This is a genomic window from Acinetobacter sp. MD2, assembly GCF_035615575.1.
Lineage (GTDB): Bacteria > Pseudomonadota > Gammaproteobacteria > Pseudomonadales > Moraxellaceae > Acinetobacter.
Map to the genome: position 1 here is coordinate 1 of NZ_VTDK01000001.1, position 57,671 is coordinate 57,671.

At 39.7% G+C, this 57,671-nt stretch carries 49 protein-coding genes and 3 tRNA genes (1 of these 52 running past the window's edge); 28 read left to right on the top strand and 24 right to left on the bottom strand.

All coding sequences use genetic code 11. The features are described from left to right. Nucleotides 1–113: 113 nt before the first annotated feature. Nucleotides 114–199 (bottom strand) — tRNA-Leu (locus FXN70_RS00005). A 9-nt stretch (nt 200–208) separates the two neighbouring features. Next, nucleotides 209–282: transfer RNA gene (locus tag FXN70_RS00010), tRNA-Cys, on the bottom strand. Between the two features lie 153 nt (nt 283–435). On the opposite strand from FXN70_RS00010, the gene folD reads away from it, so the two are divergent. Together folD and FXN70_RS00020 are read left to right on the top strand one after the other, a co-directional pair. Beyond that, a complete protein-coding gene (gene folD / locus FXN70_RS00015) occupies nt 436–1,284 on the top strand; it encodes a bifunctional methylenetetrahydrofolate dehydrogenase/methenyltetrahydrofolate cyclohydrolase FolD (protein ID WP_324645377.1) in 849 nt (282 codons plus the stop codon). Between the two features lie 162 nt (nt 1,285–1,446). Next, nucleotides 1,447–2,121 carry a class I SAM-dependent methyltransferase gene (locus FXN70_RS00020; protein WP_324645378.1) on the top strand — a complete coding sequence of 225 codons (675 nt, stop codon included), beginning with the start codon at nt 1,447–1,449 and terminating at the stop codon, nt 2,119–2,121. 37 nt (nt 2,122–2,158) lie between these two features. On the opposite strand, the gene FXN70_RS00025 is transcribed toward FXN70_RS00020, so the two are convergent. Further along, nucleotides 2,159–2,575: a hypothetical protein gene (locus FXN70_RS00025; RefSeq protein ID WP_324645379.1), complete on the bottom strand. Its 417-nt coding sequence runs from the start codon at nt 2,573–2,575 to the stop codon at nt 2,159–2,161. Nucleotides 2,576–2,809: 234 nt separating this feature from the next. On the opposite strand from FXN70_RS00025, the gene FXN70_RS00030 reads away from it, so the two are divergent. Beyond that, nucleotides 2,810–4,108, top strand: a complete 1,299-nt coding sequence (locus FXN70_RS00030; protein WP_324645380.1) for an MFS transporter — start codon at nt 2,810–2,812, stop codon at nt 4,106–4,108. A 74-nt stretch (nt 4,109–4,182) separates the two neighbouring features. On the opposite strand, the gene FXN70_RS00035 is transcribed toward FXN70_RS00030, so the two are convergent. Beyond that, nucleotides 4,183–4,575: a hypothetical protein gene (locus FXN70_RS00035; RefSeq protein WP_324645381.1), complete on the bottom strand. Its 393-nt coding sequence runs from the start codon at nt 4,573–4,575 to the stop codon at nt 4,183–4,185. A gap of 74 nt (nt 4,576–4,649) precedes the next feature. Further along, nucleotides 4,650–6,491, bottom strand: a complete 1,842-nt coding sequence (locus tag FXN70_RS00040; protein ID WP_324646030.1) for a phosphoenolpyruvate carboxykinase (GTP) — start codon at nt 6,489–6,491, stop codon at nt 4,650–4,652. Between the two features lie 371 nt (nt 6,492–6,862). Between FXN70_RS00040 and FXN70_RS00045 the strand changes: the two genes are divergently transcribed. The 5 genes from FXN70_RS00045 to FXN70_RS00065 all read left to right on the top strand — a co-directional run bounded on the left by FXN70_RS00045 (nt 6,863) and on the right by FXN70_RS00065 (nt 12,927). Next, complete coding sequence (locus FXN70_RS00045; RefSeq protein ID WP_324645382.1) at nt 6,863–7,804, top strand: diacylglycerol/lipid kinase family protein; 942 nt, start codon at nt 6,863–6,865, stop codon at nt 7,802–7,804. Then, on the top strand, nt 7,785–8,543 hold the full coding sequence (locus FXN70_RS00050; protein ID WP_324645383.1) for a metallophosphoesterase family protein: 759 nt from the start codon (nt 7,785–7,787) through the stop codon (nt 8,541–8,543). Before FXN70_RS00045 ends, FXN70_RS00050 begins: the two co-directional genes overlap by 20 nt. Before the next feature lie 194 nt (nt 8,544–8,737). After that, complete coding sequence (locus FXN70_RS00055) at nt 8,738–9,028, top strand: co-chaperone GroES (protein ID WP_324645384.1); 291 nt, start codon at nt 8,738–8,740, stop codon at nt 9,026–9,028. 60 nt (nt 9,029–9,088) lie between these two features. Then, nucleotides 9,089–10,723, top strand: coding sequence for a chaperonin GroEL (gene groL, locus FXN70_RS00060; protein ID WP_324645385.1), 1,635 nt, complete (start codon nt 9,089–9,091; stop codon nt 10,721–10,723). Nucleotides 10,724–11,472: 749 nt separating this feature from the next. Further along, the gene (locus FXN70_RS00065; RefSeq protein ID WP_324645386.1) at nt 11,473–12,927 is read left to right on the top strand and encodes a SulP family inorganic anion transporter; all 1,455 of its coding nucleotides are present in this window, start codon (nt 11,473–11,475) and stop codon (nt 12,925–12,927) included. An 83-nt stretch (nt 12,928–13,010) separates the two neighbouring features. Here FXN70_RS00065 and htpX read toward each other — a convergent pair whose 3' ends face one another. Further along, complete coding sequence (htpX, locus tag FXN70_RS00070) at nt 13,011–13,916, bottom strand: protease HtpX (protein WP_324645387.1); 906 nt, start codon at nt 13,914–13,916, stop codon at nt 13,011–13,013. 154 nt (nt 13,917–14,070) lie between these two features. Then, entirely contained in the window at nt 14,071–14,892 is an 822-nt protein-coding gene (locus tag FXN70_RS00075; protein ID WP_324645388.1) for a lytic transglycosylase domain-containing protein, read from the bottom strand. A 490-nt stretch (nt 14,893–15,382) separates the two neighbouring features. Between FXN70_RS00075 and ttcA the strand changes: the two genes are divergently transcribed. Both ttcA and FXN70_RS00085 read left to right on the top strand, forming a co-directional pair. Continuing rightward, nucleotides 15,383–16,288: a tRNA 2-thiocytidine(32) synthetase TtcA gene (gene ttcA, locus FXN70_RS00080; protein WP_324645389.1), complete on the top strand. Its 906-nt coding sequence runs from the start codon at nt 15,383–15,385 to the stop codon at nt 16,286–16,288. Nucleotides 16,289–16,507: 219 nt separating this feature from the next. Beyond that, nucleotides 16,508–16,891 (top strand): SCP2 sterol-binding domain-containing protein, encoded by a 384-nt coding sequence (locus FXN70_RS00085; RefSeq protein ID WP_324645390.1) that lies wholly within the window; start codon nt 16,508–16,510, stop codon nt 16,889–16,891. Nucleotides 16,892–16,924: 33 nt separating this feature from the next. Here FXN70_RS00085 and FXN70_RS00090 read toward each other — a convergent pair whose 3' ends face one another. Both FXN70_RS00090 and crp read right to left on the bottom strand, forming a co-directional pair. Then, the gene (locus FXN70_RS00090) at nt 16,925–18,037 is read right to left on the bottom strand and encodes a transglycosylase SLT domain-containing protein (protein ID WP_324645391.1); all 1,113 of its coding nucleotides are present in this window, start codon (nt 18,035–18,037) and stop codon (nt 16,925–16,927) included. Between the two features lie 379 nt (nt 18,038–18,416). Further along, nucleotides 18,417–19,106 carry a cAMP-activated global transcriptional regulator CRP gene (crp, locus tag FXN70_RS00095; RefSeq protein WP_324645392.1) on the bottom strand — a complete coding sequence of 230 codons (690 nt, stop codon included), beginning with the start codon at nt 19,104–19,106 and terminating at the stop codon, nt 18,417–18,419. Nucleotides 19,107–19,236: 130 nt separating this feature from the next. Between crp and FXN70_RS00100 the strand changes: the two genes are divergently transcribed. Beyond that, on the top strand, nt 19,237–19,659 hold the full coding sequence (locus FXN70_RS00100; RefSeq protein WP_324645393.1) for an OsmC family protein: 423 nt from the start codon (nt 19,237–19,239) through the stop codon (nt 19,657–19,659). Between the two features lie 74 nt (nt 19,660–19,733). Here FXN70_RS00100 and FXN70_RS00105 read toward each other — a convergent pair whose 3' ends face one another. Further along, the gene (locus FXN70_RS00105; RefSeq protein ID WP_324645394.1) at nt 19,734–20,546 is read right to left on the bottom strand and encodes a peptidoglycan DD-metalloendopeptidase family protein; all 813 of its coding nucleotides are present in this window, start codon (nt 20,544–20,546) and stop codon (nt 19,734–19,736) included. A 138-nt stretch (nt 20,547–20,684) separates the two neighbouring features. Next, nucleotides 20,685–22,925 carry a TonB-dependent siderophore receptor gene (locus tag FXN70_RS00110; RefSeq protein WP_324645395.1) on the bottom strand — a complete coding sequence of 747 codons (2,241 nt, stop codon included), beginning with the start codon at nt 22,923–22,925 and terminating at the stop codon, nt 20,685–20,687. A gap of 290 nt (nt 22,926–23,215) precedes the next feature. On the opposite strand from FXN70_RS00110, the gene clpB reads away from it, so the two are divergent. Continuing rightward, nucleotides 23,216–25,795 carry an ATP-dependent chaperone ClpB gene (clpB, locus tag FXN70_RS00115; protein WP_324645396.1) on the top strand — a complete coding sequence of 860 codons (2,580 nt, stop codon included), beginning with the start codon at nt 23,216–23,218 and terminating at the stop codon, nt 25,793–25,795. A 145-nt stretch (nt 25,796–25,940) separates the two neighbouring features. Next, a complete protein-coding gene (locus FXN70_RS00120; RefSeq protein WP_324645397.1) occupies nt 25,941–27,239 on the top strand; it encodes a DUF945 family protein in 1,299 nt (432 codons plus the stop codon). Nucleotides 27,240–27,311: 72 nt separating this feature from the next. Here the strand turns inward: FXN70_RS00120 and rlmKL are convergent, their stop codons facing one another. Then, on the bottom strand, nt 27,312–29,513 hold the full coding sequence (gene rlmKL, locus FXN70_RS00125) for a bifunctional 23S rRNA (guanine(2069)-N(7))-methyltransferase RlmK/23S rRNA (guanine(2445)-N(2))-methyltransferase RlmL (protein ID WP_324645398.1): 2,202 nt from the start codon (nt 29,511–29,513) through the stop codon (nt 27,312–27,314). A gap of 156 nt (nt 29,514–29,669) precedes the next feature. On the opposite strand from rlmKL, the gene FXN70_RS00130 reads away from it, so the two are divergent. Continuing rightward, nucleotides 29,670–30,686 carry an aspartate carbamoyltransferase catalytic subunit gene (locus tag FXN70_RS00130; RefSeq protein ID WP_324645399.1) on the top strand — a complete coding sequence of 339 codons (1,017 nt, stop codon included), beginning with the start codon at nt 29,670–29,672 and terminating at the stop codon, nt 30,684–30,686. A 9-nt stretch (nt 30,687–30,695) separates the two neighbouring features. After that, nucleotides 30,696–31,937, top strand: coding sequence for a dihydroorotase (locus FXN70_RS00135; RefSeq protein ID WP_324645400.1), 1,242 nt, complete (start codon nt 30,696–30,698; stop codon nt 31,935–31,937). A 75-nt stretch (nt 31,938–32,012) separates the two neighbouring features. Here the strand turns inward: FXN70_RS00135 and FXN70_RS00140 are convergent, their stop codons facing one another. Further along, complete coding sequence (locus FXN70_RS00140; protein ID WP_324645401.1) at nt 32,013–34,613, bottom strand: ATP-binding protein; 2,601 nt, start codon at nt 34,611–34,613, stop codon at nt 32,013–32,015. A gap of 180 nt (nt 34,614–34,793) precedes the next feature. Here FXN70_RS00140 and FXN70_RS00145 point away from each other — a divergent pair, with 180 nt between their 5' ends. From FXN70_RS00145 to rpmE, 3 genes are all read left to right on the top strand, one after another. After that, the gene (locus FXN70_RS00145) at nt 34,794–36,953 is read left to right on the top strand and encodes an AmpG family muropeptide MFS transporter (RefSeq protein ID WP_324645402.1); all 2,160 of its coding nucleotides are present in this window, start codon (nt 34,794–34,796) and stop codon (nt 36,951–36,953) included. 15 nt (nt 36,954–36,968) lie between these two features. Continuing rightward, nucleotides 36,969–37,370 carry a lactoylglutathione lyase gene (gene gloA / locus FXN70_RS00150; RefSeq protein WP_324645403.1) on the top strand — a complete coding sequence of 134 codons (402 nt, stop codon included), beginning with the start codon at nt 36,969–36,971 and terminating at the stop codon, nt 37,368–37,370. A 207-nt stretch (nt 37,371–37,577) separates the two neighbouring features. After that, nucleotides 37,578–37,802, top strand: coding sequence for a 50S ribosomal protein L31 (rpmE, locus tag FXN70_RS00155; RefSeq protein WP_004989885.1), 225 nt, complete (start codon nt 37,578–37,580; stop codon nt 37,800–37,802). 127 nt (nt 37,803–37,929) lie between these two features. Here the strand turns inward: rpmE and FXN70_RS00160 are convergent, their stop codons facing one another. Then, nucleotides 37,930–38,718 (bottom strand): rRNA large subunit pseudouridine synthase E, encoded by a 789-nt coding sequence (locus tag FXN70_RS00160; protein WP_324645404.1) that lies wholly within the window; start codon nt 38,716–38,718, stop codon nt 37,930–37,932. 508 nt (nt 38,719–39,226) lie between these two features. Here FXN70_RS00160 and FXN70_RS00165 point away from each other — a divergent pair. From FXN70_RS00165 to FXN70_RS00180, 4 genes are all read left to right on the top strand, one after another. After that, nucleotides 39,227–40,618, top strand: coding sequence for an L-cystine transporter (locus tag FXN70_RS00165; RefSeq protein WP_324645405.1), 1,392 nt, complete (start codon nt 39,227–39,229; stop codon nt 40,616–40,618). A 143-nt stretch (nt 40,619–40,761) separates the two neighbouring features. Beyond that, the gene (locus tag FXN70_RS00170) at nt 40,762–41,589 is read left to right on the top strand and encodes a PhzF family phenazine biosynthesis protein (RefSeq protein WP_324645406.1); all 828 of its coding nucleotides are present in this window, start codon (nt 40,762–40,764) and stop codon (nt 41,587–41,589) included. A gap of 71 nt (nt 41,590–41,660) precedes the next feature. Next, the gene (gene pnuC, locus FXN70_RS00175) at nt 41,661–42,245 is read left to right on the top strand and encodes a nicotinamide riboside transporter PnuC (protein WP_324645407.1); all 585 of its coding nucleotides are present in this window, start codon (nt 41,661–41,663) and stop codon (nt 42,243–42,245) included. Nucleotides 42,246–42,343: 98 nt separating this feature from the next. Further along, the gene (locus FXN70_RS00180; protein WP_324645408.1) at nt 42,344–42,832 is read left to right on the top strand and encodes a DUF3465 domain-containing protein; all 489 of its coding nucleotides are present in this window, start codon (nt 42,344–42,346) and stop codon (nt 42,830–42,832) included. A gap of 194 nt (nt 42,833–43,026) precedes the next feature. Here the strand turns inward: FXN70_RS00180 and FXN70_RS00185 are convergent, their stop codons facing one another. The 9 genes from FXN70_RS00185 to FXN70_RS00225 all read right to left on the bottom strand — a co-directional run bounded on the left by FXN70_RS00185 (nt 43,027) and on the right by FXN70_RS00225 (nt 51,000). Continuing rightward, nucleotides 43,027–43,635, bottom strand: coding sequence for a septal ring lytic transglycosylase RlpA family protein (locus tag FXN70_RS00185; RefSeq protein ID WP_324645409.1), 609 nt, complete (start codon nt 43,633–43,635; stop codon nt 43,027–43,029). Between the two features lie 285 nt (nt 43,636–43,920). After that, nucleotides 43,921–44,922 (bottom strand): lytic murein transglycosylase B, encoded by a 1,002-nt coding sequence (gene mltB / locus FXN70_RS00190; protein WP_324645410.1) that lies wholly within the window; start codon nt 44,920–44,922, stop codon nt 43,921–43,923. 213 nt (nt 44,923–45,135) lie between these two features. Then, the gene (gene rodA / locus FXN70_RS00195; RefSeq protein ID WP_324645411.1) at nt 45,136–46,278 is read right to left on the bottom strand and encodes a rod shape-determining protein RodA; all 1,143 of its coding nucleotides are present in this window, start codon (nt 46,276–46,278) and stop codon (nt 45,136–45,138) included. Between the two features lie 125 nt (nt 46,279–46,403). Further along, nucleotides 46,404–47,054 (bottom strand): hypothetical protein, encoded by a 651-nt coding sequence (locus FXN70_RS00200; RefSeq protein ID WP_324645412.1) that lies wholly within the window; start codon nt 47,052–47,054, stop codon nt 46,404–46,406. Nucleotides 47,055–47,075: 21 nt separating this feature from the next. Then, on the bottom strand, nt 47,076–47,891 hold the full coding sequence (gene queF / locus FXN70_RS00205) for an NADPH-dependent 7-cyano-7-deazaguanine reductase QueF (RefSeq protein ID WP_324645413.1): 816 nt from the start codon (nt 47,889–47,891) through the stop codon (nt 47,076–47,078). Next, nucleotides 47,888–48,661 (bottom strand): ABC transporter permease, encoded by a 774-nt coding sequence (locus FXN70_RS00210; protein WP_324645414.1) that lies wholly within the window; start codon nt 48,659–48,661, stop codon nt 47,888–47,890. The genes queF and FXN70_RS00210 overlap by 4 nt, the downstream gene beginning before the upstream one ends. After that, entirely contained in the window at nt 48,658–49,593 is a 936-nt protein-coding gene (locus FXN70_RS00215) for an ABC transporter ATP-binding protein (protein ID WP_324645415.1), read from the bottom strand. Before FXN70_RS00215 ends, FXN70_RS00210 begins: the two co-directional genes overlap by 4 nt. A gap of 693 nt (nt 49,594–50,286) precedes the next feature. Continuing rightward, a tRNA-Arg gene (locus FXN70_RS00220) sits at nt 50,287–50,362 on the bottom strand. A 254-nt stretch (nt 50,363–50,616) separates the two neighbouring features. Then, entirely contained in the window at nt 50,617–51,000 is a 384-nt protein-coding gene (locus tag FXN70_RS00225) for a DUF3144 domain-containing protein (RefSeq protein ID WP_324645416.1), read from the bottom strand. A gap of 106 nt (nt 51,001–51,106) precedes the next feature. Between FXN70_RS00225 and FXN70_RS00230 the strand changes: the two genes are divergently transcribed. Then, the gene (locus tag FXN70_RS00230) at nt 51,107–51,739 is read left to right on the top strand and encodes a hypothetical protein (protein ID WP_324646031.1); all 633 of its coding nucleotides are present in this window, start codon (nt 51,107–51,109) and stop codon (nt 51,737–51,739) included. A 61-nt stretch (nt 51,740–51,800) separates the two neighbouring features. Here FXN70_RS00230 and FXN70_RS00235 read toward each other — a convergent pair whose 3' ends face one another. Further along, the gene (locus FXN70_RS00235) at nt 51,801–53,243 is read right to left on the bottom strand and encodes a CYTH domain-containing protein (protein ID WP_324645417.1); all 1,443 of its coding nucleotides are present in this window, start codon (nt 53,241–53,243) and stop codon (nt 51,801–51,803) included. Between the two features lie 316 nt (nt 53,244–53,559). On the opposite strand from FXN70_RS00235, the gene FXN70_RS00240 reads away from it, so the two are divergent. The 5 genes from FXN70_RS00240 to FXN70_RS00260 all read left to right on the top strand — a co-directional run. Further along, nucleotides 53,560–54,300 (top strand): OmpW/AlkL family protein, encoded by a 741-nt coding sequence (locus FXN70_RS00240; protein ID WP_324645418.1) that lies wholly within the window; start codon nt 53,560–53,562, stop codon nt 54,298–54,300. Between the two features lie 188 nt (nt 54,301–54,488). Then, nucleotides 54,489–55,295: an OmpW/AlkL family protein gene (locus FXN70_RS00245; RefSeq protein WP_324645419.1), complete on the top strand. Its 807-nt coding sequence runs from the start codon at nt 54,489–54,491 to the stop codon at nt 55,293–55,295. A 91-nt stretch (nt 55,296–55,386) separates the two neighbouring features. Continuing rightward, entirely contained in the window at nt 55,387–55,995 is a 609-nt protein-coding gene (locus tag FXN70_RS00250) for a thiamine phosphate synthase (protein ID WP_324645420.1), read from the top strand. A gap of 47 nt (nt 55,996–56,042) precedes the next feature. Continuing rightward, complete coding sequence (hemL, locus tag FXN70_RS00255) at nt 56,043–57,341, top strand: glutamate-1-semialdehyde 2,1-aminomutase (protein WP_324645421.1); 1,299 nt, start codon at nt 56,043–56,045, stop codon at nt 57,339–57,341. A 279-nt stretch (nt 57,342–57,620) separates the two neighbouring features. After that, on the top strand, nt 57,621–57,671 hold the 5' end (the start) of the coding sequence (locus FXN70_RS00260; protein ID WP_324645422.1) for an RluA family pseudouridine synthase. 591 nt of this gene lie beyond the right edge of the window; the window shows 51 of its 642 coding nt (coding positions 1–51); the start codon lies at nt 57,621–57,623; its stop codon lies off the right edge, out of view.

Below are 57,671 nucleotides of genomic sequence, written 5' to 3' on the forward strand. Positions count from 1 at the left end.
GAAAAAGCAAAGGAGGTAAGGAGAACTGTAATAAATAAGGCATGTTAAATTTTAGACATAAAAAAACCAGCTTACGCTGGATATTTTATTTGCACCATTTTTAATGATTAAAATGGTGCCCGAGGCCAGACTCGAACTGGCACGCTTTGTGGGCGGGGGATTTTAAATCCCCTGTGTCTACCGATTTCACCACTCGGGCTTAACAAGATGGAGGCGGAGGTCGGAATCGAACCGGCGTCCACGGAGTTGCAGTCCGCTGCATGACCACTCTGCCACCCCGCCGCGTCTTGTTGATGCGTATATTAGCAACCTTTTGAAAAAAAACAATAGCTGTTGTGGTGGATATGCACATAAAATCAACATCTAAAAGAAATTTGGTTAAATAATCATGTATTATTGCTTAAATTCGTTGATACCAACCTTTGGAGAAGCATTGTGGCATTGGTTCTAGATGGAAAAGCATTAGCCAAGCAAATTGAAGCTGATTTACTTGCGCGTGTAGAAGTGTTGAAAGCAAAAACAGGACGTACCCCAATTTTAGCCACTATTTTGGTGGGTGATGATGGTGCTTCAGCAACTTATGTGCGTATGAAGGGCAATGCTTGTCGTCGTGTTGGTATGGATTCGTTAAAAATTGAGTTACCACAAAGCACGACAACTGAACAATTGTTGGCAGAAATTGAAAAATTAAATGCAAATCCTGATGTACACGGCATTTTGTTGCAGCATCCTGTACCTGCACAAATTGATGAACGTGCTTGTTTTGATGCCATTTCACTTGCAAAAGACGTGGATGGTGTAACCTGTCTTGGTTTTGGTCGTATGGCGATGGGCGAAGCAGCATATGGTTCTGCAACACCAGCAGGCATTATGACGATTTTGCAAGCCAATAACATTGAGCTTTCAGGTAGGCATGCTGTTGTTGTTGGGCGTTCAGCAATTTTGGGTAAACCAATGGCTGCGATGTTATTAGAAGCCAATGCAACCGTGACCATCTGTCATTCGCGTACACAAAATTTAGCTGAATTTGTGAAACAAGCCGATATTATTGTGGGTGCAGTGGGTAAAGCCGAACTCATCCAAAAAGATTGGATTAAGCAAGGTGCAGTTGTGGTGGATGCAGGCTTCCATCCACGTGATGGTGGTGGCGTGGGTGATATTCAATTGGTTGGTATTGAACAAATTGCCTCGGCGTATACGCCTGTTCCAGGTGGCGTTGGCCCAATGACGATTACGACTTTAATTCGTCAAACGGTTGAAGCAGCAGAAAAAGCGTTTGCATAATTGTATTTAAATAGACTTCTAGCATGATGATTTACTCCTTTTTATTTTTTCGATTAAGAGGAGTGATAAAAGATTGATGTGTGAAGTTTTATATTAAAAAATCACCGTATCGGCAATGCTGATAGGGTGATTTTTTTATCTGCATGAATGGAATATTTAAAAATGCATACTTTAATGCAAATTGCAGTTGTACCAGCTTTATTGCGTGACGCACTTGAAAAAGTGATTCCAAATACTGAGCTTATGGTGCAACAATTACCAAAAACACCAATTAAATTATGGCTCATCCCGCCTATTTTTCCAACCGAACGCTTAGATGATGAGGTCATTCGTCAAATTTGGAACAATACACCATATTGGATTTTTTGTTGGGCTTCAGGCTTGGCGATGGCGCAATGGTTACTCGAAAATCCTAAACATGTACAAGGTAAAACTGTACTTGATTTTGGTGCAGGTTCGGGTGTGGTGGCAATTGCGGCAAAAATGGCAGGTGCAAAACGGGTCATTTGTTGTGATATTGACCCGATTAGCTTGGCAGCATGCCGTGAAAATGCCAAATTAAATATGGTGGAGCTTGAATATTTAGATGATTTATATCGGGCAGAAAAGGTAGATGTATTGCTTGCCGCCGATGTCTTATATGATCAGTCGAATCGTTTTTTCTTAGATGATTTTTTGAAGATTAGCCCCAATGTGTGGGTAGCCGATAGTCGAGTGAGAAACTTTGATCATCCCTACTATGTTAAAACGGCAGAAATTGCTGCAACCACATGGCCAGATTTAGATGAAGCTAAGGAATTTAATTTAGTCAGTTTCTATCATCACCAACAGGTTTAAACAGATGCATAAAATGCATCTGTTGCACAGATGGGCATTAAGAACAGCGATAACGCACCACAGTTAAGGTGCTTGGGTGCATTTGCATTGCATTACGCACAGCGCTGCCATCATTGCTTGGGCTGCTTAAGCCAAAGCTTGTGTTGCTGTGGCCAATTTTAACGCCTGTACTTTGAGGTTGGTTGGCAGGATTGATAATTTCATTGCTGCTTAAAATATCAATTTTATAGTTTTGATTTGGGCCTAATACGCGCTTACAAACGTTCTGTAATTTGGTTGGATTCGGATTTTGGTTGGCGTGAACCGCTAAAGTGTAGCTGATAATCGCACTATTATTGGTTTGGCTTTCAACTTGATAACCTGAATTGCCATTGTAGCTTTGTGGCATATTTTGGCAGGCGCTAAGTCCTGCTGCGAAAAGTGCAAGACTGATGAATTTTAATGTGTTGTTCATTGGAATCTGACCTAAAGCAGTGTGGCTTTAGTATGCCATAGCTACAATAAATAGACATCTGTTTGTCACATCTTGTCTTGTTAAAAGTATTGTGTGCGCCATATGTTGTCTAAATTTTACGGTAAAAATGTGGTATATCTATGATCAAGCAAGGATTTATCTTTAATTCCAAGCTCCAATAATGTTGTAGAACAACAGATTTTAAAATCAATAACAATTGAGCGAGGCACGCATATGACAACGGAACATGTATATAGCCCAGAGGAAAAGCGAAAACGTATTTTTGGGATTGTTGGCGCAGCATCTGGAAACTTGGTTGAATGGTTCGATTTTTATATTTATGCAGTTTTTGCCGTTTATTTTCAGCATGCGTTGACTGCACCTGATATGAATTCGACCACCAAGGCAGTTTACGTTTGGGGTGTATTTGCAGCAAGCTTTTTTATGCGTCCAATTGGGAGTTGGATTTTTGGGCGCATTGCCGATAAATACGGCCGTAAACAATCAATGGTGATTTCTATTTGCTTAATGGCAGTCAGTTCTTTCTTATTTGCTGCATTACCAACCTATGCCCAAGTTGGCATGATGGCACCATTTTTGTTGTTGTTGGTTCGATTATTACAAGGGCTTTCGGTAGGTGGGGAGTATGGTGCAGTTGCTACCTATATGAGTGAAATTGCTTTAAAAGGTAAGCGTGGTTTTTATGCATCATTTCAATACGTCACGCTTTCGGGGGGGCAGTTATTAGCAAGTTTGTTGGGCGTGGTTTTGCTCATGCTGATGAGCGAACAACAGCTACAAGATGGTGGTTGGCGTATTCCTTTTGTAATTGGTGGAATTACAGCATTGGTATCGTTACTGGCACGCCGTCGTTTAGAAGAAACGTTATCTGAAGATGATAGTCAGCGTAAAGAGTCAGGTAGCCTTCGCGCGTTATTTGCGGAACATTGGAAGGCTTTTTTGTTGGTGGTGGGTTATACCGCAGCGGGTTCACTTAGCTTTTATGTGATTACTGTTTATTCAAAAACGTATATTACTGCACTGGGTATTTCGGGTAAAACAGTGGGGGTGATGATGACGGCTGCATTGTTTGTCTTTATGTTGGCACAGCCTATATTTGGTGCGCTTGCAGATCGGATTGGTCGTCGTCAGTCGATGTTGATTTTTAGTGCGGCTTTGGCAATTTTTGTTTACCCTGTGATGGTGATTGCAATGCCAGCATTTAGCTCATCACCGATTATCGTGACCTTATTGTTGATCTTTTTGATGTTGATTTTAAGTTTCTATACATCGATTAGTGGTTTGATTAAAGCTGAAATGTTCCCACCGCATGTACGTGCATTAGGGGTCGGTTTTTCTTATGCGGTTGCAAATGCAATTTTTGGTGGTTCGGCTCCAGCAGTTGCGTTGCAATTTAAAGGGGCAGGAATTGAAAACACTTTCTTTATTTATGTCATTGTGATGTTAGTGATTTGTTTTTTATGTAGTTGGGCACTGCCAAAAGAGCCTGAATATTTGCATCACGATCATTAATCACTAAATGTTGAGTAAATCTTAAAGTGTGAAGTAAAAAAGCCAGTTCATAATTTGAGCTGGCTTTTTTCTATTTATTTAACTTCTGTACCACCTAAAGAAGCACAGTTTGGTGCATCGGCTGTCCATTTAATTGCAGTGCCTGTCGCAACAGGGCGAACAATACGCCAAGGCCAGAAACCGAAACGCTGGCTTGCATGGTAGTTAATTACGGCATCTGCGCCATAATGCTGCGCGCGATCTTTCATGCGAGGGTAAAGGTCGGTTACGCTGCCATAAGTTCCTTTGGCTACTTTAATGCGTTTAATTTCGGTAAATTTCACATTCAGTGGATAATCAGGGATAAGGCAAATTGGGTGAGTCGTTGGTGTGGTTTTACTTTTTGCATTAGCCACTTGGGTTGTATTGGCATGTAATGTGCTGCAAAGCGTGAGTGCAAGTGTGCTTAAAATGAGTATTTTTTTCATCGGTATGTTCCTTTTAAGGTGGTAATTTTATTCAAAATAAAAGCCACCGAAGTGGCCTTTATTAAAATATGCCTTTAAGCATTGGCTGCTTGAAGGGCATTGAGTAATTCAGTTTGGCGTTGTTTGAGTGCATTTGGTAAACGTTCGCCCAACTTGTCAAACAATTCGGTGTGACTTTCAACTTCTTTTAACCACAGGTCTTTGTCTTGTGAAGTTACTTTATTAAAGTCTGCTTCTGAGAAATCAGTCCCTTTCCAGTTAATGTCATTATAGGTTGGAACTAAACCAATTGGTGTTTCAACTGCATTGGCACGGCCTTCAACACGGTCAATCATCCACTCTAAAATACGTGTATTTTGCCCGAAACCTGGCCATACAAATTGACCATCTTCGTCGCGGCGGAACCAGTTTACATTAAAGATTTTTGGTAATTTATTGCCAGCAAGTTGTGCTTTTTGGGCAACATTTTCACCAATCTCTAACCAGTGGCTAAAGTAGTCTGCCATGTTATAACCCGCAAATGGTAACATTGCAAATGGATCACGGCGCACAACACCTTGTTGACCCACAGCAGCAGCGGTTGTTTCTGAACCCATTGTTGCGGCTTTATATACGCCATCGACCCAGTCAAATGCTTCTGAAACTAAAGGTACGGTGTCTGCGCGACGACCACCAAAAATAAATGCAGAAATTGGTACACCTGCTGGATTTTCCCAATCTGCATCAATCGATGGGCATTGAGATGCTGAAACAGTAAAGCGTGAGTTCGGATGTGCTGCTTTTTCGCCTTCAACGTGTGGCTGACCTTTCCATGTGGTCAGGTTTTTTGGTGCTTCTTTGGTTAAACCTTCCCACCAAACTTGACCATCTTCAGTCACTGCAACGTTGGTGTAAATCACGTTTTTATGCATGGTTGCAATACAGTTTGGGTTGGTTTTGGTGTTCGTACCTGGCGCAACACCAAAGAAACCTGCTTCAGGGTTAATTGCATAAAGACGACCATCTTCACCTGGTTTAATCCATGCAATGTCATCACCTACAGTTTCAATTTTCCAACCTTCATAACCCGCAGGTGGAATTAGCATGGCAAAGTTGGTTTTACCGCATGCAGAAGGGAAGGCCGCTGCAATATAGTGTTTTTCACCTTGTGGATTGGTTACGCCCAAAATAAGCATATGTTCAGCTAACCAACCTTGCTCACGGCCCATCACCGATGCAATACGTAGCGCAAGACATTTTTTACCTAATAAAGCGTTGCCACCGTAACCCGAGCCAAAAGACCAGATCTCACGGGTTTCTGGGTAGTGAACAATGTATTTTTCTTTGTTACATGGCCAAACAACATCGGCTTGACCTTCGGCTAACGGTGCGCCAACAGTATGAACACATGGAATAAACTCGCCATCTGTACCCAATACGTCATACACCGCTTTGCCCATACGTGCCATTTTGGTCATGCTGACCGCAACATAAGGTGAATCGGTTAATTCAATCCCAATGTGGGCAATATGGCTACCAAGTGGGCCCATAGAAAATGGCACAACATATAATGTGCGACCTTGCATTGAGCCATCAAACAAGCCATTTAATTTTGCACGCATCACCGCTGGGTCTTCCCAGTTGTTGGTTGCGCCAGCATCATCTTTGTGTGCAGAACAAATATAAGTACGGTCTTCAACACGAGCAACATCACTTGGGTCTGAGTTTGCTAAGTAAGAACCAGGATGTTTTTCTTCATTGAGTTTTTGCATTGTGCCGTTCGCAATCATCAAGTCAATCAGACGTTGATATTCTTCTTCGCTACCGTCACACCATTCGATTTTTGCTGGTTTTGTTAATTGAGCAATTTCTTCCACCCAAGCAATCAGCTTAGGGTGGCGTACGAATTCTGGTGCATTCACTTGAATCATGTTGATGGCCTTTGAAAATAAGGAAACCCAACACACCGAGATAACAAAGCGCTGATTCAGGGTGTGTTAAAAATTGCGGCTATTAAATCATAAAGATGCCTAAAATTTAAGATCCTCAGGATTTGGGTGTTAAGAAATATCAAAATAAATTTTAAAAATGAATAATCAAGTAATTGATTAAACTTAATTTTTAATTAATCATTTATCTATAAAATTATTTTTTTATTTTCATTTATTTTTAAAATAATAAATTAAATCATTAATATACAAAATAGAGTAAATAGTCTAAATAAAGTGCGAAATCTTCTATTTTTTACATAAATCAACTTTTTAATGGGTGAAAAACAATCAAAATAAGTGAAAAAGGAGGCTGAAAAATGCAAGCTGAACTTAAACCTTTATCTATTTTATATAATGAAAAATCTGGATTTCACGCACAACATAAAGATCAAGTGTATGATCCATTAATGATGCTTTTTACTGATGCAGGTTTTGAAATACAGGTTTTTGAATTTACACAACAAAATTCAATTGATACGGCGATGAAAAAAATTTTAGCACGCCATCAACAGGCGGCGGATTGTGGTGTTGTAGTTGCCGCAGGGGGAGATGGTACAGTCAATGCGGTGGCTTCTTATTTAATTCAAACCAATATTCCTTTAGGGATTTTGCCATTAGGCACTTTTAACTATGTTGCACGCGCGTATCATATTCCGCTTGAGCTAATTGATGCGGCTAGAGTGATTGCAACAGGGCGGATGTTGCCGATTCATGTCGCAAAATTAAATGATTTAATTTATTTAAATAATGCAAGTTTAGGGTTGTACCCACTTTTTATCGAAAAGCGTGAATATTATAACCGTTGGTTAGGGCGCTTTAAAATTCATGCATATAGTTCGGGTTTAGATGTCTTATTAGGTCAATACCCAGAGTTAAAGTTAGAAGTTGTGGTAGATGGTGAAAAGTATCCTGTTAAAACGCCATTGGTCTTTTTTGGGAATAACCCACTACAACTTAAGGAGATGAATCTTAAAATTGCACAAGCTGCAAAGCTTGGGCGACTTGCGGGTATTGTGGTGGCAAAAAGTGGCAAAATGGCATTGTTAAAACTATTGCTTCAGTTGGTACGTGGTGAAATTGACCATGCGTCGAATGTGTATAGCTTTAGTGCTGAGCAGGTTGAAATATATGCACATAAAGCGAAAAGTATACGTGTGGCTGTAGATGGTGAATTGCATATAGAGAGATTGCCGCTCAAATTAACTGTTGAAAAAAATGCCTTAAACTTAATGGTGCCTTATGTTGCTACATCTGTCTGATTTACACTTTGGTGCTGAACAGTCTGAATGTTTGGTGGCGATTGAGCATTTTTGTCGGCAGCATCCGATTGAGGCAGTTGCGGTAAGTGGTGATTTGACCCAGCGTGCGCGTTTTATACAGTTTTTTAAATGTAAACAATTTTTAGAGCGTTTGAATTTACCGTATTTGGTGGTGCCAGGGAATCATGATATTCCGCTGTATCATGTTTGGCATCGTATGCTCAGTCCATTTGCGCGTTATAAAGCTTTTTTTGGCGAAACAGAAGCGATCTTAGAAACAGAACATTATTTCTTAATGGGGGTGAATAGTATTCGGCGGCGACATCATACCAAAGGGCATATTTCGTTGACGCAAATTCAATATATTGATGAAATTTTAAAACAAGCACCTGCACATAAATTAAAAATTATCGTGGTTCATCAACCTTTTTATGCTTCGGCACAAGCGCCGCATGGGCTAAAAGATTGTCCTGTACTAGGTAGGATGGCCTTACAAGTATGGAGTAAAAATGGGCTTTCGGCATTGTTACATGGGCATTTGCATCAGACTGCGGTGTATGACTTAAATCAAATTTACCAGTTGCAGCAGAATCATCCTATATTAGAGGTGCATGCGGGAACTTCGACATCGGTACGTTTGCGCAGTCAACAACCGAACAGTTTTAATGTCTTGTTGCGGACAGGGCAGGTGCAGCATTATCAATTTAATCGTGTGAGTCGGGAATTTGTATTAACTTGATATTGCGCGAAAAACAAACAAATTAAACGAGATAGCAAAAAAAGATGCAAAAAATCGAGATTTTTTTTGATCTTCCCCTTGAAGCGCCATTTTCAACCCCCAAAACAGTGACATCCTTAAAAAATCTGCAACATGACTTTTAGGATATAAAGTCATGTTGCACGTTGAAAAAACTTAATCTAATGGAGTTTCCTATGAGCACTATTCGTCCATTACATGATCGCGTTGTGATTCGTCGTGTAGAAGAAGAAACAAAAACTGCAGGCGGAATTTTATTACCAGGTTCGGCTGCTGAAAAGCCAGCGCAAGGTGAAGTGATTGCTGTAGGTAATGGTCAAGTGACAGATAATGGCGTTCGCGCATTAGATGTAAACGTTGGCGATAAAGTATTGTTTGGTACTTATGCAGGTACAACTGTAAAAGTAAATGGCGAAGAGCTATTGATTATGAAAGAGTCTGACATTTTAGCGGTACTTGAAGGCTAAGCCTTAAGTTTAATTTGCGATTGATCAGATCATAATTTATTCAAAGATTCGGAGTAAGACATGTCAGCTAAAGACGTAAAATTCGGTGATTCAGCACGCTCAAAAATGATTGCAGGTGTAAATGTACTTGCAGATGCCGTGAAAGTGACTTTAGGCCCTAAAGGTCGTAATGTTGTAATTGATCGTTCTTTTGGTGCGCCGCACATCACTAAAGATGGTGTAACAGTTGCTAAAGAAATTTCTTTAAAAGATAAATTTGAAAACATGGGTGCACAATTGGTGCGTGAAGTGTCTTCAAAAACCAACGATATTGCTGGTGATGGTACAACAACTGCAACTGTATTGGCGCAAGCAATTTTAAATGAAGGGATCAAGTCAGTTACTGCTGGTATGAACCCAATGGATTTAAAACGCGGTATCGATATTGCGGTTAAAGCGGTTGTTGCAAACATTCGTGATACAGCTAAACCTGCTGATGATTTTAAAGCGATTGAGCAAGTAGGTTCAATTTCTGCAAACTCTGATGAGACTGTGGGTAAATTGATCGCTCAAGCGATGGAAAAAGTAGGTAAAGAAGGCGTTATTACCGTTGAAGAAGGTTCAGGCTTTGAAGATGCGCTTGATGTTGTAGAAGGTATGCAGTTTGACCGTGGTTATATCTCGCCATACTTTGCCAACAAACAAGACACTTTAACTGCTGAACTTGAAAATCCGTTCATTCTGCTTGTTGATAAAAAAATCAGCAACATCCGTGAATTGATCACCACTTTAGAAGCGGTTGCTAAAACTGGTAAGCCACTTTTAATTATCGCTGAAGATGTTGAAGGTGAAGCGCTTGCTACACTTGTTGTGAACAACATGCGCGGCATTATCAAAGTATGTGCGGTGAAAGCACCAGGTTTCGGTGACCGTCGTAAAGCAATGTTGCAAGATATTGCTATTTTGACTGGCGCAACTGTTATTTCTGAAGAAATTGGTATGTCTTTAGAACAAGCATCGCTACAAGATTTAGGGACTGCGCATAAAGTAACAGTTTCTAAAGAAAACACAGTAATTGTTGATGGTGCTGGTAATGCTGCGCAAATTGCTGAACGTGTTCAACAAATCCGCGCGCAAATTGAAGAATCTACCTCTGAATACGACAAAGAAAAACTTCAAGAACGCGTTGCTAAACTAGCAGGCGGTGTTGCAGTCATCAAAATTGGTGCAGCAACTGAAGTTGAAATGAAAGAGAAGAAAGATCGTGTAGACGATGCACTTCATGCAACGCGTGCTGCGGTTGAAGAAGGTGTTGTTGCAGGTGGTGGTGTTGCACTTGTACGCGCAGTAAATGCACTTGACGGCTTAACAGGCGCAAATGATGACCAAACTGTGGGTATCAACATTTTACGCCGTGCGATCGAAGCGCCACTTCGTCAAATCGTATCGAATGCAGGTGATGAACCGTCTGTTGTTGTCAATGCGGTTAAAGCAGGCGAAGGTAACTTTGGTTATAACGCTGCAACTGGTGTGTATGGCGATATGTTAGAAATGGGTATTTTAGACCCTGCGAAAGTAACGCGTTCTGCACTTGAGCATGCTGCATCTGTTGCAGGCTTAATGTTGACGACTGAAGCAATGATTACTGATATTCCAGAAGACAAACCTGCTGCACCAGACATGGGCGGTATGGGTGGTATGGGCGGAATGATGTAATTCGTATTTTGCCTGACTAAGTGTTTGTAATTAAATGTTTAGATATTAATTTTTATTCATATTGCTCATATGGTTACTCGCACTTGGTTCTGATAAAAAAGGTCGCTTCATCGCGACCTTTTTTATTTGGGTTTAAAATATGACTTTAGTGGTAAGTATATTTAGCCCATTTTGAATAGTATAAGAATGAATATTGCCTTTCGTATCATAGTTATCTAATGGAGTAGAATTGGGCTTTGTGTGTTTATATCAAGATACATAGGTTGCTAATACATAAATAAAGTTTTTTTATAACAATTTCCTTTGCAGCATAATATGTAAAATTTTTGAATGATTGTTGTTTTAGTGACTAAAAGATATTTTCGTAAAATTAGGTGCTTATAATGTAATAAACAATAAATTCTAAAAACGACAGACAAAAAAAAGCCATACTCTGTCAGTAGGGAGTATGGCCAAAATAGGAAACTACAGCAGAATTCCTATGTGTTTTCATACTAAAAGGCTAAACTTAAAATAGTCTTAATTCTAAGCTTTTCTATGTTGATTAGACTTTTAACCCCTCACATGTTAACCTACGCTTGATTTTAGCTCATCTCTTTAGACTTCTCATGCAGTTGACTCCACCCTAACGTCTGATTTTTTCAATTTAAACGTTCATTACCGTCTATATGGCGAGTGATGTGGAGCAGGCATGTGTTGATCTATCACATCACTCGCCTTTAAAAGTAAAATATACAAAGGCTTTTTCTATGTTATCTACTGTTCGAGAACAATGGTTCTCTAATGTTCGAGGGGATGTTCTCTCGGGCTTGGTTGTTGGCTTGGCGCTTATTCCAGAGGCAATTGCATTCTCAATTATTGCCGGCGTTGACCCTAAAATTGGCTTGTATGCCTCTTTCTGTATTGCTGTGGTGATTTCATTTGTTGGTGGTCGTCCTGCCATGATTTCGGCAGCAACAGGAGCAATGGCTTTATTGATGGTCACCTTGGTGAAACAACATGGCTTACAATATTTATTTGCTGCTACGATTCTAACGGGTATTTTACAAGTAGCGATTGGTTATTTAAAACTTGCGAAGTTGATGCGTTTTGTCTCGAAGTCGGTGGTCATTGGCTTTGTGAATGCACTTGCGATTTTAATTTTTATGGCACAATTACCCGAACTCACCCACGTGAGTTGGCTCGTATATCCTTTAGTGGGATTAGGTTTGGGGATTATTTATTTATTTCCCTATATACCTAAAATTGGCAGCCTGATTCCTTCGCCATTAATCTCTATTGTGGTGGTGACCTGTATTGCTTTATTTTTGCACTTAGATGTCCGTACAGTTGGAGATATGGGCGCATTACCAAATACCTTACCTGTATTTTTAATTCCTGATATTCCACTTAATTTAGATACCCTTAAAATTATTTTACCCTATGCATTTGCGATGGCATTTGTGGGCTTATTAGAGTCGATGATGACCGCCACCATTGTTGATGAAATGACCGATACTGCGAGTAATAAATTTCGAGAGTGTAAAGGTCAGGGGATTGCCAATATTGCTTGTGGATTTATGGGCGGAATGGCGGGCTGTGCCATGATTGGTCAGTCGATGATTAATGTGAAGTCAGGTGGGCGAACACGTTTATCAACCTTATGTGCAGGTGTGTTCTTGCTGATTTTGGTGGTGTTTTTAAGTAGTTGGCTGAAAGTCATTCCAATGGCTGCATTGGTTGCAGTGATGATTATGGTGTCGATTAGTACTTTTGAATGGCGTTCACTCACGCAATTTAAACATAATCCGCGTAGCAGTAATATTGTAATGATTGCCACAGTAATTGTGGTGGTTGCGACCCATAATTTGGCTTTGGGTGTCTTAACAGGCGTTTTGCTTTCGGCATTATTTTTAGCGAATAAGCTTGAAAATGATCTTCGCATTGAGTCAGAAAAAATCCAAAATCAGCGCATTTATACTTTGCGTGGGCAAATATTCTTTAGTTCTTCTGAAAAATTTATGCAAAGTTTCGACTTTAATGAGAACATTGATACTGTCGTGATTGATTTAACACAGGCACATATTTGGGATGTTACCTCGGTTGCCATGTTAGATAGTGTTATTGCAAAGTTCAATGCTAAACAGACTCAGGTACACGTTCGTGGTTTGAATGAAGCCAGTTCGCTCATGATTGATAAATATGGTACGCATGCCAAAATTTAAGTTTATTTAGAAATATCAGTAACCATTGTTTTTTAAATAAACCATAAAAAAGCCTCCGAAGAGGCTTTTTTATGGTTTATACATTAAGGGCAATTGAGTTGCTGTAATGCGGCAACACGTTGCTCAATACTTGGGTGGGTTTGGAATAATGCAGCAAGGCTAAAACCTTGTTCCTTACCTTCCGCAATTGCAAACGCTTTCATTTCTTTTGGCATTTGATCTGGCAATTCTGATTCAGCTTGTAGGCGTAACAAGGCTGAAATCATAGCTTGTTTACCTGCCAAACGTGCACCTGCTTCATCAGCACGGTATTCGCGGTAGCGTGAGAACCACATCACAATTGCTGAAGCAAGAATACCAAATACAATATCAAGCACCATGGTAATGATGAAATAACCCATGCCGGGTGCTTCATCATCTTGGCGGCCAAACACATTACGGTCAATAAAGTCACCGACCACACGTGCAAAGAACATCACAAAGGTATTGACCACACCTTGAACTAAGGCAAGTGTGACCATGTCACCATTGGCAACGTGACCAATTTCATGGGCAAGAACGGCACGCAATTCATCTTTATTCATACGTTCAAGCAAGCCTGATGAAACTGCAACCAAAGCATCGTTTTTGTTCCAACCCGTTGCAAAGGCATTAGATTGGTAAGATGGGAAAATACCCACTTCAGGCATACGAATATTTGAGCGCTGCGCTAAATCGGCAACGGTTTGTAATAACCAAACTTCTGCTTGGTTACGTGGGGCATTCGGCTCGATGAGTTCTGTACCTGTGGTCTTTTTTGCCATCCATTTAGACATGAATAATGACATTAAAGATCCGACCATACCGAACACAAAACACATGACCAAGAGATTACCTAAACGTAATCCACCTGCACCATGGTAACTTCCGACACCTAAGACTGACAAAATAAGACCAGCGACAACCAGTACCGCGAGGTTGGTAAGCAAGAACAAACCAATCCGCATCATCGAGATAATCCTCTTATAATAGAAATAAACGATAATTTATCGATATGATAAATCATGTTTCTAATATGAGACCAATACCTCAGAAATTCAAGAATGAATCGTATAAAACAGCCAAAATATCTTGTTAAGATTTATATCTTAAAGCGATTAGGCTTTAGTTTTTTACAATCATATCGGTAAATGTACCATCGGCGCGTTGGATGATTTGCCGCGCAAGGGTTTTACGTTCTTTATTGCTAGATTGGGGTAGGGTCGCCGCTGCAACTTCTGGTGCTTGAGTTGTCGTAGAGTTCCGAGCATGTTTGTCTGAACTGGACAATGACGATGTTTGCATGGCATTGGCATATAAATGGTTATAACGATTTAACACCCGTTGTACATAGTCTTGCGTTTCACGAAAGGGGGGGATACCCCGATATTTGTCGACATTACCTTCGCCTGCATTATAGGCCGCTAAAGCCAATTGTGTATTGCCATTATAGCGTTTTAATAGCAGGCTTAAGTATTTAGCTCCGCCAAAAATATTGTCATGTGGGTCAAAACTATTGTTCACATTAAAACGTTTTGCTGTAGCAGGCATGAGTTGCATAAGACCTTGTGCACCCACAGGTGACTTTGCATGGGGATTAAAGCCTGATTCAGTATGCATCACTGCTTTAATGAGACCTGCTGCTAGCCCATGTTGCTCGGCAGCTTGGTGGATCAGATCATTAAATGCATCTTTATTTTTATTAAAACTCGGTAAAATAGAGGCTTCGCTTGCCCCCCAGTTTTTATAGTTATGAATATTGCTGTCGGCATAATAGGTGACGTTCACTTTTTTTAAGCCAGTCCCCATTTGTTGGCGATTGGTCAATAAAGGGATACCATCACGATCTTCATAGGTGTAGACCTTTCCAGCATGTGTGAAAGACCCTATGCAGGTACTTAAACAAATCACAACACATGTGGCTTGATAATGAGATTTTTTTTTCATTTTTAACAAAAGCAATCAAGCGAGATTTAGCTTAAAGATTTTAGCAGAAAGTGCTTGGATTGCGATGATAAAAGTAAAAATCTGATAAAACTGTGAAATTAAAAAAGCAAGTGTTTTGAGGTTGAAAAGAGTCAAAAAAAATTAAATTTTTTTTTCACAAGATCAACTTGACTCGGGTAAGCTATTGAAAATTAATATTAAAAAATAATGGTTAAAAAATGATCAATCTGTGCTTAGGTCTTAAGGATAGGTCTCATTCGGTTGTCAAGCCTGAAAGAATCCACAATTTTATCCACAGCTTTTGTGGAAAAGCCTAAAAGCGCTGAAATAATCACCATTTGGGTGAAAATAAGACCGTTTCAACTTAATTGAAGTTGTTGACAGCTTGATGACATAAAAAAATATTGTAAGAAATGAAAAAGGATTAATGCGAAGCTGCGATGAATCGGCTAAAATCAGCCCTTATTTTTTCTTAGGGTGAATCTTGTCTATGTACTCTCCGGTTGAGTCCAATCAAGGATTTAATTTCAAACCTGAACTTCCTACAAGTTCGGCCTATTATCGCTTGTTGAAGAAACTGCGTCGTCAGGTTGGCCACGCGATTCGCGACTTTAAAATGATTGAAGATGGCGATAAAGTCATGGTTTGTATTTCTGGAGGGAAAGACAGCTATACCTTATTGGATATTTTGTTGCAGTTCAAACGCATTGCACCAATTAATTTTGATGTGGTGGCGGTGAACCTTGACCAAAAACAGCCAGGCTTTCCTGAAGATGTATTGCCACGTTATTTAGAAGAAAATAACATTCCTTATTATATTTTGGAAAAAGATACTTATAGCATTACCAAGCGTTTAACGCCTGAAGGTAAAACGTATTGTGCAGTGTGTTCACGTTTGCGCCGTGGGTCGTTATATGGTTTTGCCCAAGAAATTGGCGCAACCAAAGTGGCGCTAGGGCATCATCGTGATGATATCATTGCAACGTTCTTCTTAAATTTATTCCACGGTGGTAGCTTAAAAGCGATGCCGCCTAAATTGTTGTCAACCGACAAGAAGAATATCTTGATTCGTCCTTTGGCTTATGTCGAAGAAAAAGACATTATTAAATATGCCGAAATGCGTAAGTTCCCGATTATTCCGTGTAATTTATGTGGTTCACAAGAAAACTTGCAACGTGCTATGCTCAATGAAATGCTGCGTGATTGGGATAAGCAGTATCCAAAACGCTTGCATAGTATTTTTGGTGCCTTACAGAATGTGTCGCCTTCACAATTGGCAGACCGTGAATTATTTGATTTTGAAAAATTAGATTCAGAGCGAGAGTTTGATTTGAAAGATCCTGAAGAACTCAAAAACCGTTTAGATGTGGTTAATTTGAGTTTTGCAGCTGAATAAAATGGTTGTAAGATAAAAAAAGCAGGCGATTTAAAGCGCCTGCTTTTTTATTGTTTTTCTATTTTTGTGCTACTTCTGCATTAACAGATTATAGCTTGTGTGTAAATTAAACCATTAGTTTGCAAAAAAGACATCATTCACTAGAACTTCGTGTTATAAAAAGGTTTTGCCATACTTTGGCAACCTTGTAAGATTTTTAAATTATTTAGAGGATATCACATGCCTGCTTTTCTATCAGAAGATTGGTTTTCGACCGTAGAGCAATTGAGCGCACAAGCGGGAGATTTAAACTTGTCACCTGCGCTTCAGAATTTGGCAGTGAATTTTGTCGTGTCTGATGCGGGAAAAAATACCGAAATGTCTTTGATAGGTGGCAAACTCCAAAAGGGATTGGTTGAAAATGCCAAAACCACTTTAAATATGGATGCAGAAACCCTACGTAAAGTTTTTTTAGAGTTTGATTTAACAGCAGCAATGCAAGCCTTTATGACAGGTAAAATTAAGGTTCAAGGCGATATGTCACAATTAATGGCCTTGCAAACGGCAAAACCAAGTACTGAACAAAAAAGCTTGTATAAGCAGATTTTACAAGAAACAGTTTAAACAAAAAAGGATGGCTATTGGCCATCCTTTTTTTTAAACATCAATTACTTCGTTATCTTGAATATGTTCTAGATAAGCGCGAATACGTACCACATATTGTAATGCCTGCGTATAGCGTGGGTTCTTAGCTTTATGCTGTTGTAAATAGGCATAAAGATTGACCCAGTTATTGGCATCCTTACCTTGTTTCGTCAGTTGCTGTTGAATAGACGCAACCGCATTTGGCCCCATATTGTAAGCAACCAAAGCGAACCAATAACGGTCAGGTATCGCAATGTTACTGTATTGATCTAACAATTGATCGAAATATTTTGCCCCGCCTTGAATACTTTGTTCAGGGTCATTGCGATTTTGAATCCCCATCTCTTTGGCTGTGCCCGCGGTTAACATCATTAAGCCACGTACACCTGTTGGTGAAATTGAGTTGGGCTTAAGATAGGATTCTTGATAGCCCATTGCCGCTAAAATATGCCAATCCAAATCGTACTGATTTGCCGCACGCTGAAAACTGGCTTTATAAATTGGCATGCGTTGCTTTAAATCTTGCTCCACCACACTCCATGAATTTTCAGAAACCACTTTATGGTTATAAAATGACGCCAAATGTTCAAGTGAACCATTCTGTTTGGTTTGACATAAATAGCCACTTGCAGTTGCGGTCAGTGGATCATCTGCATGTTTAAAAACCAAATTTAAATTGGGATCTAATCCATTTTTCGCCAAAATTTCGTCATTCCCACAACTGACTGAGAATGTGCTAAGTTTTTTGTGTTCAATACTAGATATATCAGCATTGGTTAAAGCAAAATTGGCTTTGCCTTTGGCAACCCATTGTAGAGCAGTCGCATTGTCATCAACAATTTTAAAGTTTAAGTTAACATTTAGGCTTTGGGCATAGTTGCGTAGTAAATCATAGCCAAAACCATGTGAATACTGTCCACCATCAAAGATGGTACTAGGTGTGCGTACAGCCACCACAGTGAGGGTGTTTTGTTGCATTACTGCATCATACTGAGAAGCAGGTTTGCTGGCATTAATAGCAAAAGGCAGCATTGCGGCACTAAAAGTGAGCAATTGAATAGGTAGCGAAGTAAAAAAGTTCTTTAGGCGTAAACGCCTCGAACACTCCAAAAGTTGAGAGAACATGGTGGCTCCGAAACAGAGACTAACGACTCCAATTGGTAAGATATAGATCAAACCATTTAGTTGGCTAAGTGCGCTGGGAGGGCAGTCTAAAGATCATTAAAATGACGAATAAAAATAAATTGCAAACATCTGTAAAGATGTAGATTAAAAAACAAGCAAAAATAAACAAGAGGGGCGCATATTATCGGCACAATTTTTAAAAGTCAAATTTTAAATGGCGAAAGGTTGTAAAAATGAGGATTTTTTGTTGATCAATAGTGATGAAAATGTCATGCAGTTTTTTTAAATTTTATATTTTGTATCGCTGTGGTGAAGTGTTGTTAGAACCCATAAAAAAAGCAAATCTGACGATTTGCTTTCATTTGAATATGTACAATTTTTAGGTGGCAGCTTGTTCTGAGCTTTCAAGTGCGCTGTCGTAAATTAAAATGGCTTTCCCATCAGTTTCGATCATGCCTTGTTCTTCAAGTGATTTTAATACCCGTCCAACCATTTCACGTGAACAACCCACAATACGCCCAATTTCTTGGCGGGTAATACGAATTTGACGGCCATTTGGTAATAACATGGCAGCAGGCTGGTTGGCTAAATCAATTAAACAGCGTGCGATACGACCTGTTACATCAATAAATGCAAGGTCAGTCATTTTACGCGTGGTATTTTTTAAGCGGCGTGCAAGTTGTGCGAAAACTGCGTAATTTAAATCAGGATATTGCTGACTTAACTCTAAAAAATTTTCATAAGAAATTTCAGCAATTTCACTGATTTCTTTGGTACGTACCTCGGCTGTACGGTGTGGCTCAGTTTCGAATAGACCCATTTCACCAAAAAAATCACCTGCATTTAAATAGGCGACAATAATTTCTCGGTCGTCATCTTCTTTTAAAACAATTGAAACCGAACCTTTTAAAATGAGATAAAGTGATTGCGACTCACTGCCTGCTTCAACAATCGTATTTCGCTTCGGAAAGCGATTAATACTCGCGCGCTTTAATAATGCTTTGACAGATTCTGGCAGATGATTTGGGGAGAGTAGGTCATTTGCAAAAGGAAAAAGGTTAGCTGCCATGATTGTGTTCCCAAAAATAAAACAATAGGCAGGAGATCTGCCTATAAAAAATTAGAAAATTCCTTCTCTAAAAGAATTGTGTTAGTGTACAACTCACACAGTAATCTATATTCTTTTTAGGTAAGTTGCAATGCGATCAACAGTTCAATGGCTAGAGAATGTTGCATTTGAGGCAAAGTCCGAAAGTGGACATCATGTAGTAATGGATGGCTCTCCTGCTTACGGTGGTGAAAACCGTGGTGCGCGCCCAATGGAGTTGATATTAATGGGGCTTGGCGGATGCGCTTCATTTGATATTGTGACTATTTTGAAAAAAGCGCGTCAAGATGTGACCGATGTACAATGTCAATTGCAAGCAGAGCGTGCTGACGCTATTCCTGCGGTTTTTACCAAAATTCACCTTCACTTTGTGGTGACTGGAAAAGCGATTAAAGAAAAGCAAGTAGCGAAAGCGATTGAGTTATCGGCAGATAAATATTGTTCAGCAAGCAAAATGTTGACCGATGGCGGTGTTGAAATTACCCACGACTTCGAAATTATCGAAGCGGCGTGATGACGTTTAAAGTTTGTTTGAAATAAAAGACTGGTTGATTTACCAGTCTTTTTATGCCTGTAAATACTAAAAATTCAGTGTGCTAAAAATAATTGTGGGTCAACTCGTGCATTATTAAGGCTCATTCCCCAATGTAAATGTGGGCCTGTCACGCGTCCAGTTTTACCAACCAAGCCAATTTCTTCGCCTTGATGAATACGTTGCCCAACACGCACTTCAACTTTGCTTAGATGGCAAAACATACTAATCATTCCCTGACCATGATCGACCAAAATAGTATTGCCGTTAAAAAAGTAATTGCCTGTGCCGACCACAATACCGTCAGCAGGAGCAATCACTTTTTGACCTATTGGCGCAGGAATGTCTAAACCTGAATGCGGTGCGCGTTCTTCGCCATTAAAAAAGCGTTTACGTCCAAAGGAATTGCTAAATTTTCCCTGTGTAGGTGCAATAAAACTGGGAAATTTTTGCCATTGTGCGGTTGTGAAACTCTGATAAATTTTGGTCTGTTCTTGGGCTTCTTTTTGGTAACGCGCTAACTGTTCTGCTGAAGGCGATACAAAATCTTGATTTTTAAGTGTGATGTGCTGTTCTGCATAAGGATAGTTTTGCAGTTGAATCGTGACGTTTTCTTTATTCGTTTGGAGCTGTAACGGTTGGTTCAGCGATGCTGATAACGGAATACCAAGTACTGCATATTTCTGATTATTTTCTTGCGTAATTATGACTGGTTGACCATTAAGACTCGCTTGAGTAATTGTTGGTGCTAACTGAATAATCGCAATTCCACCGGGTCTGCGAGAGTCTTGCGGTAATTGGGCAAAAGATTGCGTTGTATAAAGAATGCTAGCTGCATAGAATAGTGTTTTGAATAATAATTTTTGCATGTCTAGTTAAACTTAAAAGAAGATGGCTTAGATTAAATCATGCCATGCTTAAATATACTTAATTGTAAATAGTTTTTCTGGATAGAAAAACAGCCATTGATAGGCAATAGCTGTTTTTAATTTTGAGGGAAAGATCAATTAGAATTGATAGTTTAGGCGAAGTAGGTAGTTTCGCGGTGTACCCGGCATAGAATCTGAACGCCAGTATTCTTTATTGGTTAAGTTATTCACCGCTAAAGTCATGCCCCAATGTTCGTTTTTATAGCCCACTGCTGCATCCATACGATTAAAGCCATCAATTTTTACAGGTGTTCTACTTAGGTTTCCATTTGGATAGCTATAGAATGATCCTTGATATGTCACACCTGTTTCTAGATAGATATTTTCGGTCGGCAAATAACGTACAAACAAATTGCCTGTGTTTTTAGATACTTTATCTAATGGATTGTCAACGGTTGAAGGGTATTGTTGGTTTTCCTTAACTTTCGCATCTGTATATCCGTAACCACCACGCACAAATACGTTATCAAGTACCCGACCAATAAAGCTAAATTCAGCACCTTTAGATTGGTATTCTCCGGCTGTCGCCCATACGTTTGGTTGATTTGTTGAATCCGGTTGATAGCGAATATTGTGTTTGCGAATATCGAAAAATGAGAGTTGGGTATTTAGACGTTCATTGAACCAGTCGCTTTTTATACCAATTTCATATTGATCATTATATTGAGGTTCTGCATCAAAAGTCGCTAAATTTTGAGTTGCACTAACAACGCTTAACCCCATGTTTCCGCCAAAGGGTGAAAAGCTTTTGCTATATGAGGCATATAAACTGTGCGCTGGAACGGGTTGCCAGACAAAGCCAATATTTGGGCTAACTGTTTCATTGGTTACGGCTGTTGATTGTCCATAAGTTTTTGAAGTCGCGAGTTTATCTGTGGTTTTTGCCTCATAATAATCGTAACGCAGCCCTAACATCATTTTGAATTGATCGTTAAAACTTACCAAGTCTTGTACAAAAGCACCATAATTTGTGCCTTCATTATAATTATGCGCGGTAATTAATTTTTCGTGATTATCGCGATTGAATTGGCTTAATTGTCCTGTTTGAGGATCAAAAAATCCTGAAATTACCGAGTTATCTACATTTTTATTAGACAACAATGGTTCACGTTGTTCGTAAGTCCAATCTGTACCAATTAAAATATTGTGTTTAATGGCACCAGTATGGAATTCACCAGTAATGTCCCAAGTATTTGACGTAGTCTTATTTGTGGTTTGCTGCCAGTAATAAACTTGTGAAATTTTACCTACATTGCCATTACATCGGCGATCAGCAGGCGCAACGTAATTTGGGCTTTTTGGACTATCACTTTCACCATTCGAAGGTGTTGCATCTGTAGAACATAAAGTGCCAGCATAAAAATGGTCAAAATTTTGTTCTGTTTCACGATGGCTTAAGCCCCAATGAAATTTCCAATTCGGTGCAAATTCATATTTAACATCAGTTCTGGCAGTTTTTAATACGTCATTGACGTAATCACCATTTTGAGCAAAACCTTGCTTGATAGATAAATCAGAAGCTAAATCATTATAGCTTGGGCCACGATCAGGCACACGATTCAATTTATCGTAAGTCGCTTCTGTTGTCCAAAGCAGTTTGTGATCATCGCTGCGGTAAGTGATGCTTGGCGAAAGCATAAGTTCGTTTGCACCAATTCCGGAGCGAAAACTATTGGTATCCGATTTTTCACCGACCAAACGCACCGCCCAATTGTCATTCACAATTTGGTTTAAATCGATGGTGCCGCCAACATTATTATATGAACCAGTATATAGCCCGACTGTGCTTGGAGATTCAAAATTGGCAAATTTGGTGACCATATTGATCACACCACCGCCACCACTACGGCCATAAAGTACAGAAGCAGGGCCTTTTAAAATCTCAATACGCTCGACATTGGCAGTACTGCGGCGAATTTGTCCACTTTCACGGACGCCATCGCGGTAAATATCGCCTGTATCTGCACTAAAACCACGGAGCATAATGCCGTCACCACGCATATCGTAATTGGTCGATACGCCCGGTGTGCCTTGAAGCATGACGCTTAAATCATTCGCACCATAAATTTTATATTTTTGCACATCAATAGTATCAATGGTTTGTGGAATGTCTTTTTTCTTTAAACCATTACGGGTCACATTGGCTTGATCGTAATCAATATAACTTTTGATCGGATCAAGCTCGCTCATAGCTTCAATTTTGATGGTTGGAAGAACAGCATTGCTATTATTGGTTACTTCATCTGCCCATACAGAATGGGTTTGAGCAACAAGCAGAGCCAATAGACTAAGTTTAAAATGGACTGGGAACTGACGCAAAGGATAACCTCAAAAATAGTAACGAGAATGACTATTGTTTAAATTTACAATTTTGAGAGATTATATCCATATTTTTTCCATAATCTAGTGGAAATTTTAGCCTGTGAATTATCTGTATAATAAAAAACCAATGTGCCCTTGAAAAATGACAAGACGCTCTCATTTTTATATAGTGGATTATCTTTTTTTATTTTTCTTAGGTGCTTGAAAATAATGAAAATTTTATTGAAAAAGATGAGACCATCCCCATTTATGTATTAAATGAAAATAAGTGATGAGGTAGAACAATAATGCGTTTTGAGAAATTTACCAATCGACTCCAACAAACGCTTTCAGATGCGCAATCGCTTGCTACAGGTAAAGATCATGCAGCCATTGATAATCTGCATATTTTAGCAAGCTTACTTGAAGAAGCATCGAACCAAAGCCTATTGCAACAAGCTGGTGGACATTTAGCTGAGCTAAAACAAAAGTTGGATCAGGCGCTCAAAGATGCCCCGACCATTACTAACCCAACGGGCGATGTCAATTTAAATCCAGATGCTATCAAAGTATTGAATTTGGCTGATCGTTATGCGCAAAAAGCCGGCGATGAGTTTTTATCGACCGATTGGGTTTTGTTGGCCTTAACCGAAACGGGCAGTAGTCAAAATGTGTTGAATAGTGTTGGTGTGACCACTGCAAGCTTACGTAAAGTTATTGAATCTATTCGAGGTAATGAAAAAGTCATGAGCAATAATCATGAAAATCAACGAGATTCACTTAGTAAATATACAATCAATTTAACCGAAAGAGCATTGGCAGGTAAACTCGATCCAGTCATTGGTCGAGACGATGAAATTCGCCGTACCATGCAGGTGTTGTCGCGCCGTACTAAAAATAATCCTGTGTTAATTGGTGAGCCGGGTGTCGGTAAAACGGCTATTGTAGAAGGTTTGGCGCAGCGGATTATTAATGGCGATGTACCAGAAAGCCTGAAAGGCAAACAAGTTTTGTCACTCGATTTGGGCTCGCTTTTGGCGGGTGCGAAATATCGCGGTGAATTTGAAGAGCGCTTAAAAGCGGTACTCAATGATTTAGCCAAAAAAGACGGTCAGGTCATTCTTTTTATTGATGAATTGCATACATTGGTGGGTGCAGGTAAAACTGATGGTGCAATGGATGCTGGTAATATGCTTAAACCCGCTTTAGCGCGTGGTGAACTACGCTGTGTCGGTGCAACCACTTTAGATGAATATCGTCAATATATCGAAAAAGATGCAGCACTAGAACGTCGTTTCCAAAAAGTTCAAGTTGATGAACCGAGTGTTGAAGATACCATTGCCATTTTACGTGGCTTAAAAGAAAAATATGCAACCCATCATGGGGTGCAAATTTTAGATTCGGCCATTATTGCGGCGGCAAAAATGTCGCATCGCTATATTACCGACCGTCAATTGCCCGATAAAGCCATTGATTTAATTGATGAAGCGGCATCTCGTATTAAAATGGAGCTGGATTCTAAACCTGAAGCACTGGGTAAACTTGAAAGTCGTTTAACCCAGTTGAAAATGCAATTTGAACAAGTGAAAAAAGAGGAAGATTCTGGCTCGAAAGCTCAGGCTGCATTGTTAGAGCGTCAAATTACTGAGGCGCAGAAAGAATATAATGATCTTGAGGAAATTTGGCGTGCCGATAAAGCCTTGGTCGAAGGCAATAAAGATGTCCAAATTAAACTTGATCAAGCTCGCGTTGCCTTTGAAAAAGCACAACGTGAAGGCGATTTGGCCGAAGCCGGACGCTTGCAATATGGTGTGATTCCTGAGTTGCAAAAACGATTGGAACAGATTGAAGTTGCTGAAGAAAATGAAGCGCCGAAGTTGTTACGTAATAAAGTGACAGACAATGAAATTGCTGAAGTGGTGAGTGCGGCAACCGGTATTCCTGTGGCAAAAATGCTGCAAGGTGAACGTGAAAAATTGTTGCATATGGAAAGTTTCTTGCATAACCGTGTGGTTGGGCAAGAAGAAGCGGTTGTGGCGGTGTCGAATGCGGTGCGTCGTTCACGCGCAGGATTGTCCGACCCGAATCGTCCGAGTGGTTCATTCTTGTTCCTTGGGCCAACAGGCGTGGGTAAAACCGAGTTGACCAAAGCATTGGCGAACTTTTTGTTTGATAATGACGAGGCCATGATTCGCATTGATATGAGCGAATTTATGGAAAAACATTCGGTCAGCCGTTTGGTGGGTGCACCTCCGGGCTATGTGGGTTATGAAGAAGGTGGTCTACTGACCGAAGCTGTGCGCCGTAAACCATATAGTGTGGTGTTGTTCGATGAAGTTGAAAAAGCCCATCCCGATGTCTTTAACATCTTACTTCAAGTGTTAGATGACGGCCGTTTAACCGACTCGCAAGGTCGTGTGGTCGACTTTAAAAACACCGTAATTGTGATGACATCTAACTTGGGTTCTCAAGATGTACGCGAACTTGGCGATCACGCCAGTGATGATGAAGTTCGTGCTGTGGTAATGTCGGCGGTTGGTCAACATTTTCGTCCTGAGTTTATCAATCGTATTGATGAATTAGTGGTGTTCCATTCACTTAAAAAAGCACAGATTCGAGGCATTGCGGATATTCAGCTTGACCGTTTACGCAGTCGTTTAGCAGAGCGTGAAATTAGTTTAAGTGTTGAAGATGATGCATTTGATATTCTAATTGATGCAGGGTTTGACCCAGTATATGGTGCGCGTCCACTAAAACGTGCCATTCAACAACGGGTTGAAAATAGCTTGGCTCAGAAAATTTTGGCAGGTGAGTTTCAAGCAGGAGATCAAATTGTGATTCAAGCGAATCATGGTGAGCTTGTTTTCAGAAAGTTGAAATTGAATTAAATTTCCTTAAATAATGAACTAAAAAAATGGATATCTTATTTAGATATCCATTTTTTTATTCTGTGATAAAAATTGCATTTTTATTTAGATAACGTATGCTAAACACACAATTCAAAACAAAATATATCATTTTTGAGAGATTTTTATGAAGAAGAAAGCAATTGTGCTCGCCACTTGCGGTGTATTGGTCAGTGGTATGGTAGGAGCGCAATTTTACGCCGATCATCGTTTAAAAGCATATTATTCCATGCAAGAAATAAATAAAGATAAGCGTATTCAAAAGCAAGCAATGAATATTGATATGGGAATGTGGTCGGGTCATGCAAATTGGTCGTATAAGATCTTAATTGATCCATGTCAGCCAAATAAATTTGTGGTGATTAAAGGTGTTGATAAAATTCAACGCAGTTGGAATGGCTTTAATATTCACTCTGATATTAATTTAGAATTACAGGGTGAAAGTGCGAAGCAGTACCAAGAACTTTTAAAAGGTAAGGCATTATTTACAACCGATTCTAAATTAAATTGGTTAGGTAATTTGAATGTAAAATTAACCAGTCCAAGTTTAGAGTATAGAGATAGTGATTCTCATGTGGTATGGAGTGGGATGGATGGTACTTTAGCGTTTAAACAAGACCAAGGCGAGTTTGATTTAACACAAATGAATGTCAATATGCCTGGGCTGACAGGCAGTTCTGGTGGAAATTATTTAAGTTTACAAAGTATGGTGTTAAAAGGTAAAGGAGGGCTTTTAGGGCAAACGCTGCGTTCTGGAGATAATGAATTTACAATGAATAAAATGTTGATTGTGAGTCAGAAGTCGAAGCAGCCTATGAATATCGAACTGCAAAAACTTAAGTTTAGTTCGGATGTTGATGTAGATTCAAAAGAGACCTCGCTTAAAAATACATGGTCGATTGAACAAGTTAAATCGAATAACCAACAATTTAAAAATATTAAAATAAATTTTAATATTGCAGGGCTTGATTCGAATGCTTTACAGCAGTTCATTCGTATTTCTAATAAAGGTGTTTCTGAGTGTAGCGCAGAGGCTCAAACAGCACAGCAACAACAATTAAATCAACAGCTTGTTAACTTAATGGCACATGGTTTAAGTTTTGAATCTAAAGATAACCAAATAGAAGTAGGTACATCAAAACTCAGTGCGACTGCAACAGGTAAAGTACCAGCGCATGCGTATACGAATATTCAAGATATTTCACGTCAAATTGGAAAATTGGTCGAAATAAATGCCAATGCAGAAATGGATAAATCATTTATACGTGAAGTGATGAAAGCTTCAGGGCAAGCATCAATGAATATGTCTGAACAAGATTATGAAATGATGTTACAACAAATGGTGAAAAATGCACATGCGCAACTTCAAGACAATAAAGTCAAGTTTGCAATGAGCTATAAAAATGGGAATGTAAGTTATCCATAAATATTGATTCTATAAAATTTCTTGTATAAAAAAATCGAGCCAATCGGCTCGATTTTTTATTGCTGCTGAAACTTAAACGGCAAAGTGTTTAATTTTCCATGCACGGTGGATTTTCTGATTACGCTTAAAGTCTAAACCAATGGTTTCGTTGGTAATTTCAACCACATCAAACATGGCTTCAATTTCTTCGTCCATTTCAAAACCACGGTAGTTATTGGAGAAATAGACCACACCGTCTGCACTTAGGCGGTTCATTGCACGTTTTAATAATGACACATGGTCACGTTGTACGTCAAAAGTACCGTAAAACTTCTTCGAGTTCGAGAAGGTTGGTGGGTCAATGAAAATCATGTCATATTGTTCATGACCTTCTTTAAGCCAGTCAAAACAATCGCCAGTAAAGAACATGTGTTGTTCATCGGGATGATCAACGGTTAAGCCATTTAAGACAAAGTTTTCTTTAGACCAATTAATGTAAGTATTTGAAAGATCGACACTGGTCGTACTTGCCGCGCCACCCAATGCTGCGTGTAAACTTGCAGTTGAGGTATAACTATATAAGTTTAAGAAATGCTTACCTTTGACTTCAGCAGCAATGCGTAAACGCATTTGACGGTGGTCTAAGAACAGACCTGTGTCTAAATAGTCAGTTAAATTGACTAAAATTTTGGCTTTGCCTTCTTGCACAATAAAACGCTTCGATGCAGTGCTTTGCTTGGTATATTGGTTTTTACCTTCTTGGCGTGCACGGGTTTTAATGAAAATAGCATCACGACTTAAACCTGTGACCGCACGAATGGCAGCTAATGCTAAGTTAAAACGCTTTTTGGCTTTTTCTGGGTCGATGGTTTTAGGTGGTGCATATTCTTGCACGTGTAAACGATCGCCGTATAAGTCGACCGCGACATTAAAGTCGGGTAAATCGGCATCGTATAAACGTAAGCAGTAAATATTTTCTTTCACAGCCCATTTTTTAAGTGCTTGTAAGTTCTTTTGCAAGCGATTGGTAAAATCTTGCGCACCTTCAATTTCGTCAAAGGTTTGTGGCTGCCAGTTGGCTAAGAACGGTTGGCTATTTGCAACAGGTTTAACTTGCCCTAAACGAATGTAAATTGGCAATTTACCATTCATTAAACGTAAAGTTTCAGGCGCATTAAATGCCAATACATCGGCTTGTTCAATTTGTGCAGCAATAATTGCAGCATATTGATTAGCGAAGTTTTTTTGTAATAATGCAGATAAACCTAAATATAATGCACGGTTCGAGGCTTTTTCACCTAAACGCTCACCGTAAGGCGGGTTGGTCACTACAAAAGCAGATTTGCTGTGATCAAACTCAGGCCAGTCGGCAAGCGTGCGTTCTTCCAATTGAATTTGGTCAAGCAATTGCTCAAAACCTGCGGCAATAATATTTTGCTTGGTGGCTTTGACTGCTTCCCAATCTGCATCGAAGGCATAAAATTGAGGCAAGGTTTTTTCTAAAGCTGCTTCATGGCGAGCAGCCGCTTCGGCTTTAATGTTCATCCACAATTCATGGTCGTGACCATGCCAACCATTAAAGCCGAAACGACGCACTAAACCTGGCGCGCGGTCGGTTAAAATCATTAATGATTCAATAATAAATGTACCTGAGCCACACATTGGGTCAAATACAATTTCAGGTTGGCGTTCATGCAATTTGGCTTTATGTAAAATTGCAGCTGCCAAGTTTTCTTTAATTGGTGCGTCAGTCATATAGCGGCGATAGCCACGTTTATGTAAAGAATCGCCCGATAAATCTAAGCAATAAGTGTGCGCGGTTTTACCTGCGGCAATAAAGAGCGTAATTTCAGGTTGTTTGGTGTCGATACTTGGGCGTTTGCCGACTGCTTCCATAAAGGAATCGACCACGCCGTCTTTGGCACGCAAAGTCGCAAACTGACTGTTCACTTTAATTTCACGGTCAACATGTAAACGAATGGCAAACGTACTTTGTGGTGCAAAAATTAAAGACCAATCAAAGTTAATTGCACCTTCGTAAAGTTCTTCGGCAACATCACGGGCATCGTGACTAAATGGAATTGGATGCTCTAAAATTGGCTTAACCACACGCGAAGCCAAACGTGACCACATGCAAATGCGGTAAGCAGTTTCAAGTGTTCCTTCAATAATGAGACGACCCGGCTTACGCTCTACAGTTTTTGCACCTAACTGAGCAATTTCATCTTCTAATAGTAGCTCCAAACCATCGGCACAAGTAACCCAATAGGTAGATAAGCGTTGCGAGGCATTCATCAAAATTTCCAAAAACAAACAAGCAAAGGAGAATTTTAGCCTATTTTTAACTTTTTCGCTTTGAATTATTTGCAACTTTTTTGCCATTTTCTGACTGCGAAAAGTTCTCAATTTCCGTTACAATAGTGCCACTTCGCATAGCTAAAGGAATCTCTCATGCATTTGGCCGCATTGCATACCCCGAGTCAGATTCAACTCAATCAAGATGGTAATCTAAAACATTTTCTAACCATCGAAGGTTTATCTAAACAAACACTTACTAAAATTCTCGACACTGCTCAATCTTTTATTAATGAAAATAACCAGTTAATTACTTCGCCACTGTTAGAAGGGCGCACGGTAATGAATCTGTTCTTTGAAAATTCTACGCGTACTCGAACTACTTTTGAAGCCGCAGCAAAACGTTTATCTGCCAATGTTTTAAATATTGATATTGCCCGATCAAGTACCTCGAAAGGCGAAACGCTGCGAGACACGTTGTGGAACTTACAAGCCATGGCAGCAGACATTTTTGTGGTGCGCCACTCTTCATCGGGAGCGGCGCATTTTATTGCCAAAGATGTTTGTCCAAACATGGCGATTATTAATGCAGGCGATGGTCGTCATGCCCATCCAACCCAAGCCATGCTGGATATGCTGACCATTCGCCGTGCCACCAAAAAGCCATTTGAAACTTTAAGTGTGGCAATTATTGGTGACATTAAGCATTCACGGGTGGCGCGTTCAGATATTGCAGCGTTGCAAACTTTAGGTTGTACCGATATTCGGGTGATTGCACCAAATACCTTATTGCCCTTTGGTTTTAGTGAATATGGCGAAGGCGTGCGTTTATTTAATAATATGGATGCAGGTGTTGCTGACTGTGATGTCATTATTGCACTACGTATCCAAAATGAACGGATTGATTCGCCGGCATTGTCTTCACAAGCTGAATTCTACAAAATGTATGGCTTAAATGAAGCGCGTTTAGCATTGGCTAAACCTGATTGTATCGTCATGCATCCAGGGCCAATGAACCGTGGGGTGGAAATTGCATCAAGCATTGCCGATGGCCCACAATCGGTGATTTTACAACAAGTAACGAATGGTATTGCGGCACGTATGGCCGTTCTTGCATTGACCATGCAAGGGCAATTACAAGAACAAGGTTTAATTGACGCGATGATGGTGTAAGGAAAACTCATGAGCAGTGTAAAAATTGAAAATGTCCGTATTCTTGACCCGATTCAACAATTAGACCAAATTCAAACGGTTTATTTTAAAGATGGACAACGTGTTGATGTATTAGATGCAGTAGATCAAACCATTGATGGCACAGGGCATTGGTTAATGCCGACCATGGTTGATTTATGTGCGCGTATGCGTGAACCGGGGCAGCAGCAACATGGCACTTTGGCATCGGAAGGAAAAGCCGCACGTCAAAATGGTATTTTACATGTCATTACGCCACCCGACTCAAAACCGGTTGTGCAAGACAATGGCGCTCTCATTCATGGTTTAGTTGAAAAAGCATGGCAAGATGGGAAAATTCATTTACAGGTGATCGGTGCGCAAACGCAAGGACTACATGGTAAGCAACCTGCAAATATGGCAGGTTTAAAAAAAGGAGGATGTACGGCAGTTTCAAATGCAAATGCTGCTTTTGCTGACGATGATGTTGTGCTTCGTACTTTAGAATATGCCGCAGGTTTAGACCTCACGGTTGTGTTTTATCCAGAAGAACACCACATTGCTAAAGATGGTTGCGTGCATGAAGGCTTTATTGCATCTCGCCAAGGTTTACCGATGATTCCTGTGATGGCAGAAACAATTGCCATTGCAAAATATCTGATCATGATTGAAGCAACAGGCGTTCGCGCACACTTTAGCCTGCTTTCAAGCGGTGCAGCAGTTGAGTTAATTGCAGCTGCCAAAGCTAAAGGCTTGGCGGTAACTGCCGATGTGGCGATGCATCAGCTCCATTTAACCGATGACTTAATTGATGGCTTTAATTCACTGGCACATGTGCGTCCGCCACTACGTTCAGCACAAGACAAAACACAATTACGTGATGGTGTAAAGTCGGGCGTGATAGATGCAATTTGTACTCACCATGAACCGTTAAGTGCTTCGGCAAAAATGATGCCTTTTGCCGAAACGGAACCGGGAATTAGTGCATTTGATAGCTACGTGGCTTTAGGGGCACAATTGGTACGTGAAGGTATCTTTAGTCCATTACAATGGGTTGAAAAAGTCACGCTTGCACCTGCAAAAGTGGCCAATATGCGCGCACGTTGGGAGCGCGAGGCAGGATGGGTGTTGGTCAATCCTGAAGAAAAATGGCAGTTAGATACAAAAAGCATGTACTCACAAGGGAAAAACACCCCATTAATTGGGCAAGAGCTACAAGGTAAAGTCATTGCGGTTTTTGCAGCACAGCATTAAGACGTAAATACTAAAGTTAAAAACGCCGACATTATTGTCGGCGTTTTTATGCACATGAAATTTTAAGTGAATGGTTTAAGATGCATTGAGGTTTTCATTTGCAATTTCTGTTGTGGCAGCTTCCTTTTTCTTTTTTGCCTTTCTCTTTTTTTTCTTTTTGCCTTTGTCTTCTTCCTCAACTAACTCGCCATCTTCAATGGCTTGCCAATATTCAAGTTGTTGCATCACTGCTGCATAAATTGAATTTTTGCTGTAATTGCCTTTTTTATCGAGCTGACCGACAGGGTGTGCCATTAAAATTTCTAAGGCTTGGTCAATGGTGCTAATCGCGTGAATATGGAATTGACCTTCTTTTACGGCATCAATCACATCTTGACGTAACATTAAATGCTGCATGTTTTGTCGAGGAATAATTACACCTTGCTTGCCCGTTAAACCTTGCAATTTACAGGCATCATAGAAACCTTCAATTTTAGCATTCACACCCCCAATTGGTTGCACTTGTCCAAGTTGATTCATCGAACCTGTAATGGCCCAAGATTGATCAATTGGTAGTTGGCTAATCGCTGAAATGAGTGCGGATAATTCTGCTACGGTTGCGCTGTCCCCATCGACTTGTCCATAACTTTGTTCAAAGGCCAAAGCGGCAGAGAAATGCAAAATCTGCTCACGTCCAAAGTGGGCTTTTAAAAAGCTCGACATTAATAACACGCCTTTGGCATGTAAAGAGCCGCCCAACTCCACACTACGTTCGATATCTAAAATATCGCCACCACCTTGATAAACCGATGCTGTTAAACGAGAAGGCAGACCAAATTCAACATCGGCATAATGAATCACCGACAAGGCATTAATTTGTCCTAGACGATACCCACGGGTTTCAATCAGCTGTGTCCCACGCGATAAGTCTTGCCAATACAATTCTCGCAAATAGCCTAAACGATATTGGCGATGTTGTAAGGCTAAATTAATGTGCTTATCTGTGACTGTCTTATCGCCTGATTGTGAGGCGTGATGATGCGATTCACGAATTAAATCGCCTAAGGTTGAGGCATGTAGAGATAATGAACTTTGATCTTCAGCTTGGCGGCTTGAGTCGGTGAGTAAGGCAGATAATGCGGAGCGTTCAAAAGGGAGGAGTTTATCGGCTTGAACGTAGTCGGCAATGAGCTGCATATAGGCTTGTTCATTGCTTTCGTTACGTTGTAATGTGTCGGTAAAGTCAGCGCGAATTTTAAAAACGCTGCCAAGCTCTGGCTCTAATTCTAAAATTTCATAATAAATTTCAGGCTCGGCCAAAAGAACTACTTTTAATTGTAGTGGAATTGCCGCAGGTTCAATCGAGATACTGCCTGTTAGGGTAAGCATATGCTCAAGTGAAGATAGTTTTAACTGTCCCGATTTCAGCGCACGTTTAAGTCCTTGCCAAGCATACGGTTGTTCAAGCAATTGCTCGGCTTCAAGCATTAAAAAACCACCATTTGCACGGTGTAATGCGCCCGCACGAATTAAGGTAAAGTCTGTGCTAATGGTGCCATTTTGCGTCAGTTGCTCGACATGGCCCAATAAGTTGTAGTGGGTTGGAAAGTCCTCGAAAATAACAGGCGCACCACTGTTGGCACTGTTGCTAATGACGACATTGGCTTGGTAGCGTGCAGGAATACGACTAAACACCGTTGGGGCGAAGTCGTCTTCATCTTGATCTAAAATTGTCTCGACATTTTCAATAATGTCTTTGGCATATTGTTTTAAAAACTGCTCTAAACCTTTTACGCCATCAAATTTATTTAAAATTTGATCCATCCGTGGTTGTACCACTTGCGTGGCAATATCACGGTTCAGGTCAGAGACTTGGTCACGAGCATCGTCTTCAAGGTTACCTAGATGTAAGCCTAAGCGTTCTAACTTTTTATCCATATAACGCATGTTGGCATGAATTTCGGCACGTTGTTTACTACCAAGAGCAGTCATCTCTGCTTCAGTCATTTCTTGAACAGCGTCATCTTTGGTATGGGTTGGAACGAAACAGTGCTGTTCATTGCGTGAAATCAGTTTAAGGTTGAGTCCTTCACCTTCTTTGGTCAGTTCAATGAGGGCAAGTTGCTGCTCTTGGCCTGCATCCTGACGAATACGTTCAATCCGATTATGATAGGTTTCGGCACTAAAGCGGCGTTCTAATTGTTTTAAAATGACTTGCCATGCTTGATGTAGTGCGGTTTGAAATTTTGTGCCGTGTGTTGCAGGAAAAGACAACGCAATCGGTTGGCGTGGATTTTGGAAATTATTGACATATACCCAATCGTTTGGCGTTGGCATCGTTTTGGCGTGTTGCTTGAGTAAACGCTTAATCATGGTGCGTTTGCCCAGTCCTGCGGTGCCCACAGCAAAAATATTATAGCCTGCATAAGGCAAAGAAATGCCTGCTTCAACCGAGGCTTTGGCACGGTCTTGCCCTAAAAAGTTATTGAGCGGTTTAATACGACGTGTCGAAGCAGGAATGCTGTCTAAATTCAAAACATGGGTGAGCTGTTCAGGTTCAAGTTTTGTTTGTTGCAATGTTTGTTGTATTTCAGATTGATCAAACGCAGAGCGCAATGTTTGCTGAGCTTGTTGTTGAGTTGAGTCTAATTTATTCGCAGAGAGTACAGAGTTCATTTGATCGAGTCTTTGAGTCACAGTTTAATTCCACAACAGGTGTTGATTGGAAATTTAAAGGTATACAGGTTTGTCTTGAAAGATCAAGCAGCATACGTAAATTAACATGAAAAAAGCATAAAGCTGCGCTTTGCTGTTGCAAGATCTGCCGATAAGAGTTCAAATACTCAAGTGATAAGAACAATGGAATTTTTCCACACAATGACCTCGCAACACCAAAATTGGACGCAAGCCTTTCGGGCTTTTTTAGATCGTCGTGCTTTAATTATGCTGTTTTTAGGTTTCTCTGCGGGGATTCCCATTCTGCTTATTTTCTCAAGTCTATCTTTGTGGCTTGGCGAAGCAGGCATTGACAAAAGTGCAGTGACTTTTTTTAGTTGGGCAGCATTGGGCTATTCGTTTAAATTTGTTTGGGCGCCGTTAATTGATGAACTTCCTGTTCCATTTTTAAGTAAACGCTTGGGGCATCGCCGTGGATGGTTGTTGGTAGCCCAGCTTCTGATTATCTGTGCAATTAGTTTGATGGCATGTTCTGACCCTGCATTAGGACAACATGCTTTAATTCAAATGGCAATTGGTGCAGTTTTACTGGGTTTTTCTGCGGCAACGCAAGATATTGTGATTGACGCATACCGAATTGAGCTTGCCGAAACTAGCATGCAAACCGTGTTGGCATCGACCTATAACGCAGGTTACCGAATTGGCATGATTGTAGCGGGTGCGGGCGCTTTATTCTTAGCTGCATCTTTAGGCACATCCAAAGGTAATTATATTTATAGCGCATGGCAAACCACCTATTGTGCCATGGCTGCGGTGATGAGCGTTGGGATTATTACCACTTTAGTGATTCGTGAACCTGTTGTGCAGCGTAAAGCGAAAAACTATCATAATCAGGATTATTTTCGCCTTGTTTGTGTGTTTTTCTTGGCGGTTACCGCGTTTGTGCTGAGTTATATTGGTTTAGGTCAAGTGCTTGAAGCCTTGGAAAAAGCGTGGCAAATTCAAGGCAATTTGATTTTATTTGTGTTTGAAAGCTTACGTTTTTTTGCTTCAGGATTAATCGCATTTTTACTGGGTAGTGTTTTAGTTAAATTAGGCGTTGTTCAAGCGCAAATGGCAAAGGACACTTGGGTGACTCCAATTCAAGATTTCTTTAGCCGTTATGGGGTGAAACTGGCGCTGTTCTTATTGCTGCTAATCGGTTTTTATCGCATTTCCGATATTATCGCAGGGGTGATATCGAATGTTTTTTATCAAGATTTAAACTTTAGTAAAGAGCAAATTGCAGCCGCAGTTAAAGTTTATGGCGTATTTTTTTCATTGCTTGGTGGTTTTTTAGGTGGTTTGTTGGCACAGCGGATGAACATCATGAAATTGATGTTTGTCGGTGCAGTTTTAGCCAGTAGTACCAACTTAATTTTTATTGGTTTGGTTAAATCAGGCGAGCCACTGGGCAAAGTAACTGTGCATGTGGGGCAAAATGTTTATCAAGCACAGCCTGATGATGTGGGATATTGGCGTATTCAAGTTCCGAATGAGCAGCTAGCATTGCAACAACAACTGACTGTAGAAACGCAATATGCAGGATCAGCAAGAGAACCGTTGTTGTTAAATGTGCCTTATTTAAAGCAAAGTGCTCAGCCCCAGATTCTACTGTTTCCGATTCAAGACAAGCATTTGATCAATGCAATGACGCAAAAGCAAAGTTTAGTGGTTTCAGGGCAGGTGGCTCATATTCAACGCTCGAATTTGAACGCAGATGCTCCCATACAGTTGATGCTTGCAGGAAAAACCTATAGCGCAAAATTAGATGAAAGTGGGGTGTTTAGTAGTGCAATTCCAAGCGATCAGCTTTCAGCCCTTGCAAAAAATGGGCTTGTTGCACGTTTGAATACGAATGTACCGCAGGTTCCAGCCATTGAAACGCAGGTTATCTTATCTAAAGCGAATACAAAGGCTGCGATAAGTTCCGATTTAGACCTTGAAATAAATGCTATCCCTGTTGTTACGTCACAAACAGGCAGCACCGAAATTAAAGGTAAAGTGATTAAGCCGTATAATAAACTTTGGTTATATTTTGCAATAGTCGTAGACAATATGGCTTCAGGATTAGCAGGTGCAGCGTTTATTGCCTTTTTGTCTAGCTTAACCAGTGTTTCTTTTACGGCAGTACAATATGCAATTTTTAGTTCATTAATGACCTTAACCCCAAAAATTCTGGGAGGTTACTCAGGTACTATCGTGAGCCATATTGGTTATCCAAAATTTTTCTTAATGACCACGTTAATTGGGATTCCTGTCCTTATTTTAGTGGCATGGGTTGGAAAATTATTGCACCATCATCAGCAAAAATCATCTTAAAAAGAGGAAACGATTATGCGTATGCTTCATACCATGTTACGTGTAGGCAATTTAGAGCGTTCATTGACGTTTTATACTGAAGTGCTCGGTATGCAATTACTTCGTAAAAGAGATTATGAGGACGGGCGATTTACTCTTGCTTTTGTCGGTTATGGTGATGAAGATCAGAATACCGTCTTAGAGCTTACCTATAATTGGGATACTGAGCATTATGATTTAGGGAATGCCTATGGACATATTGCCATTGGTGTTGAGGATGCTTATGCTGCTTGTGCTGAGATTAAAGCGCGTGGTGGCAATGTCGTACGTGAAGCTGGACCAATGAAGGGCGGTGTAACGGTGATTGCATTTGTAGAAGACCCTGATGGTTATAAAGTTGAACTCATTCAGCAAGATCATAATGCGCAGAATAACTAATGAAATAATTCGCAAAAGAACAAGTTTTTGCGTATAATATGCCAAACTTGTTGAACCTAGCCCTAACACTATGTGTTTCGGTGGGTCAAAAGAATGGTCTGTTGTGGTATTGATCTGCTTGAAAAGGCATTCCTTGTTTTGTTAAACGCAAATAAGAGTGATCAATTGCGATGACAGCATAACCTTCTTAACTTAGGAGCATCGACCATGCGCGCCGATATTCACCCAAAATATGAAACTTTAGTTGCAACTTGTTCTTGCGGTAACGTAATTGAAACTCGTTCTGCACTTGGTAAAGAAACACTTTACTTAGACGTATGTTCAGCTTGCCACCCGTTCTACACTGGTAAACAAAAGAACGTGGACACTGGCGGTCGTATCGACAAGTTCAAACAACGTTTTGCAGGCATGTCACGTTCTATCAAACGTTAATCATCGCTGTTGCAATACAAAAAACGGGCAATTTGCCCGTTTTTTGTTTTTAAGTCTAGATTTTTTATGCTTTGTATAATGAGCTATATTGTATAAAACCCACTTTCGTGGGTTTTATATTTAAATCTTAGCGTGCATTGCGACCACGACCACGCGGTGCTTTGGTATTTGGGCGGGTCGTACCATTGGTTTTACGACGTGGTTTTTCACCTTCTTCCATTTGCCAAATGCGTTTTGTACCTGACTTTTTCGGTTTGCCATCTTTATCTTTACGAACCATCGGCTTACCACCTGTACCACCTGGTTTTTTCACATAAGAACGTGAACGATAAGGTTCTGCGGCAGGTACATCTTTAAAATCTGGATAAAGTAAAGGCTCAATTTCTTTGGTGTCGCCAGGAAGTAAGCCCAACTGAACAAGGTCGATCGCACCAATTTTTGTACGAATTAATCGTAAAGTTGGGAAACCAACGGCAGATGTCATACGGCGGACTTGGCGGTTACGACCTTCACAAATTGAAATTTCTACCCAAGAGGTTGGGATATTGGCACGAAAACGTACAGGCGGCGTACGTTCCCATAACCATTCAGGTTCAGCAACTTTAGCAACTTTCGCTGGTAAAGTGATGCCATCATTTAATTCAACACCTTGGCGTAATTTTTCTAGTGCTTCTTCAGAAATGTCACCATCAACTTGTACAAAATAAGTTTTATATTTTTTATTTTCAGGATTGGTAATAAATTGGTTTAAACCGCCATGATCGGTCAAAAATACCAAACCTTCAGAGTCCATGTCTAAACGACCTGCAATGCGTAAGCTTGGATCATCGACAAAATCAGACACCGTCATGTGTGCTTCGTCTTTACGGAATTGGGAGAGAACGTCATACGGTTTGTTCAAAATGACAATTTTCATAACATGGACTTCTTTGAATAAGCTGGAAATAGGGTGGCAAATGCGGATAGGGCAAAATCAAGTTGCCTTAATCAATCACAGCAAAATGTGCATTCATCGCACAAAGAGATAAAAATAAAGGCGGCTATTGTCTATTAATCATAGCATGGATTCAAGTATTCGCCTGAGCTTCATGTATATTGCACTTTAAAATGACGATTTATGATGAGTTTGTTATATAAAATGACTGATCTCTAATCAGCTAGCTTGTCTATAGATTGATTGTTCTTAGAAGCTGTGAAACAAGATTTAATTTATAAGGGTTTTAAAAGAAAATCAAGCTGAGTGTAAAGTAAGCAAAATCACTAAAAATGCTATGTATAGCAGAATAAATTGGAATAAATGAAGATAAAGCCGATAAGATAACGCCATTCAGATATCACATCATTTTTAGCTTATACAAATTGCATCAAATTGACGTTATTTTATAATTTGTATTAGGCTTGAGCAAGAATAAAGGAGAGAAGACATGAATGGGCTTCTAATCGTTAATATTGTCTTATTTATAGGCATGTTAATTTTACTTGCACAAACTCGAAAAACTGAGTGGAGTTTGGCGAAAAAAGTTTTGGCAGCACTGCTACTAGGTGTGGTCTTCGGTTCGGGGCTGCATTGGGTTTATGGTGATGGTAACGCACTACTGAAAGAATCGATCAGTTGGTTCAATATTGCGGGTAACGGTTACGTTAAATTGCTACAAATGGTGGTCATGCCGTTGGTCTTTGTCTCTATTTTAAGTGCCGTAACGAAGTTGCATGCGGCATCATCTTTAGGGAAAATTAGCTTTTATAGTATTGGCACATTATTGTTTACCACCGCAATCTCGGCTTTGGTAGGGATTTTGGTCACCAATCTATTTGGGTTAACGGCACAAGGGCTTATTCAGGGTGATGCTGAGTCTGCACGTTTAGCCGCAATTCAAACCGATTATGTGGGTAAGTTGACCGATTTAACTGTACCACAAATGGTTTTGTCATTTATTCCAAGTAATCCTTTTGCAGAATTAACGGGTGCAAATCCAACCTCTATTATTAGTGTGGTGATTTTTGCGGTATTTTTAGGTTTGGCTGCATTACATTTAATTCGTGATGACCAAGCGCAAGGACAACGTATTTTATCTGCCATTCAAACCTTACAAGCATGGGTGATGAAGCTCGTACGTTTGGTGATGACTTTAACCCCTTATGGCGTATTTGCCTTAATGACCAAGGTGGTTGCAAGCTCGAACCTTGCTGAAATTCTAAATTTGGGTGGTTTCTTAGTCGCATCTTATTTGGGTTTAGGGATTATGTTTGTAGTACATGGCATTATTTTGCTATTGGCAGGCATTTCACCGCTTAAATTCTTTAAAAAAGTAGCACCTGTGCTGACTTTTGCTTTTACCAGTCGTTCAAGTGCAGCGAGTATCCCTTTAAATATTGAAGCACAAACCCGTCGTTTGGGTATTCCAGAGTCTATTGCAAGTTTCTCAGCATCATTTGGGACAACCATTGGGCAAAATGGTTGCGCTGGATTATATCCTGCCATGCTTGCGGTAATGGTTGCACCAACATTAGGGATTAATACCTTAGATCCAATTTGGATTGCATCGTTGGTTGGGATGGTAACGTTAAGCTCAATTGGTGTGGCAGGCGTGGGTGGCGGTGCAACTTTTGCTGCTTTAATTGTATTGCCTGCCATGGGCTTACCTGTTACTTTAGTGGCGCTATTGGTGTCGATTGAGCCTTTAATCGATATGGGGCGTACTGCTTTAAATGTGAATGGTGCAATGACCGCTGGTATGGTGACCAGTCAAATTTTAGGACAAACCGATCATATTGTCTTTGACCAAGATGAAATTGCATTAACCCAACAACAATAATGTAAAAGTTTGCATGCACTATATGAAAAGCCAGAGTTTAAATCTGGCTTTTTTATCTGTAATGGTTGTTTTTAGTCAACTGTATCTGTTTATTTACGCTTACTAAGTTCAGAATAAAACCAAATCATATTGAGATGCAACGAATGAAAATGTATCAAGTTGATGCCTTCACTACCCACTTATTTGAAGGGAATGCGGCGGCTGTTCTTATTTTAGATGCATGGTTAGATGAGAGTTTAATGCAAAAAATTGCCCGTGAGAATAATTTATCAGAAACGGCTTTTGTTAAAACAATTGATCAAAAACATTTTGAGATTCGTTGGTTTACACCTACTGCGGAGGTCGCATTTTGTGGACATGCCACGCTTGCTAGTGCTTTTGTACTGTTCCGAGATTATACCTTTGAACATGAAATTGAATTTTTGGTGAAAGATTTGGGCACTTTTTATGTGTCGAAGCAACCCGACCATAAAATTAGCATGAATTTTCCAATTCGCCGTGCTAAAAAATTAAGCCAATATCCTGCTTTGTTAAGTGAAGCATTGACACAACCGATTCAAGCGGTGTATTTGAACCAACAAGCCTATATTGTGGAATATGCATCTGAGCAAGCGATTTTAGATGAACGCCCAGATTTTGTAAAATTAAAACAATTGGGTTTGCAGCATCCTGAAATTGACAATATCACGGTGGATATTGCGATTACTGCCCAAGCTGAACAAGGGCATGATTGTATCTCTCGTTATTTTGCTCCAGCTATTGGTATTGATGAAGACCCTGTAACAGGTTCAATTCATACTGCCATTGCGCCGTTTTGGGCAGAAAAATTGAATAAATCGGAACTGATCGCTGTGCAAGGCAAAGACCGCCAAGGTACGCTATTTTGCCAGTTGTTAGAAAATGAACGGATTGAAGTTGCAGGATATGCCAAATTATTTATGATCGCCGAAATTTTTATAGAAAGTGACTAAAAATCGGGTTTGCTTTTTAAGGGCTTTCTTTGATAATAGCGATCTTTGATTGATTTTGTCGCTGATCGTCTATGTCTGCTTTAGAAGTAATTGCTGTCATTATTAGCCTGATTGGTGTTGTGCTGACTGTGCTGCGCAATATGTGGTGCTGGCTCTTTAATTTTATTGCGGCAGTACTTTATGGCTATTTGTTTTTTACCTTTAAGTTGTATGGTGAAACCATCTTACAGTTTTTCTTTATGGCGATGAACATTTATGGTTGCTACTATTGGCTAAAAGGGAAGCAGCAAACCGATGACATTTGTATCGAGCCAATTAAAAGGCTGACTGTATTTTGGCATATTGGCAGTACTATTTTGGGTGGATTGGTTTTTGGTTTAATTTTAAAACATTTTACTGATGCAGCTGTGCCCATGTTAGACGCTCAGCTTGCTGCTTTTAGCCTACTTGCCACGTATTGGACTAGTCGTAAGCACATTGCGACATGGATTCTGTGGATTTTTGTCAATATTGTTTATGTGGGTATGTTTGTATTTAAAGGCTTACTGTTGACTGCTGGATTGTATGCGGTATTTGTCGGTTTAGCATTGTATGGATGGTGGCAGTGGCAGCAAGTGCAGAATCAGCAAAAATCAGCAATGTTTCGTGGCGTTTAGTGCTATGTGCTAAATAAAAATATGAAGGTTTTCTAACAGATCTCGTCTACTTGCTGCGTAGCTAAGGAGGCATTGCTTCAACAAGAAAGGACGAATTTATGAATAAAAATGGTTTAATTTTCATCTTTGCCTGTGTAGCAGCAATTTGTGGTTATTGGGTGCAAGAAAATAACCGTAGCCATGAAGTTTCTAAACAAATCATTAGTCCACCGTCTAAACATAGTGTAAATACAGTAAGCGTTGAACCAAAAGCGGCACATAGTGCAATTTATAGTGCTTATTTAAACAAACAAAGCAATGTGCAAGTTGAAGGCGAGGGAGAAGTAAAAGCAATTTTAAAAGATGACTTAACTGGTTCTCGTCATCAAAAATTTATTTTAGACCTCCAGAATGGTTTAACGGTACTGATTGCACATAATATAGACCTTGCACCACGTTTAGACGGTTTGCAAAAAGGTGACCGCGTACAGTTTCATGGCGAATATAAATATAATGAAAAAGGCGGTGTTGTGCATTGGACACATCACGACCCAAGCCAGCGTCATGCCAATGGTTGGTTAAAGTGGAAAGGGCAAATCTATCAGTAAATCTTATTGAATGAATGGGTTATTGGGGGATTATATTGAAATCTCTTAAATTCAGCCTAAATTGGTAAAAATAGTTAAAGTTATTCATTTTGCTTGCAGTACAAATGAGCATATAAAAATTAAGGCTCTACAAAAACAAAAGCCACATAAAGTGGCGAGTGGTCAAATGCAATTGCAACATAGGAGTATTCTGATTAGGAGTTAGGTCCGTCTACACGCTCAATGCTTACTTTGGCAGTACCTGAGTTGGTTAAGCCAATACGTTGTGCAGCAGCGAAAGATAAATCAAGAACACGGTTACCGTGGAAAGGACCACGATCATTTACTTTAACAACGACACTACGGCCATTGTCTTTATTGGTTACACGGATATAACAGTTTAACGGCAAGCTACGATGTGCAGCAGTTAAAGCATTCATATCATAAGTGTCACCACTGGCAGTTTTACGGCCATGGAACTGACGTCCATACCAAGACGCAATGCCTGTTTGGCTAAAGCGGCGTACAGTATTTGACGCAACAGTATTTAATTTATCAATTACAGAAGGTTCATCTTCGGGTACTGAAACTTTAGCAGCCAAAGTTTGACGACGAATCGTATCACCTGAACGCTCTGTAATTGAAAGACCACTTAAGGTCGAAAGACGATTGCTTTGAGCGCCGTCTTTATTAATAACACGAGAAGCAAGACTAGCACTATCACTATCATTACTTAATGATGAGGTTTGCACCATATCTGCTTGTGCCTGTGACAATGACAAACCAAGTGTCATTGCCAACAGCAATTTTGTGGGGTATTGCATGAAGAATCTCCTAAGACACTTTCTTTTGTTCAATATAAATACTTGAAAAATAAGAGAAGCTGCCTATAAATTGATTTGTTTCAATTGCATTTGACGATAGGATAATATTCATGCAGCCCTAAGGGTGTCTAGTCTTTCTTGGTAAATAGTTACAAAAAGGCCAAAAACAGACAGTGTTTTGATTAAAAATTAATCAAAATTGTAACAAGTAGTAATATTTGCTTTTTTTGTCACCATTGTGTGTAAAAAAAACCTTGACTCTTGTTATTTGTTTGTGAGCAATTATTATTGCGCCATAATTTCAGTCCCTAATAACCATACTGCGGTAGCATACATTCGGCTTTTATTGTAGGTGGTAATGACCTGAAAGTTTGGATAAGTAATATAGTAGATTGACGCATTATAATCTTGCAATTGGATGACATTAACAGGGTCAAATTCATCTATTTTTACAATTGGATTAAGCGGTGAAATCCCTTTTTGTTGCAAGATGGCATAAGGTGTTGGTTGGGTCAAATCTTTGGCAATCACATCATCAGGCATACTTCCTGTGTAGCGCGCTAAAAAGCCAATCGGTTGGTTACGTTGCCAACCTTGTTGGGCTAAATAGTTGGCGATTGAGCCAATCGCATCTACAGGCGAGTTTCTTAGGTCTACATGACCATTATTGTCGTAATCAACGCCGTATTTGCCAATATTACTGGGCATAAATTGTGGATAGCCGACAGCACCTGCATAAGAACCGGTAATACTGGTAATGGGGTAGCCTTCTTTATATGACCATGCAATTAAGGCAGAGAGTTCATCTGAAAAGTAATCGGCACGGCGTGGATAATTAAATGCAAGCGTTGCAAGTGCATCACGGGTCATAATATTGCCACGGTTGCTACCAAAGCCTGTTTCGACACCTAAAATGCCCAAAATAATTGCTTGTGGTACGCCAAATTGTTGTTCTGCACGGTTTAATGTATCAGCATATTGATTACGGAAGTTCACACCACGTTGAATGGTTGTAGGCGTTAAGAACATTTCACGGTAGCTATACCACGGTTTACTTTCACCTGGACGTTGCATAATGTCTAGAATATTAGGGCGATTACGTGCGCCTAACATTGCTTGATCGACTTGGTCGGCAGTTAGTCCATAGCGCTGTATGGTTTTATTTTTAAAATTGTCATAGCTTGGTGCATTCACAAATTCGTTGGCCTGACAAAAGGATGTTGTAAAAATTGCACTGCAACACAGTGCTAAACTTGAGCAGATTTTATTTAATTTTGTTTGCCACATAAATCACCTGAATCGAAGAGTTTTTTGCTTAAAATATAATAGCTTGAGTTGGTTCTTAGTCAATTTGCTACGAATAGAAATTAAAGTTAAGTTTTGACTGTGTATTCACTTGGTTATTTGTAGATTAAAGTGAAGATTGCATTGCTTTAGTTGTTGCAGACAAGTCAATTCATTTAACTTGTCTGCTTTTTTGGTTCAAATTTGCCGCAAAAATTAACGATGTGTATGGATTGACATGACAATACCAAAAGCGGTCATTAGGGTAATAATGGCAGTACCACCATAGCTCATAAAAGGTAAAGGTACGCCTACAACAGGTAAAATACCACTGACCATGCCTGCATTGACAAAAACATATACAAAAAATGACAAACCGTAAGCACTTGCAAGTAAACGACCATAATTATGGAAGGACTGCATGCCAATTTGAAAGGTGCGTGTAATAATGGCAAAGTAAAGCAAAATCAAGATAATCACACCAATCAGACCAAATTCTTCAGAATAGGCTGCAATAATAAAGTCGGTATGACCTTCGGGTAAAAAGTGCAAATGCGACTGTGTACCTTGTAAAAAGCCTTTGCCTGAGAAGCCACCTGAACCAATTGCAGTTTTAGATTGAATAATGTTCCAACCTGTACCAAGCGCATCGGCTTCAGGGTTGAGTAATGTGAGTACCCGTTGGCGTTGATAATCGTGTAATAAAAATTCCCATGCCACAGGAATAAAAACGCCAGCACCTGCGATGGCAGCTAAGATGAGCTTCCATGATAAGCCACTTAAAAATAAGACGAAAATACCGCTACCAAGTACCAACAACGATGTACCAAGGTCGGGTTGTTCGGCAATTAAGATAAACGGAATCACAATCATCACTAAAGTTGCAATGACTGTTTTTAAGCTTGGGGGCAACGGCTGACGGGTGAGAAACCATGCGGTCATCATGGGCATACCTAGTTTCATAAATTCACTGGGCTGCACACTCCCAATACCCGGTACGCTAAGCCAACGCTGCGCGCCCATACGAATTTCACCAAATGCTTTAACCCCAACCAGACATGCCACCCCAAACAGATAAAAATAAGGTGAAAAAGATTGGAAGACTTTCGGTGGAATTTGGGCAATTGCGATCATGACCACAAAACCAATCCCAAAGCTGATGGCTTGTTTGGTCACTAGGCCCATATCTTGGGCAGAAGCACTGTACAGTACCACTAAACCAAGCATTGCGTTTAAGATTAAAAATGAACACAACCACGGGTCAATATGTAGACGTTGCCATTTTGACGGATGCATCGCCGTACTGAGTCCATCGCGTGGAGCTTGACGTAAAAACTTATATTGAGGGCTTGGTGACATAACAGGAAAAGCACGTGATTATCAGCATGCGAATGCTAACATAATGTCATCACAAGGTAATGTATTATCTATTTTTTGTAATAAAAAACCTAGCCTAAGCTAGGTTTTCGATCATGATGTAAAAATTATTGAAAAAATAGCGCGTCGTGATGTGTAGCAAGCACTTTCAACTCATCTTTTGTTAGATGTGGAAAAATTTTATCAATGGCAATGTGTACCGCTTTAATTACCGCTGCACAGCCAATATCGGCAGCTTTGCGTTTAATCATACCAAGGTCAAGCGTTACGTAGAAATCATGCATGTAATGATTTACGGTTGCTTCTGCAAAAACTTTATAATTTTCTGCAAAGGCATGAATATCAATGCGATTTCCCGCCAAAATTTCGGCAAAATAATGCTTTAAATTGGTCACAAGGCGTGGGTCTAAACTTTCGCCCATGCGCAATTGTCCATTCGGGTCGGTAAAGACGCTGCTTTTAGAAAAAGCGATTGATTGCTGTACCACCTCATTCGAGGTTTTTCCAAGCAATTGCTTGAGTAATACAGCTACGCTCGATTTAACAAATTTAGCCAATTTTTCTGCGGTTTCTTTTTTGTCGCTGTGTGGAAAATGCCGAACAACATTAGTCAGAATCGCATCAATAATTTCTTCATTCACCTGTAAGGCAATTTCATCACGTAAAGGATAAAGTGCTTCTTTTGTATTTTTCTGTGCAAACGAGGTTTGAACGTTCTGCAATAGACTGTCAGAGGGAATGAAACCAAAAAAAGCCATCTTTTATCCTTTAAGCGTCAATTATTGTCGTGCCAAACGCACAGGTTGGGTCGGTAGCCAAGCAAGGTCAGATACACGGCATGGATTAATATCTAAGCCACCACGGCGTGTGTATGCTGCATAAACCATCAGTTGTTCTGGCTGTAAATTTTGCCAAATATCGGCAAACATTTGTTCTACACATTGTTCATGAAAACCATTGTGTTGTCGATATGAAATAATGTAGGCCAATAGACTGTCTAGGCACGGTTTTTTGCCACGGTAGCGAATAAACACCGTACCCCAATCGGGTTGTCCTGTAACGGGGCAATTACTGCGCAGTAAATTAGAATAGAACTGTTGCTCAATAATGCTGTCATCTGCCGCAAATTGAAGCAAATTCGCATCAGGATGTTCTGAAAGTTTGCTTGGTACTTGTTGGTCTAAACAAATGCCTTGCGGTTGTGATACAGCTAAATCATTGGCATTCAGCAATGTTAATGTCACATTGGCTTCGGCAGCTTTGGATAAATCGGCTTCAACGGTGGCAATGAGCTGCTCGGTTGAGTCAAAACGGGTAAAGTTCAAACTGTTAAAGTAAAGCTTGAGCGATTTAGACTCGATGAGATTGGGTGATGTCGCAGGTAAGCTTAAACGACCAATCGCCACTTGCGGTAAACCATTGCTGTTTAACCAAGACAATTCAAATACGTGCCACCAATCTTGACCTTGGCGAATGCCTGTAACATCAGCATAATTAACGCGTGAAGGTGCACGTGCAATTGGAAATAAAATTTCGGGCTGATATTGGGTTGGGTACTGGGTTTCTTTACCCAATAATGATTTTTCTACACTCATTCGCGGATTCCTGAACCACGTGCCAATAAATAGTATGCAAAACCATAAAATACGGCACAGAATAAACTCATAACGACTAAAGAAATGCTGACATTAATATCGCTATGTCCCAAAATGCCATAACGGAAGGCATTGACCATATAAACAATGGGGTTAATCAGCGATAATTTTTGCCAAAAAGGACTTAATGCACTAATGGCATAGAATACACCACCTAAATAGGTAAGTGGAGTCAGAACAAAGGTTGGGATAATTGAAATATCATCAAATGAACGGGCATAAAAGGCATTAATAAAGCCCGCAATTGAAAATAATAAACTGGTGATGATGACAGTGTAAATTGTCACAAATAAATTATGAAGATGCAGGTCGGTGAAAAATAGACTCACTAAGGTGACAATAAATCCGACTAAAACGCCACGGCATACACCACCAATCACATAACCCCATAAAATTAAGCTTAGTGGAATAGGACTAACGATGAGTTCTTCAATACTGTGTTGAAATTTGGCGCTAAAAAAGCTTGAACAGACGTTGGCATAGCTGTTGGTAATTACCGACATCATTACTAAGCCCGGCACAATAAATTGAATGTAACTAAAGCCGCCCATTTGCCCGATGCGTGAACCGACTAAATTGCCAAAAATCACAAAATATAAAGTCATGGTGATGGCAGGTGGTAGTAATGTCTGGGGCCAAATGCGTAAGAAACGGCGAATTTCTTTGTGAACTAAAGTCCAAAGGGCAATTTGCAATTGTTGGAAATTCATGCGTTTGCCTCCTGTAGGTTTTTCTCGACCATTCTGACAAAAAGTTCTTCTAGACGATTAGCTTTGTTGCGCATACTGCGTACTTGAATACCTAAATTTTCAAACAATTGAAAAATCTCATTTAAACTATGCGATTTATCCATTTTGACTTCTAAGGTCATTGGGTCAATCAGATTGAATTGAATGCCAATTAAATCAATATGTAGGGGTTCAATTGGCGCAGCTAAATCAAAAATAAAGGATTCTTCATTCAGTTGACTTAAAAAGGCCTTCATGCTGGTATTTTCTTTAATTACACCTTGGTCGATGATGGCAATTTGACGGCACAAACTTTCAGCTTCTTCTAGATAGTGTGTGGTTAAAATAATGGACGTCCCATTGTTGTTCATTTCAATTAAAAAATCCCACATTGAACGTCTGAGTTCGATATCGACTCCTGCGGTTGGTTCATCTAGAATCAGTAATTTGGGTTCATGCATCATGGCACGGGCAATCATCAAGCGGCGTTTCATTCCGCCCGACATCATGCGTGATTGCACATTGCGTTTGCTCCATAAGCCAAGTTTTTCTAAATAATATTCGGCGCGTTGCTCGGCTACTTTTTTGCCAATACCATAATAGCCAGCTTGGGTGACTAAAATGTCGAAGGGTTTTTCAAAGTGGCCAAAATTGAATTCTTGCGGCACAATGCCCAATTGCTGTTTGGCAAGAGATGCAGCGGTATCTAGGCTGTGTCCAAAAATTTCAACTGTGCCTGATGTTTTTTTTATGAGCGAGCTAATAATGCTAATGGTCGTGGATTTTCCTGCACCATTTGGACCTAATAGAGCATAAAATTCTCCTTCAGGGACTTCAAGATTAATGCCTTTTAGGGCTTGGAAACCATTTTTATACGTCTTAGATACGTCTTTGAGCATTAACGCATGCGTCATATCGTTCTCTTGAGAATGAAAATTCTGTCTATTGTGAGCGATCTTTGCGTATAAACCAAGCAAAGCGGGTGAAACTCTGTGTTTCATTTATTGGGTTTGGAGCAATTGAGTAAAAAATGAAGTTAAACGGGCGAATTTAAGAAGATGATAAGAACAATCATTGCTAAAACATAGTTTATGATAGTGGAGGCAGTCAGGCGGATGTAGATATGATTACGATTGGCGGGAAGGCTGATTCGGAGTAAAAGGAAAATGAAGCAAGTTGAGGCTGATAAGCTCATACACAGCAACATAAAAGGAGCAATATCTAAGGTTTGTGGTATCAGTGGGCGTAGTTTCCCGAACAGATACCAATTAAACAGACTAAGGCTAAAGAAGCTTAGACATGCTGTTGCGATAATTTCAAAGTTGCCTTCGGGTTGAGGTTGTTTAAGTAATAAGCTTTCGATTGCTTTGGTCAGATGTAAGCAAATTGCATAAATTAAGGCAACGCTGACCACAATGGTATTTGAAAGAAATGGTTCATATCCTGTAACAGAACCAACATTAAATACATTTAGAAAGGTGAAGATACTGCATGGTAGGAGAAAACAGATGAGATACATACATTTATTATTAAAAGACATAATTTAACTGAAATGAGAAATGTTGGTCTAAAGTGATGCTAGCGCATTTTTATTATAAGAGTGTAAATGGTGCGCTCAGCGGGACTCGAACCCACGCCACAGGCTTCGGAGACCTGTACTCTATCCAGTTGAGCTATGAGCGCATCGATTGCCATCATAACAAAAAAAAATTGAAGGTAAAGCAATAAAGTGCGGGACGGATTGTTTATGCTCATCCTTTAAGCAAATTTTTAAAAAGTCTAAGGAAATCGAGTTTATCTATAGCGGATTACTGAAACTACTAATAGACCTAAAGACTGATAAAATAGTATTTTACAGAAAAGACATCGTGTCAGATATTTTGGTATTCAGCTATAACATAAAAAAGACCGATAAAAATCGGTCTTAAAAACAGTATTTAATGATCATGTTTATGTGCATGAAAATCTTCATTCTTACGAAAGCGTAAATAGTTTTCAAATTGTTCGCAATATTCATCAAAATTATCGTCTAACATCATTTGAAATTGTTGCATTAAATAGGCCATGACTTGTTCTTTGGCATCGCGCATTTCATTGCCATCTTTAAAATTATTGGCAGCAACCCAACTGTTAAAACGTGCTGCGGCAAATAACATGGCTGCACTGACTTGACCACGTGTTTCGGCAGGGTCGGGTTTTTCACCTTTTGCAGGACGGCAAAAATCATTGGCAAGTTTAATAAACTCATCAGCACGTTCAAAAAACATGGCATTTTGAGCTTCTTCTTGGGTGATATCCGTTGCTTGAATTTTTTGCGTCATCTTTCCATATCCAAGGTCAAAGAAGCGCTATTATAGGCAAAGCCTTGCAGAAACTAAACCGTTGTCGTAATCTTTAAATAGCCTAAGCGTAAAGATGAAACCTGCTATGCAAGATGCGATTGAAATACAAAATTTAAAACAAGACATTCAACTGTTACGCCAAGAAATTTGGCCACCACAAGAATTGCAAGTGGTAGAAGGATTACCGATTTATTATGGTACGCCGAATCAAGTCGAGCAATATTTTTCAAAGTGGCAGACTCTAACCGAGCGTGCTCAAATGCTATGCCGTCCATTTTTGCAAGATGAGTTACTTGATGCAGTGCATTTACCAAGCCATTTAAATTTACCACTCTTTTATTTTCATGTTGATCGCATCCGTGTAAATAAAACACGTGCCAAAGAATCAAAAACGTTTCGGGGCTTAGCAACGTTGCTCGATAAATGTGGAGCATTTGAAGTCGAACAAATCAGTGGTATGCAAGTATGGCTTGAGTCGGATGATACTGCTGCATTGGTTGCACATCGTGAATTTATCGATTTACGCACCTATGTCTTTCAGCATGGGCAAAGTGATTATACGCGTACCCGATTTTATATGAATGGCATTGTATTAAGTGTAGAACCACATTTTGAACTGATTGATGCGCGTGATAAACCACGTAAACAGCGGAGTGATTGTTATAGCGATCCACTTGCAGAAAATAGCACATGGAAAGTTTTTGGAAAATATCGTTAAAAAGACGTTTAATATAAAGTTGCGTTCAGGTTTTTTGGTCAAAACCTGAACGCAAGTTCAACTAAAATGGATGATTTTTTGCTAAACGCCGAAGTTTTTTGATAATTTTTTGATCGCGCTTATTTTGCTGTGCATCTAACCAACTTAATACAGCTTGATTTTGGGTTTGTGTCTTTAGCCATTTTTTTGCCCATCTTAATTGGCGATATTTTTCAAGCTGTGCTTGAGTGGCTGTCAACTTGGTGTAATAGATTTGAGCCGCTTTTGCGGGATATAAGCTACTTACAGCGCTAAAAATATGGGTTAAAGCCGTAATGTGTTGTGACAAACTTTGTTTTTGTTTCGGTTCAAGCGTCTGATATTGATTCACTTTTTTCACAGCTTGATGCTCTAAAGGTTGCAGAATCTTAACTGCTTTTTTGTGTAAATTACTTTTTGATGTCGCATTTTGATTTTGCGTGTAAGCAAAATCGAGCAGTTCTAGCCATAATTTTGTGGTGAGTGGATCTTGAAAAATACGCGAGAGTAGCTGTGTATAGTCAGATTTTTCTAATTTAAATTGAACGCCTGCCTGTTGTATTTTGGGTAAAATTTGCTGATGAAATATCTCTTCATTATTTGCTTGTTCGAGCTGGGAAGCTAAGGCTTTTAACTGCTTTTCCCAAACTGTAAGCTTGTGATGACTCCAATGTGCAAAGTGTTTTAGAACATGATATAGCTGTTGAATGCTGATTTTTGCTTGTTGAATATGCTGTATAGTTGCAACTTGCTCAGCAATTGCTGCAACATTCGGTAATATGTGTTCAAGACTTTGTGCAATTATTACTTTTAAGGCATTTTCAGGATGTACGTTTGGATCTAATTGGTATGGTTTTGCCAAAGTTGCATCTGAAACAACTTTATCGTGTGCCAGTAAATGCCCGCGTTCGGCTTTACTCCGAACGTCTAACCATAAATGATAACGTTTGACCCATTGGGCAGTGATTTGAATTAAGTCGGTAAGTTGTCCCGATTTTAATTCAAATTCAACCTCTTGAATGCTGCGCTGCTGTTGCTGACTTTTAAGTGTGCCTAAATCTAAACAGACTTCAATTTTTGAGCCATTTAAATGAATAATGCGGTAATGACGCTGCACAATGGTTTCAAATTGCAGTTCTAACTGCTGCCAATTATCGCCTAAGGCTTGATTTAATAATGCAAGTGCTTGCGGATATTGCTGATAAATTTCTAAATCTAAATTTGGAGCTTCTAGTGCTGTGCCTAAGTCGAGCTCATGTTCAAAACGTTGTAGATGACTTTTTCCTGCACTTTTAAAGGTTTGAATCCAATGTGCGCCTTCTTTACGAATTCGAATTGCCATTAAATGTTGGGCGAGTGCGCTATCTTGAGTATCAAAATAGCGGGCATGTAAATCAATTTTTTGCGTAGTTTTTGTTAAAAATGCTTTATTTAATGCATTAAATTGATCGGTTGGAATTTGTAATTTAAGTTCAACTTCATGCATATCGATTCCCCATCAGCAAGAGATTTGATTATAAAACGATTTTCTTAATTTAAGCTAAAGTTCATATGTTTAATACTGAATGATTTTTTTAGTGGATTAAAAGTGAGCAAATGATGTCAGCTGACGAAAAGTCTTTAATTAAATTTTTCATTTTAAAAACAAATGGATATTACTCTTTTCGTTTGTTTAATTTACTTGAGGTAGAAAACATCTATTGTATTTTAAAGTAATTATTCTAATATCTGCCGCAATCAAGCAAGACCTAGCTACTTTTAAGTATCTTGCTTTTATTGCGACATAATAGATGGAAATGATGATGAACCAAGTAATCAAGGCAGTATTGCCAGCAGCGTTATTGGCAATTAGTGCAGTAAGCCATGCAGAAACTTCAGATGGTAAAACAGTTGCAGTGTCTACCGGTTGGGCACACATTATGCCGCAAGGGAAAGCGCAAGGCGTGGCAACGAAAGGTTTACCATTTAATAGTACTTCTGGTTTTGAGCTTGAAGATGCAGACACTGCTGAGCTTAAACTTGATTATTTAGTTGATGATAATGTGAGCTTAGGTCTAATTTTGGGCGCACCACCAAAATTGGATATTCAAGGTAAAGGAAGCTTACTTAAAGGTATTTTGCCTAATGGCTTAGATATTAATAAAAAAGTGGGTGATGTTAAAGTTTATAGCCCAGTGTTAACAGGTAAATATACTTTTGGTCCTGTAAATAGCAGATTGCGTCCTTATATTGGCGCGGGCTTAATGTATGCGCATTTTTCAAACTTTAAGTTAGATTCTTCAGTTGAAAATGATCCGACTCTACAGGCCTTGCATGGAACAATTCAAAATGTGAAAATTGATGATACGATTGCACCTGTTGCATTTGTTGGTGCAGACTACAACATCAATTCAAATTGGTTTGCTACAGCATCTGTAAGTTATGTGCATTTAAGTACCCATGCTAAACTTGATGTTGTGACACCTCAAGGCACACTTACAGGTTCAAGCAAAATTGAAATCAACCCAATTGTGACTTACTTAGGTTTGGGTTATCGCTTCTAAGTACTATTGTAAATACTGATTAAAAAAGATCATTGTTTAACAAATGGCTGATGAGGGAAAAATGACCTCATCGGTCACAAAACAAAGCAGCTAATTTAAAAAAATTAGGGTTATTATTCTAAAAAATGAAAAAGTGATTGGATTCACGATTTAACGGTAAAAAAAACACCACTAAAGGAAGTTTGGTTATGAAAAAAATTGTAAAAGTACTTATTCCTGCTGCATTACTGTCTTGTGCTTTTACCACAAGCCATGCAGCTACCTCAGATGGTAAATCATTCTCTGTGTCAGCAGGTTGGTTGCATATTATGCCGCAAGGGAAGACGCAGGGTGTATCTGGAAGCTTAAATGTTACATCAACACCTGTACCGATTAATTCACCTACTGCTGGTTTTGAAATTAAAGATGCAGACACCGCTGCACTTTTATTTGACTATTACGTCAATGACAATGTGTCTTTAGAGTTGGTCACAGGTGTACCGCCAAAAATGGAAATTGATGGTAAGGGAACTATTCTTAAAGGCATCTCGGCTGCAAATGCAGGCGCAGGCGTTGATCTTTCCTCTTTGGGTGATATAGGAAAAGTTAAGGCGTATACGCCCGCTTTAATTGGTAAATATCAGTTTGGTACTGTTGAGAGTAAATTCCGACCATTTGTTGGTGCAGGGATTATGTATGCACATTTTTCTGGCTTTAAATTAGGTTCTAATGTAGACAGTAGTTTGAATAGCCAAGTGGGTGCAAGCCAGTTAGGATTGTCAGTGAACAAAGTTAAAATTGATGATGCTGTTGCACCTGTAGCTGTCATTGGTGCTGACTTTAATATTAATAAAGACTGGTTTGTGACGGGTTCAGTCACTTATGCACACCTTAAAACACGTGCTAAGTTAGATATTGGTTCTAGTACTTACGGTAACTCAGAATTTATTCAAGGTGAAAGTGATATCGAGATCAATCCGATTGTGACGTATTTAGGTATTGGTTACCGCTTCTAAAAACTAATTGTGATGTAAAAAGTCGAGATTTTATCTCGGCTTTTTTATTTGCTGTTATGATCAGTTTTTAAATAACATCAAGGAAAGAGCTGTGCGTGGTTTATATCTCATTACCAATGACGATGATTTTTTGTTGCTATTACAAAAATTAGAAGTGGCATTAGCAACAAAAAAAGTGGCTATTTTGCAATATCGGCGTAAGAAAGTGATAAGAGTGGAACAAGTGTTTGAAGTTGAGAAAATTAAACAGTTGTGTGAAAAATATCAAACACCTTTCGTGATTAATGATGATATTTCGCTTGCAGCGCAATTTGGCTTAGGTGTGCATTTAGGGCAAAGTGACGGTGATATTCAAACGGCATTGGCATGTTTGCCTGAGGGTATGGTGATCGGACGTACCTGTTTAAACTCGCTGGATTTAGCTCGTCAAGCCATTCACGATGGTGCAACTTATGTGGCATTCGGTGCAGCTTATGCCACATCTAGTAAGCCTGAAGCTGGGCGTTTAGATTTTGTAACGCTACAACAAGCCCATCAAGAATTTAATTTGCCCATTTGTGTGATTGGAGGCTTAAGTGTGGAAAATGCCAAAGTGGTGATTGAACAGGGTGCTGACCTTTGCGCGGTGATTAGTGATATATTAGCCTTAAATGTTCAAGACATCCCTAAGCGTATTGCAGCATGGGATGCCTTATTTTAAGAAACAGCCGCTGTTTCATCAAACAGTTCTTTTTGATTGGATTTTTCATGAGCTTATCTGCTAAACAAGAGCAACTCTTTAAACAAGCCAGTAAACATATTCCAGGTGGCGTTAATTCACCTGTTCGTGCTTTTAATGGTGTGGGTGGTACACCTATTTTTATTGAAAAAGCGCAAGGTGCTTATTTGTGGGATGTAGATGGCAAACGTTATGTTGACTACATTGGCTCATGGGGGCCAATGATTTTAGGTCATTCACATCCTGATATTGTGAAGGCGGTACAAGAAGCTGCCGAAGATGGTTTGAGTTTTGGTGCACCCACTGTACATGAAACGACCTTGGCTGACCTCATTTGTGAAATCGTACCGTCAATTGAAATGGTGCGAATGACCAATTCGGGGACTGAAGCGACTATGTCGGCAATTCGTTTGGCACGTGGTTATACAGGGCGCGATAAAATTGTGAAATTTGAAGGCTGTTATCATGGTCATTCAGATTCACTGTTAGTGAAAGCGGGTTCAGGCTTACTCACTTTGGGCGAGCCAACGTCTAAAGGCGTGCCTGCCGATTTTGCCAAGCATACTTTAACTTTGCCATATAATGATATTGAAGCAATTAAAGCGTGTTTTGAGAAATACGGTGCAGAAATTGCTTGTGTTATTGTCGAGCCAGTTGCAGGTAACATGAATTTGGTGAAACCGATTCAAGGTTTCTTGGAAACAATTCGTGACGTATGTGATCAGTATCAATCAGTTTTTATTATTGATGAAGTGATGACGGGATTTCGTGTGGCATTAGGCGGTGCGCAAGCCTACTACAATGTAAAACCGGACTTAACTACGCTAGGTAAAATTATTGGCGCAGGGCTACCCGTGGGTGCCTTTGGTGGTAAACGTGAAATTATGCAATGTATCGCACCATTGGGTGGGGTATATCAAGCAGGGACTTTGGCGGGAAATCCATTGGCGATGCGCGCAGGCATTACCATGTTTAAGTATTTGCGTCAGCCTAATTTTTATTCAAAATTAGAAGCGCAATTGGCGAAACTTCTTACAGGTTTACAGCAAGTCGCCAATGAAACAGGTGTTGCACTTAAAACTGAGCAAGCAGGTGCAATGTTTGGTTTGTATTTTACCGATCAAACCGAAATTAGCAGTTTTGATGATATTCTAAAATGTGATGTTGAAGCATTTAAGCAGTTTTTCCATGGCATGTTAGACCGTGGTGTGCATTTAGCACCTTCTGCATTTGAAGCAGGTTTTATTTCCTATGCCCATTCAGATGAAGATATTGCCTACACGGTGCAAGTTGCAAAAGAAGTTTTTGCTGCCATGAAACAAGCCTAAATAGTTTAAAGAGCAACGCCCATCGTTGCTCTTTTTTTTGATGGTTAGAATCATCAATAAACTTCTTGCATAAATCCTTTTTATTGCTTGGTATGAAAGAAAAATACAGAGGATGTAAAGCATGATGTAAGAGGTCTATTGAAATGGCAATTGTGATATTTGAATGTCATGCTGACAAAAGCCAAAAAGAATTGCATTTCGTACATCTTTTCTATTGTATTTCTACCCTAAGCTTTTTATCATTGCCCGCTTATTTTCGAGATCGGTCTGGATAACGTTTTGAGTCATTTTTTAACCGAACATCTGATTCATCGTGATGAAGATTTTATG

Excerpts from the sequence above, each read along its gene's own strand:
- FXN70_RS00020 (WP_324645378.1), top strand. The coding sequence starts at position 1,447 with ATGCATACTTTAATGCAAATTGCAGTTGTACCAGCTTTATTGCGTGAC.
- FXN70_RS00025 (WP_324645379.1), bottom strand. The coding sequence starts at position 2,575 with ATGAACAACACATTAAAATTCATCAGTCTTGCACTTTTCGCAGCAGGA.
- FXN70_RS00030 (WP_324645380.1), top strand. The coding sequence starts at position 2,810 with ATGACAACGGAACATGTATATAGCCCAGAGGAAAAGCGAAAACGTATT.
- FXN70_RS00035 (WP_324645381.1), bottom strand. The coding sequence starts at position 4,575 with ATGAAAAAAATACTCATTTTAAGCACACTTGCACTCACGCTTTGCAGC.
- FXN70_RS00045 (WP_324645382.1), top strand. The coding sequence starts at position 6,863 with ATGCAAGCTGAACTTAAACCTTTATCTATTTTATATAATGAAAAATCT.
- FXN70_RS00050 (WP_324645383.1), top strand. The coding sequence starts at position 7,785 with ATGTTGCTACATCTGTCTGATTTACACTTTGGTGCTGAACAGTCTGAA.
- FXN70_RS00055 (WP_324645384.1), top strand. The coding sequence starts at position 8,738 with ATGAGCACTATTCGTCCATTACATGATCGCGTTGTGATTCGTCGTGTA.
- groL (WP_324645385.1), top strand. The coding sequence starts at position 9,089 with ATGTCAGCTAAAGACGTAAAATTCGGTGATTCAGCACGCTCAAAAATG.
- FXN70_RS00065 (WP_324645386.1), top strand. The coding sequence starts at position 11,473 with ATGTTATCTACTGTTCGAGAACAATGGTTCTCTAATGTTCGAGGGGAT.
- htpX (WP_324645387.1), bottom strand. The coding sequence starts at position 13,916 with ATGATGCGGATTGGTTTGTTCTTGCTTACCAACCTCGCGGTACTGGTT.
- FXN70_RS00075 (WP_324645388.1), bottom strand. The coding sequence starts at position 14,892 with ATGAAAAAAAAATCTCATTATCAAGCCACATGTGTTGTGATTTGTTTA.
- ttcA (WP_324645389.1), top strand. The coding sequence starts at position 15,383 with ATGTACTCTCCGGTTGAGTCCAATCAAGGATTTAATTTCAAACCTGAA.
- FXN70_RS00085 (WP_324645390.1), top strand. The coding sequence starts at position 16,508 with ATGCCTGCTTTTCTATCAGAAGATTGGTTTTCGACCGTAGAGCAATTG.
- FXN70_RS00090 (WP_324645391.1), bottom strand. The coding sequence starts at position 18,037 with ATGTTCTCTCAACTTTTGGAGTGTTCGAGGCGTTTACGCCTAAAGAAC.
- crp (WP_324645392.1), bottom strand. The coding sequence starts at position 19,106 with ATGGCAGCTAACCTTTTTCCTTTTGCAAATGACCTACTCTCCCCAAAT.
- FXN70_RS00100 (WP_324645393.1), top strand. The coding sequence starts at position 19,237 with ATGCGATCAACAGTTCAATGGCTAGAGAATGTTGCATTTGAGGCAAAG.
- FXN70_RS00105 (WP_324645394.1), bottom strand. The coding sequence starts at position 20,546 with ATGCAAAAATTATTATTCAAAACACTATTCTATGCAGCTAGCATTCTT.
- clpB (WP_324645396.1), top strand. The coding sequence starts at position 23,216 with ATGCGTTTTGAGAAATTTACCAATCGACTCCAACAAACGCTTTCAGAT.
- FXN70_RS00120 (WP_324645397.1), top strand. The coding sequence starts at position 25,941 with ATGAAGAAGAAAGCAATTGTGCTCGCCACTTGCGGTGTATTGGTCAGT.
- rlmKL (WP_324645398.1), bottom strand. The coding sequence starts at position 29,513 with ATGAATGCCTCGCAACGCTTATCTACCTATTGGGTTACTTGTGCCGAT.
- FXN70_RS00130 (WP_324645399.1), top strand. The coding sequence starts at position 29,670 with ATGCATTTGGCCGCATTGCATACCCCGAGTCAGATTCAACTCAATCAA.
- FXN70_RS00135 (WP_324645400.1), top strand. The coding sequence starts at position 30,696 with ATGAGCAGTGTAAAAATTGAAAATGTCCGTATTCTTGACCCGATTCAA.
- FXN70_RS00145 (WP_324645402.1), top strand. The coding sequence starts at position 34,794 with ATGACCTCGCAACACCAAAATTGGACGCAAGCCTTTCGGGCTTTTTTA.
- gloA (WP_324645403.1), top strand. The coding sequence starts at position 36,969 with ATGCGTATGCTTCATACCATGTTACGTGTAGGCAATTTAGAGCGTTCA.
- rpmE (WP_004989885.1), top strand. The coding sequence starts at position 37,578 with ATGCGCGCCGATATTCACCCAAAATATGAAACTTTAGTTGCAACTTGT.
- FXN70_RS00160 (WP_324645404.1), bottom strand. The coding sequence starts at position 38,718 with ATGAAAATTGTCATTTTGAACAAACCGTATGACGTTCTCTCCCAATTC.
- FXN70_RS00165 (WP_324645405.1), top strand. The coding sequence starts at position 39,227 with ATGAATGGGCTTCTAATCGTTAATATTGTCTTATTTATAGGCATGTTA.
- FXN70_RS00170 (WP_324645406.1), top strand. The coding sequence starts at position 40,762 with ATGAAAATGTATCAAGTTGATGCCTTCACTACCCACTTATTTGAAGGG.
- pnuC (WP_324645407.1), top strand. The coding sequence starts at position 41,661 with ATGTCTGCTTTAGAAGTAATTGCTGTCATTATTAGCCTGATTGGTGTT.
- FXN70_RS00180 (WP_324645408.1), top strand. The coding sequence starts at position 42,344 with ATGAATAAAAATGGTTTAATTTTCATCTTTGCCTGTGTAGCAGCAATT.
- FXN70_RS00185 (WP_324645409.1), bottom strand. The coding sequence starts at position 43,635 with ATGCAATACCCCACAAAATTGCTGTTGGCAATGACACTTGGTTTGTCA.
- mltB (WP_324645410.1), bottom strand. The coding sequence starts at position 44,922 with ATGTGGCAAACAAAATTAAATAAAATCTGCTCAAGTTTAGCACTGTGT.
- rodA (WP_324645411.1), bottom strand. The coding sequence starts at position 46,278 with ATGTCACCAAGCCCTCAATATAAGTTTTTACGTCAAGCTCCACGCGAT.
- FXN70_RS00200 (WP_324645412.1), bottom strand. The coding sequence starts at position 47,054 with ATGGCTTTTTTTGGTTTCATTCCCTCTGACAGTCTATTGCAGAACGTT.
- queF (WP_324645413.1), bottom strand. The coding sequence starts at position 47,891 with ATGAGTGTAGAAAAATCATTATTGGGTAAAGAAACCCAGTACCCAACC.
- FXN70_RS00210 (WP_324645414.1), bottom strand. The coding sequence starts at position 48,661 with ATGAATTTCCAACAATTGCAAATTGCCCTTTGGACTTTAGTTCACAAA.
- FXN70_RS00215 (WP_324645415.1), bottom strand. The coding sequence starts at position 49,593 with ATGACGCATGCGTTAATGCTCAAAGACGTATCTAAGACGTATAAAAAT.
- FXN70_RS00225 (WP_324645416.1), bottom strand. The coding sequence starts at position 51,000 with ATGACGCAAAAAATTCAAGCAACGGATATCACCCAAGAAGAAGCTCAA.
- FXN70_RS00230 (WP_324646031.1), top strand. The coding sequence starts at position 51,107 with ATGCAAGATGCGATTGAAATACAAAATTTAAAACAAGACATTCAACTG.
- FXN70_RS00235 (WP_324645417.1), bottom strand. The coding sequence starts at position 53,243 with ATGCATGAAGTTGAACTTAAATTACAAATTCCAACCGATCAATTTAAT.
- FXN70_RS00240 (WP_324645418.1), top strand. The coding sequence starts at position 53,560 with ATGAACCAAGTAATCAAGGCAGTATTGCCAGCAGCGTTATTGGCAATT.
- FXN70_RS00245 (WP_324645419.1), top strand. The coding sequence starts at position 54,489 with ATGAAAAAAATTGTAAAAGTACTTATTCCTGCTGCATTACTGTCTTGT.
- hemL (WP_324645421.1), top strand. The coding sequence starts at position 56,043 with ATGAGCTTATCTGCTAAACAAGAGCAACTCTTTAAACAAGCCAGTAAA.